General features: G+C 43.4%; 47 protein-coding genes and 1 pseudogene (1 of these 48 running past the window's edge). 27 read left to right on the top strand and 21 right to left on the bottom strand.

Annotation, left to right across the window (positions count from 1 at the left end; genetic code table 11):
- Both OCT63_RS08255 and OCT63_RS08250 read left to right on the top strand, forming a co-directional pair.
- Window positions 1–289: the final stretch of an NAD-dependent succinate-semialdehyde dehydrogenase gene (locus OCT63_RS08255; protein ID WP_269983551.1), read on the top strand. Its footprint begins 1,232 nt before the window's first position; only the last 289 of its 1,521 coding nucleotides appear in the window; its start codon lies off the left edge, out of view; it ends in the stop codon at window positions 287–289.
- A 35-nt stretch (window positions 290–324) separates the two neighbouring features.
- The gene (locus OCT63_RS08250; RefSeq protein ID WP_269983550.1) at window positions 325–1,731 is read left to right on the top strand and encodes an aspartate aminotransferase family protein; all 1,407 of its coding nucleotides are present in this window, start codon (window positions 325–327) and stop codon (window positions 1,729–1,731) included.
- A 227-nt stretch (window positions 1,732–1,958) separates the two neighbouring features.
- Here the strand turns inward: OCT63_RS08250 and OCT63_RS08245 are convergent, their stop codons facing one another.
- The 3 genes from OCT63_RS08245 to OCT63_RS08235 all read right to left on the bottom strand — a co-directional run bounded on the left by OCT63_RS08245 (window position 1,959) and on the right by OCT63_RS08235 (window position 4,198).
- Complete coding sequence (locus OCT63_RS08245; protein ID WP_269983549.1) at window positions 1,959–3,230, bottom strand: DEAD/DEAH box helicase; 1,272 nt, start codon at window positions 3,228–3,230, stop codon at window positions 1,959–1,961.
- Between the two features lie 57 nt (window positions 3,231–3,287).
- Complete coding sequence (locus OCT63_RS08240; protein ID WP_269983548.1) at window positions 3,288–3,899, bottom strand: acyl carrier protein phosphodiesterase; 612 nt, start codon at window positions 3,897–3,899, stop codon at window positions 3,288–3,290.
- A gap of 161 nt (window positions 3,900–4,060) precedes the next feature.
- On the bottom strand, window positions 4,061–4,198 hold the full coding sequence (locus OCT63_RS08235; protein WP_167346757.1) for a hypothetical protein: 138 nt from the start codon (window positions 4,196–4,198) through the stop codon (window positions 4,061–4,063).
- Between the two features lie 445 nt (window positions 4,199–4,643).
- Here OCT63_RS08235 and OCT63_RS08230 point away from each other — a divergent pair, with 445 nt between their 5' ends.
- The 3 genes from OCT63_RS08230 (at window position 4,644) to OCT63_RS21540 (ending at window position 8,058) form a co-directional block, all read left to right on the top strand.
- The gene (locus tag OCT63_RS08230) at window positions 4,644–5,867 is read left to right on the top strand and encodes an aromatic amino acid transport family protein (protein ID WP_060466817.1); all 1,224 of its coding nucleotides are present in this window, start codon (window positions 4,644–4,646) and stop codon (window positions 5,865–5,867) included.
- Window positions 5,868–6,014: 147 nt separating this feature from the next.
- Complete coding sequence (locus OCT63_RS08225) at window positions 6,015–7,439, top strand: methyl-accepting chemotaxis protein (RefSeq protein ID WP_269983547.1); 1,425 nt, start codon at window positions 6,015–6,017, stop codon at window positions 7,437–7,439.
- Window positions 7,440–7,842: 403 nt separating this feature from the next.
- Window positions 7,843–8,058 (top strand): hypothetical protein, encoded by a 216-nt coding sequence (locus tag OCT63_RS21540; protein ID WP_082710305.1) that lies wholly within the window; start codon window positions 7,843–7,845, stop codon window positions 8,056–8,058.
- On the opposite strand, the gene OCT63_RS08220 is transcribed toward OCT63_RS21540, so the two are convergent.
- Window positions 8,000–8,725 carry an HAD-IA family hydrolase gene (locus OCT63_RS08220; protein WP_269983546.1) on the bottom strand — a complete coding sequence of 242 codons (726 nt, stop codon included), beginning with the start codon at window positions 8,723–8,725 and terminating at the stop codon, window positions 8,000–8,002. The two genes, OCT63_RS21540 and OCT63_RS08220, sit on opposite strands and share 59 nt — an antisense overlap.
- Window positions 8,726–9,094: 369 nt before the next feature.
- Window positions 9,095–9,589 (bottom strand): hypothetical protein, encoded by a 495-nt coding sequence (locus OCT63_RS08215; RefSeq protein WP_060466820.1) that lies wholly within the window; start codon window positions 9,587–9,589, stop codon window positions 9,095–9,097.
- Window positions 9,590–9,848: 259 nt separating this feature from the next.
- On the opposite strand from OCT63_RS08215, the gene OCT63_RS08210 reads away from it, so the two are divergent.
- From OCT63_RS08210 to OCT63_RS08195, 4 genes are all read left to right on the top strand, one after another.
- Window positions 9,849–10,325: a CreA family protein gene (locus OCT63_RS08210; protein WP_060466821.1), complete on the top strand. Its 477-nt coding sequence runs from the start codon at window positions 9,849–9,851 to the stop codon at window positions 10,323–10,325.
- Window positions 10,326–10,441: 116 nt separating this feature from the next.
- Window positions 10,442–11,746, top strand: a complete 1,305-nt coding sequence (locus tag OCT63_RS08205) for an inosine/guanosine kinase (RefSeq protein ID WP_060466822.1) — start codon at window positions 10,442–10,444, stop codon at window positions 11,744–11,746.
- Between the two features lie 291 nt (window positions 11,747–12,037).
- Complete coding sequence (locus tag OCT63_RS08200; protein WP_269983545.1) at window positions 12,038–13,786, top strand: formate--tetrahydrofolate ligase; 1,749 nt, start codon at window positions 12,038–12,040, stop codon at window positions 13,784–13,786.
- Window positions 13,787–14,044: 258 nt separating this feature from the next.
- A complete protein-coding gene (locus tag OCT63_RS08195) occupies window positions 14,045–15,949 on the top strand; it encodes a sensor domain-containing diguanylate cyclase (RefSeq protein ID WP_269983544.1) in 1,905 nt (634 codons plus the stop codon).
- A 35-nt stretch (window positions 15,950–15,984) separates the two neighbouring features.
- On the opposite strand, the gene OCT63_RS08190 is transcribed toward OCT63_RS08195, so the two are convergent.
- Window positions 15,985–16,590, bottom strand: a complete 606-nt coding sequence (locus OCT63_RS08190; protein ID WP_060466825.1) for a beta-phosphoglucomutase family hydrolase — start codon at window positions 16,588–16,590, stop codon at window positions 15,985–15,987.
- A gap of 87 nt (window positions 16,591–16,677) precedes the next feature.
- Between OCT63_RS08190 and arfB the strand changes: the two genes are divergently transcribed.
- A complete protein-coding gene (arfB, locus tag OCT63_RS08185; protein ID WP_060466826.1) occupies window positions 16,678–17,088 on the top strand; it encodes an alternative ribosome rescue aminoacyl-tRNA hydrolase ArfB in 411 nt (136 codons plus the stop codon).
- Window positions 17,089–17,201: 113 nt separating this feature from the next.
- Here the strand turns inward: arfB and OCT63_RS08180 are convergent, their stop codons facing one another.
- The 3 genes from OCT63_RS08180 to OCT63_RS08170 form a co-directional block, all read right to left on the bottom strand.
- Complete coding sequence (locus OCT63_RS08180) at window positions 17,202–18,263, bottom strand: S1 family peptidase (RefSeq protein WP_269983543.1); 1,062 nt, start codon at window positions 18,261–18,263, stop codon at window positions 17,202–17,204.
- Window positions 18,264–18,542: 279 nt separating this feature from the next.
- The gene (gcvT, locus tag OCT63_RS08175) at window positions 18,543–19,676 is read right to left on the bottom strand and encodes a glycine cleavage system aminomethyltransferase GcvT (protein WP_269983542.1); all 1,134 of its coding nucleotides are present in this window, start codon (window positions 19,674–19,676) and stop codon (window positions 18,543–18,545) included.
- A 447-nt stretch (window positions 19,677–20,123) separates the two neighbouring features.
- Window positions 20,124–20,747, bottom strand: coding sequence for a helix-turn-helix domain-containing protein (locus OCT63_RS08170; RefSeq protein ID WP_017064652.1), 624 nt, complete (start codon window positions 20,745–20,747; stop codon window positions 20,124–20,126).
- Window positions 20,748–21,188: 441 nt separating this feature from the next.
- On the opposite strand from OCT63_RS08170, the gene OCT63_RS08165 reads away from it, so the two are divergent.
- From OCT63_RS08165 to gcvP, 3 genes are all read left to right on the top strand, one after another.
- Window positions 21,189–22,481 carry a serine hydroxymethyltransferase gene (locus OCT63_RS08165; protein WP_269983541.1) on the top strand — a complete coding sequence of 431 codons (1,293 nt, stop codon included), beginning with the start codon at window positions 21,189–21,191 and terminating at the stop codon, window positions 22,479–22,481.
- A gap of 51 nt (window positions 22,482–22,532) precedes the next feature.
- Window positions 22,533–22,913, top strand: a complete 381-nt coding sequence (gene gcvH / locus OCT63_RS08160) for a glycine cleavage system protein GcvH (protein ID WP_017105929.1) — start codon at window positions 22,533–22,535, stop codon at window positions 22,911–22,913.
- A gap of 88 nt (window positions 22,914–23,001) precedes the next feature.
- The gene (gcvP, locus tag OCT63_RS08155; RefSeq protein ID WP_269983540.1) at window positions 23,002–25,881 is read left to right on the top strand and encodes an aminomethyl-transferring glycine dehydrogenase; all 2,880 of its coding nucleotides are present in this window, start codon (window positions 23,002–23,004) and stop codon (window positions 25,879–25,881) included.
- Window positions 25,882–26,219: 338 nt separating this feature from the next.
- Here gcvP and OCT63_RS08150 read toward each other — a convergent pair whose 3' ends face one another.
- Complete coding sequence (locus OCT63_RS08150; protein WP_269983539.1) at window positions 26,220–27,077, bottom strand: DUF6236 family protein; 858 nt, start codon at window positions 27,075–27,077, stop codon at window positions 26,220–26,222.
- A 391-nt stretch (window positions 27,078–27,468) separates the two neighbouring features.
- Here OCT63_RS08150 and OCT63_RS08145 point away from each other — a divergent pair, with 391 nt between their 5' ends.
- Window positions 27,469–28,851 carry an MATE family efflux transporter gene (locus tag OCT63_RS08145; RefSeq protein WP_269983538.1) on the top strand — a complete coding sequence of 461 codons (1,383 nt, stop codon included), beginning with the start codon at window positions 27,469–27,471 and terminating at the stop codon, window positions 28,849–28,851.
- 97 nt (window positions 28,852–28,948) lie between these two features.
- Here OCT63_RS08145 and OCT63_RS08140 read toward each other — a convergent pair whose 3' ends face one another.
- Window positions 28,949–29,509 (bottom strand): type II secretion system protein, encoded by a 561-nt coding sequence (locus OCT63_RS08140; protein WP_161684301.1) that lies wholly within the window; start codon window positions 29,507–29,509, stop codon window positions 28,949–28,951.
- Between the two features lie 229 nt (window positions 29,510–29,738).
- On the opposite strand from OCT63_RS08140, the gene OCT63_RS08135 reads away from it, so the two are divergent.
- The 3 genes from OCT63_RS08135 to OCT63_RS08125 all read left to right on the top strand — a co-directional run bounded on the left by OCT63_RS08135 (window position 29,739) and on the right by OCT63_RS08125 (window position 32,054).
- Window positions 29,739–29,912, top strand: coding sequence for a hypothetical protein (locus tag OCT63_RS08135; protein WP_269983537.1), 174 nt, complete (start codon window positions 29,739–29,741; stop codon window positions 29,910–29,912).
- 14 nt (window positions 29,913–29,926) lie between these two features.
- Window positions 29,927–30,397 carry a class I SAM-dependent methyltransferase gene (locus OCT63_RS08130; RefSeq protein WP_269983536.1) on the top strand — a complete coding sequence of 157 codons (471 nt, stop codon included), beginning with the start codon at window positions 29,927–29,929 and terminating at the stop codon, window positions 30,395–30,397.
- Between the two features lie 265 nt (window positions 30,398–30,662).
- Window positions 30,663–32,054 (top strand): HD-GYP domain-containing protein, encoded by a 1,392-nt coding sequence (locus tag OCT63_RS08125; RefSeq protein WP_269983535.1) that lies wholly within the window; start codon window positions 30,663–30,665, stop codon window positions 32,052–32,054.
- A 141-nt stretch (window positions 32,055–32,195) separates the two neighbouring features.
- On the opposite strand, the gene OCT63_RS08120 is transcribed toward OCT63_RS08125, so the two are convergent.
- The 5 genes from OCT63_RS08120 to OCT63_RS08100 all read right to left on the bottom strand — a co-directional run bounded on the left by OCT63_RS08120 (window position 32,196) and on the right by OCT63_RS08100 (window position 38,989).
- The gene (locus OCT63_RS08120; RefSeq protein WP_269983614.1) at window positions 32,196–33,722 is read right to left on the bottom strand and encodes a methyl-accepting chemotaxis protein; all 1,527 of its coding nucleotides are present in this window, start codon (window positions 33,720–33,722) and stop codon (window positions 32,196–32,198) included.
- 431 nt (window positions 33,723–34,153) lie between these two features.
- Complete coding sequence (locus OCT63_RS08115) at window positions 34,154–35,014, bottom strand: delta-class carbonic anhydrase (RefSeq protein WP_060466837.1); 861 nt, start codon at window positions 35,012–35,014, stop codon at window positions 34,154–34,156.
- Between the two features lie 292 nt (window positions 35,015–35,306).
- Window positions 35,307–36,353 carry a tryptophan--tRNA ligase gene (gene trpS / locus OCT63_RS08110; RefSeq protein ID WP_161674342.1) on the bottom strand — a complete coding sequence of 349 codons (1,047 nt, stop codon included), beginning with the start codon at window positions 36,351–36,353 and terminating at the stop codon, window positions 35,307–35,309.
- Window positions 36,354–36,603: 250 nt separating this feature from the next.
- Window positions 36,604–37,404 (bottom strand): hypothetical protein, encoded by an 801-nt coding sequence (locus OCT63_RS08105; RefSeq protein WP_269983534.1) that lies wholly within the window; start codon window positions 37,402–37,404, stop codon window positions 36,604–36,606.
- Window positions 37,405–37,657: 253 nt separating this feature from the next.
- The gene (locus OCT63_RS08100) at window positions 37,658–38,989 is read right to left on the bottom strand and encodes a D-serine ammonia-lyase (RefSeq protein ID WP_161684293.1); all 1,332 of its coding nucleotides are present in this window, start codon (window positions 38,987–38,989) and stop codon (window positions 37,658–37,660) included.
- A 160-nt stretch (window positions 38,990–39,149) separates the two neighbouring features.
- Here OCT63_RS08100 and OCT63_RS08095 point away from each other — a divergent pair.
- Window positions 39,150–39,444: pseudogene (locus OCT63_RS08095) on the top strand (MFS transporter); the annotation flags it as partial.
- Between the two features lie 14 nt (window positions 39,445–39,458).
- Here the strand turns inward: OCT63_RS08095 and OCT63_RS08090 are convergent.
- Together OCT63_RS08090 and OCT63_RS08085 are read right to left on the bottom strand one after the other, a co-directional pair.
- Window positions 39,459–40,256 carry a helix-turn-helix transcriptional regulator gene (locus OCT63_RS08090; protein ID WP_161684291.1) on the bottom strand — a complete coding sequence of 266 codons (798 nt, stop codon included), beginning with the start codon at window positions 40,254–40,256 and terminating at the stop codon, window positions 39,459–39,461.
- A gap of 61 nt (window positions 40,257–40,317) precedes the next feature.
- Window positions 40,318–40,851: a YbhB/YbcL family Raf kinase inhibitor-like protein gene (locus OCT63_RS08085; RefSeq protein WP_269983533.1), complete on the bottom strand. Its 534-nt coding sequence runs from the start codon at window positions 40,849–40,851 to the stop codon at window positions 40,318–40,320.
- Between the two features lie 271 nt (window positions 40,852–41,122).
- On the opposite strand from OCT63_RS08085, the gene OCT63_RS08080 reads away from it, so the two are divergent.
- The 4 genes from OCT63_RS08080 (at window position 41,123) to OCT63_RS08065 (ending at window position 46,426) form a co-directional block, all read left to right on the top strand.
- Window positions 41,123–42,532: an ATP-binding protein gene (locus OCT63_RS08080; protein WP_269983613.1), complete on the top strand. Its 1,410-nt coding sequence runs from the start codon at window positions 41,123–41,125 to the stop codon at window positions 42,530–42,532.
- Entirely contained in the window at window positions 42,510–43,160 is a 651-nt protein-coding gene (locus tag OCT63_RS08075) for a response regulator transcription factor (RefSeq protein ID WP_269983532.1), read from the top strand. The genes OCT63_RS08080 and OCT63_RS08075 overlap by 23 nt, the downstream gene beginning before the upstream one ends.
- Window positions 43,157–43,975 (top strand): DUF2861 family protein, encoded by an 819-nt coding sequence (locus OCT63_RS08070; protein WP_269983531.1) that lies wholly within the window; start codon window positions 43,157–43,159, stop codon window positions 43,973–43,975. The genes OCT63_RS08075 and OCT63_RS08070 overlap by 4 nt, the downstream gene beginning before the upstream one ends.
- Window positions 43,976–44,110: 135 nt before the next feature.
- A complete protein-coding gene (locus OCT63_RS08065; RefSeq protein WP_269983530.1) occupies window positions 44,111–46,426 on the top strand; it encodes a glycoside hydrolase in 2,316 nt (771 codons plus the stop codon).
- A 130-nt stretch (window positions 46,427–46,556) separates the two neighbouring features.
- On the opposite strand, the gene OCT63_RS08060 is transcribed toward OCT63_RS08065, so the two are convergent.
- A complete protein-coding gene (locus tag OCT63_RS08060) occupies window positions 46,557–47,459 on the bottom strand; it encodes a LysR family transcriptional regulator (protein WP_060466848.1) in 903 nt (300 codons plus the stop codon).
- A gap of 127 nt (window positions 47,460–47,586) precedes the next feature.
- On the opposite strand from OCT63_RS08060, the gene OCT63_RS08055 reads away from it, so the two are divergent.
- From OCT63_RS08055 to OCT63_RS08035, 5 genes are all read left to right on the top strand, one after another.
- Window positions 47,587–48,651: an HlyD family secretion protein gene (locus tag OCT63_RS08055; RefSeq protein WP_269983529.1), complete on the top strand. Its 1,065-nt coding sequence runs from the start codon at window positions 47,587–47,589 to the stop codon at window positions 48,649–48,651.
- 3 nt (window positions 48,652–48,654) lie between these two features.
- Window positions 48,655–50,205 (top strand): DHA2 family efflux MFS transporter permease subunit, encoded by a 1,551-nt coding sequence (locus OCT63_RS08050; protein ID WP_060466850.1) that lies wholly within the window; start codon window positions 48,655–48,657, stop codon window positions 50,203–50,205.
- 238 nt (window positions 50,206–50,443) lie between these two features.
- Entirely contained in the window at window positions 50,444–52,018 is a 1,575-nt protein-coding gene (locus tag OCT63_RS08045; protein ID WP_269983528.1) for a response regulator, read from the top strand.
- The gene (locus OCT63_RS08040; protein ID WP_060466852.1) at window positions 52,012–52,344 is read left to right on the top strand and encodes an Hpt domain-containing protein; all 333 of its coding nucleotides are present in this window, start codon (window positions 52,012–52,014) and stop codon (window positions 52,342–52,344) included. Before OCT63_RS08045 ends, OCT63_RS08040 begins: the two co-directional genes overlap by 7 nt.
- Before the next feature lie 379 nt (window positions 52,345–52,723).
- Entirely contained in the window at window positions 52,724–53,620 is an 897-nt protein-coding gene (locus OCT63_RS08035; protein WP_269983527.1) for a sigma-70 family RNA polymerase sigma factor, read from the top strand.
- A gap of 320 nt (window positions 53,621–53,940) precedes the next feature.
- Here the strand turns inward: OCT63_RS08035 and OCT63_RS08030 are convergent, their stop codons facing one another.
- Together OCT63_RS08030 and OCT63_RS08025 are read right to left on the bottom strand one after the other, a co-directional pair.
- The gene (locus OCT63_RS08030; protein ID WP_161674363.1) at window positions 53,941–54,303 is read right to left on the bottom strand and encodes a hypothetical protein; all 363 of its coding nucleotides are present in this window, start codon (window positions 54,301–54,303) and stop codon (window positions 53,941–53,943) included.
- Between the two features lie 157 nt (window positions 54,304–54,460).
- A partial coding sequence (locus OCT63_RS08025) for a cadherin-like domain-containing protein (RefSeq protein WP_269983526.1) occupies window positions 54,461–57,671 on the bottom strand: 3,211 nt, incomplete at its 5' end.

Below are 57,671 nucleotides of genomic sequence, written 5' to 3'. Positions count from 1 at the left end.
ATTGCCTTACCAAGACTTAGATACCGTGATTGAAATGAGCAACGACACTGAGTACGGCTTAGCTGCCTATGTTTATGGTCACGATATTCACCAAATTTGGCGCTGCATGCGTGGTTTGGAGTTTGGCATGGTGAGCGTGAACTCAGTCAAGATGACTGGCCACCCTATCCCATTCGGCGGCGTGAAACAGTCAGGGCTTGGACGAGAAGGCAGTCGCCACGGCTTTGAAGAATACAGTGAAATCAAATACTGCTGCTTGGGCGCATTGCCTACCGTCAGTGGCAGTTGAGATACGAAATATGGATATCCAAGAGGAGAAGGATCATGAGCAACAAAACCCAACAACTTTTAGAGATCGATCGTCAGAGAGTATTTCATGCCTCAACCCACCTGAAGCAGTATGCGGCTGGGGAGCTTTCGGGAAGAATTATCTCGAGCGGAAGCGGAATACGCATCACCGATTCAGAAGGCATCGAGCTAATAGACGGCTTTGCCGGGTTATATTGTGTGAACATTGGCTATGGCAGGACTGAAATGGCCGATGCCATTTATGAACAAGCCAAAGCGCTGGCGTACTACCACACTTACGTCGGCCATACGAACGAAGCGCTAGTCACACTGTCAGACCGCATTATCAAAATGGCTCCTGAAGGCATGAGCAAAGTCTACTACGGCATGTCAGGCAGTGACGCGAACGAGACTCAACTTAAGCTAGTGTGGTACTACAACAATGCTCGTGGTCTACCAGAGAAGAAAAAAATCATCTCCCGTGATCGTGGCTACCATGGTTCAAGTATCGCTTCGGGTTCAATGACCGGGTTACCTCTGTTCCACGCACATTTTGATTTACCGCTTGATCGCATCAAGCACACCATGGCGCCGTATTACTATCGCCGTGAAGACGAGAGTATGTCCGAGCTTAAATTCTCTCAATATTGTGCGGATCAACTCGAAGCGATGATCTTGGAAGAAGGCCCAGAAACGGTAGCAGCGATGATTGCGGAACCAGTGCTCGGTACTGGTGGTATTGTGCCACCACCAGAAGGGTACTGGCAGGCAATTCGCAAAGTGCTCGACAAATACGATGTACTCTTGATTGCGGATGAAGTGGTCTGTGGTTTTGGTCGTCTCGGCTCCGACTTTGGCTCACTTCATTACGACATGAAACCGGATCTCATCACGGTAGCGAAAGGGTTAACCTCAGCGTATCAACCGCTGTCTGGCGTGATAGTCGGTGAACGAGTTTGGAGTATGCTAGAAAACGGCACCGACCAATGGGGTGCTATCGGACACGGTTATACCTACTCCGGTCACCCCATGGGAGCGGCAGCCGCGAACTGCAACCTCGATATCATTGAGCGGGAAGGCTTGGTGCAAAACGCAGCCGACGTCGGGGCTTACTTGCAGCAACGCATGGCGGAGACGTTTAACGATCATCCATTAGTCGGTGATACCCGTGGTATTGGCTTGTTACATGCGTTGGAGTTTTCTTCCGACAAACTCCGCCGAGCACACTTTGATCCAAACTTGAAAGTGGGCCCACAAATCGCGGCGGCCTGTTTAGAACAGGGGTTGATCGCACGAGCAATGCCACATGGTGACATCCTCGGCTTTGCTCCACCGCTTATCGCAAATCGTAATGACATCGACACCATTGTCGATAAAGCGCATCAAGCGGTAAACAAAGTGATGGATAACCTCGTCACGTCTAAACAGTGGCAGCCAAAATAGCCGCGCATGACCCTACTCGCAAACCTACCAACAATTACCGCCCCTCTAACCAAATTAGAGGGGCGGTCCTAAGAGATAGACGACATGGAAACAATACCAGCAATACTTTCCGCATAAAAATCGATTGACAGGTTAGGCGAAGAGTTAAAATTGTTGTTCAAGGTCAATAAGATGCGGAATGTAAAGCATTGAGACGAATAGAAGAAGAGCCGTGTACAACCCCTTTCTTAACGACGCGCTTTACCACGATTTTGATGGATCTTAAGTTTCGCTTTCATCTTGCGCTTTTCTGATGAACGACTCTTACTGCGGCCACCGCGCTCGGGTGCAAGGTCTTTTTCAAGACTTGGTTCAAAGCCCTCTAGCCACTCTTGAGGCAAACGCGTATCCAGTAGTCGCTCGATATCGCCCAATAGGTACGCCTCATCCTGACTCATCAAAGAGATTGCTAAGCCACTGTTACCTGCACGGCCAGTACGACCAATACGGTGAACGTAGTCTTCCGCCTTGAATGGCATATCGTAGTTCACAACTTGTTCTAGCTGCTGAATATCGATACCACGCGCTGCGACATCAGTTGCAATCAACGCTCGCACCTTGCCTGATTTGAAATCGTCGAGTGCTTTTTGACGAGCACCCTGACTCTTATCACCATTAATTGATGCCGCTTTTATGCCGTCTAGCTTAAGTTCTTTTACGAGCGCATCAGTCCCCTGCTTAGTTTTGGTGAATACCAACACTTGTTGCCAGTTCTTTGAACCGATCAAGTAAGCCAACAGTTCACTTTTACGTGATTTATCAACCGGATAAACCATCTGAGTCACGGTGTCAGCCGTGCTGTTTTTAGGCGTCACTTGAATTTCACTTGGTGACTGCATCATGCGATACGCCATTGCTTTGATCTTGTTATCGAACGTAGCCGAGAAGAACAGGGTTTGGCGAACTTCATTCATGCGCGAAAGAATGCGTTTAATATCTGGCATAAAACCCATATCAAGCATACGGTCAGCTTCGTCTAATACCAATACTTCTGTCTGGCTCAGCATAATGTTCTTAGTGAACATGTGATCAATCAAACGGCCAGGTGTTGCTACCAAGATATCTGCGCCTGCGCGTAAGTTGTCAGTTTGAACCTTCATACTTACGCCGCCATAAGCCACAACCACTTTCAGGTCCGTGCCTTTCGCGTAGCTGGTTACATTATCAAATACCTGTTGTGCGAGTTCACGAGTTGGTACTAAAACCAATGCGCGAACTAACTTAGGGTTGGGGATAACGTTGTCTTTAGTCTCGATTAATCTTTGAATAATCGGCAAACCAAATGCTGCCGTTTTACCGGTACCCGTTTGCGCACCTGCCAATACATCTTTACCTTCTAATACCAACGGAATCGCTTGTTCTTGAACACTGGTTGGAGCCGTAAAATTTAGCCCTGCTAGCGTAGTAAGAAGGTGCTCAGACAATCCAAGTTGGTTAAAAGATTTAGTAGGTTCAGACATAGTATGATGCTCAAAGATTAAATAGGCGCGGATTGTAGCAAACCTGCATTACGCTGTTTACCTTTCCTTTTGATTTTTCATCAATTGAAGCGTACTAAACTGGTTTGCTTCCGCTAAAACGCTTGGATATAGCTCATTAAAGTGACACTGCAACTTATCATAATGGCGTTCGAGGTCTTGATAACAGTTTTTTAGCATGCCTAGCTTAGGCCTTCTTAAAGCCATTCGCTGTAACACAAACTCAATAGAAGACATGTCTTGATAGCTTTCCAGCCACCGTTGTTCTGCCATCTTCTGATGAATAGTAATGAAGTTTTCAGGCCAGTGTGACTCTTGATGCTCAAAAATCTGTTGATGACTGTCTAAACAAAAGTGCTCTAACGATTGTGTCGAGAACTTCTGCCAATGATTAGCCAAACAATGATCCCAGAATACATCGAGCGCAATAGGCGCAAAGCGTCTTGTTTGGTCTGAAAAGAGAGATTTTGCAGAGCGTGAAACATCATGACGGTCGGTATAGCTATCAACGAATCGATGAAGTCTTATGCCGTTAGAAAGCGAATCTGAATAGTGTTTATTGGGGTCACCCTTAACGAAGTCACCTAACAAATTACCGGCTAAGTTGCTGTTACAATGTTGAGCGATGTGTAGGTGTGCGAGAAAGTTCATTGAACCTCATTAAAGTATCGAGAACTAAGTAACATGGTAAACGTACTCGTTTATCTTCGCGAACTTTAATGAGGATAGTTTTGCTATGAAGTGTGAGCGAATGAGATTTGCTCAGTTTAAGAATTGTTTAATTTGAGAATGTTGAACTACAAAATCTTTAGCTAAGAAAGCTTAGTTTGAGATTTAAAAAGTTCTTCTGCCAGCTGTTGAACGGTCTGCTCATAGTCAGATAAATCAATGCCGATTTCCATAGCATCTAACAACTCAAGACTTTCGTCATTATAAGATTGGTCACTCATAGTGCCCCCTCTATTCCTTGGTGTGGACATAATGTCCTGTTAACTAGTGCACCATCTTGGACTTATATTATGTCACTTTGATGAACGCACTCTACTTTACCCATTCCATATTTATAGCTTGAAGCTACTCGCGATCATTAACGCTTGTTACGCTAAAGGGGTATGCGCGAACGACATATGTACTAACACCTTACACTAAGTACAACTAATTACTCTAAAAGTTTTGAAGCGGATCATAGTCAAACGTTTGCCCTTTTCATTCCACTCATCGAACTTAATCATGTGTACAATAATATTTACAGTGGATGTTTAAAATTACATTAAGCATTGCATTTGAAATTAAACTCAATCAGAATACTTAAAAATCGAGATATTCTTTGGGTTTATTCTCTTAAGCTAGAAGAATTACAACGTAAACACACCTTAACGTAAAGAATTATATACAATGAATAAATCAAAGGTTTTTGGTAGTACTTTGATCATTGCAGGCACTACAATTGGTGCTGGCATGCTCGCCCTTCCACTCGCTTCAGCTGGAATTGGTTTCTCAACTTCACTTTTTTTAATGCTGGGGTTATGGGCTTTAATGGCCTTCACTGCATTATTAATGGTGGAGCTTCACCAATTCGCAGAATCGGACGCCACACTACATACTTTAGCTCACACAATTTTAGGGACCAAAGGAAAGTGGATAGCGAGCTTCGCCGTTATGTTTCTCTTCTACGCTTTATGTGCGGCATACATAGCCGGCGGTGGTGCACAATTTAATCAGCGCATCTCTGAGATCACTAACATTCAACTTAATAGCCAAATCACAACGCTTTTGTTCACACTGTTAGTTGCATGCGTTGTGACCATTGGTACACATAGTGTCGACAAAGTTAACCGAGTTTTATTTGGATTAAAGTTGATCGCAATGGTCATCGTGCTCAGCTTCTTAGCTCCAAATATTACTTCGCAGTACCTAATGAGCATGCCTTTACAACAAGGCCTTGTTGTTGCAGCGATTCCGGTTGTATTTACCTCTTTTGGTTTTCACGGCAGTATTCCATCAATTGTCCGGTACTTAGATGGTGATGTTCGCTCTTTACGTAAGGTAATGATTATTGGTTCTGCATTGCCGTTGGTTATATACGTATTCTGGCAGAGCGTAACTTTAGGTGTAGTTAGCCAAGAACAGTTGCTATCAGACACAAGCTTAGGCGCACTTTTAGTCTCACTGTCGCAAACCGTTCAACAATCAAACTTAAGTGTGATAGTTGGTGTATTTGCCGATCTTGCGCTTCTGACTTCTTTTATTGGCGTTAGTTTAGGTTTGTTTGAATTCATGGGCGATTCATTGAGCAAGAAACTAGGCAATGCAAAACGCGTTAAAACAGCCGCTATCACCTTCTTGCCACCACTGGGGTTTGCGTTATTTTATCCACAAGGTTTCATCATGGCCTTGGGTTACGCCGCAATTGCACTGTCAGTATTGGCGATTCTTTTACCAACCGTGATGGTATACAAAGTGCGCTACACGAATTTCTCAGCAAAGCCTCAAGGTACAGAAGCGACCTACCAAGTGTTAGGCGGAAGCAAAGCGTTATTTTTAGCCGGCAGCGTTGGTGTATTTATCATTGCCACTCAAATTCTTATTTCAGTGGGATTACTACCTTCATTAGGTTAATAAACCCATATCTAACAATTACACTTGATGGAGATCTCATAAATGGCATGTTGGTATCATTAATTTTCACAATTAGTTGATTGTTGTCACATTTTTATTGAGATCGGTTATTTAGAGTCCACGGTAAAGGATTACCGTGGAGTTTTTATGAAAGAAGTACAATTTCGAACGATAGACAAGCTGTTTATTAAAATGTCTATCAACGATAAGTTTTGGGTTATTTTCTTAATCTTTTTCGCCGCTGTGGCGAGCCTAGCTGGAATGAGCTATGTCAACAAAATGGAACAAATTGACGCAAGTGCAAAACAGCAAGTTGAATATCAACTCAAAGGCATTTTATCAGCGTCAGATTCCCCTGCCTCTGTTCGCTCAGTGAGTCAGCAATCTAAGCTTCAAGAAACCACTATTCTTAAGAATGGTGCGGTTACGGCAACAGCCTTAGCGCGAGACGGAAACTACTACTCTCTCACCAACTCAGATATCAATACACAAAATCAAAAGCAGCAGGCACTGTACTCTTTTTTACTCAGTTTTTTATGGTGTGTGCCCTTTGGTCTTTTCTGTTATTGGGTTGCGACCTTTTTAGGTGGTGCATTATGGGTTCTCTATTCAACCACGCAGAAGATTGGTGACGGCGATTTAACATCGCGCCTTGGTTTCCACCCTGGCCGTGATGAATTTGGCACGATTGGTTGCGCACTCGATCGCTCAATGGACACCCTAAGTGAGTTGGTTAATAACGTTAATCACAGCGCAGCCTCATTAAGTGAAACATCAGCCTCTTTCGAAACAGAGATGAAGCGCAGCGAAACACAAATCATGAGCCAGAACTCATCCCTAGACTCTGTTGCGACAGCAATGGATCAGATGACGGCATCTGCGAATGAAGTGACTAATATTTCCGCGCGTGCAACAGAGCAAACTGAGCACGATACGCAGCAAATCAATGACAGCCACGCTAAAGTTCAACTCGCAATCTCAGAGATCACCACCCTTTCATCTTTGATTGAGCAAACCTCTTCTTCTGTTACCAGCTTGAATGTGAACACCAGCCAAATTAATGAAGTGATCACGACGATCAATGCTATCTCAGAGCAAACCAACCTACTTGCCCTGAATGCTGCGATTGAAGCAGCTCGTGCGGGTGAACAAGGTCGTGGTTTTGCGGTCGTTGCTGATGAAGTGAGGACCCTGGCGAGCAGAACTCAATCAGCTACGGTTGAAATCCACGCAATGATTGAACGTTTACAACAAGAAAGTCAAAATATCGCAAAGATCACCGAGAAAACGGTCAATCAAGCACAAACCAGTAGCCAGTTGATTTCAAATATTGGTGATGACGTGAACTCTATCGCCGACTCGGCTCAAGCTCTAATGGACATGAGTATTCAGATAGCAACGTCAGCGGATGAGCAAAGTAACGTCGCGAATACCGTCGCAGCGGAACTTAACGATATCCGTAGTCAATCCAATGTGATTAAAGACGTGGTACAAAACTCTTCAAATGGCGTATCTAAGCTAACAGAAGCATCGGTGTCTTTATCTAAAACATTAGCAAGATACCGTATTTAGCGTTCGACCTAAATAACACTAAGTGACTCTAAGTTAAAATCAACGAAACGAAGAAGGGCTCGATAGAGTCCTTTTCCCTTATGAGTGTTTTAAATTAGTTTACGCTGAAAGCTAGGTTGTCATTAAAGATATATCGGTCTGAGGTCTGATCTCACAGTTTCAATCCAACCATTGGCTGCAAAGCCTACCGTTACAACATCGAAACTAGCACCGAAAAAGTAACGTATTCATCTAAAATGAGACGCACCACTGTGTGCCCACTAACTATCGAATTATCATTACCATGAAGCAAGTCGCAAAGGAAAGATTATGAGACATCAAAACTGTCTAATAATCGAGCTTAGGGGTAATCTAGTGGAGCAGGTCTTACTTTCGCTTACCCTCTTGCTGCAGGTGATACATAATGAATAATACAGAAGCATCAAATATCGAAAACGTTACATGCCCTTTATGCCAACACGACGAATATCTGCTTTCGGAAAGTGGAGAAAAGTTTACGTGTGCATCTTGTGGTTTCCATACCAAACAGTTCAGTAAAATCGTTAGCCTTCAGTTGGGTGCTAACCCGCCAAAGCTTCCGAGTTCGGTATATCATCACTTAAACAGTGCTTGCCATTAAGCCAAACCGAAATTTCTTCTAAACTGTATATATCCTGAGCCGCTAGCTCTGCTGAGTCGGCTTCTGGATCCATTATAGACTCATCAATACTTGTACGTAGCCGGAATGACTGAACACCGGCACGAACGCCAGCTTCCACTCCTTTCAAGGTATCATCAACATAGATGCACTCATTGGGTAAGAAACCCATGCTCATTGCGGTATACATAATCAGATCTGGCTCTGGCTTCCAGCTATTTGCATCAAAGGCTGAAAACACTTTCCCCTTAAAGTCGTCGAGCATTCCTGTCATTGCCAATGACGATTCAACTCGAGATTTAGGCGCATTTGAGGCAATACAAAACTCGATGTCTTGCTGCTTTAGGAACTCAATAAGACCGATCGCACCATCCATTGGCTTTAGATGTCGTTGAAATAGTGTTTCTAGCTCTGCGCGATATAGCGGTTCAAGTGTATCAATAGAAATAGATAGCCCAAGACGTTCTCGTGTATCCATTAAGATATCGGCCAATTTCCCGCCTTGAAAGTGTGCATAGCAGTCAGTAACGTTTAAATCAGCCCCAAAACTGGCGAATACATTCACCAAAGCTTGGCAACATAACTTTTCACTATCAATAAGTGTTCCGTCACAATCAAAAATCACACACTTCGTCTGTTCTAACCGCATAGATATATCACTCGCATTGAATCCAAGCTTTATCCTATAGCGTTATTTCACTCCTAAGGATGACTAAGGTAACAGTTTACCGATACCCTCTTATTTCTCTTCACGAAATATGCAGTGGATCACTTTAACGCACCAAGATAAGCAACAGCTCTCATTTTAATTGCTCAAATTGGACAATGCTGGATATTACTTGGCTTATAAAAGTCATCAAATGTCGTATAAAAATAAAAATGTAAGTTTGAGAGGAGAGCTTTGAAGAGGGTTCGCATAAATATAACACCAATCACAGTAAATTAGTGATCATATATACCGCCCCCTTTGTTAAAAGGCCGTGCATTGTATTAAGGTCAACGCTTTCTCAAGGAACCTTTAGTTTTCTAGCCACACTTTACGGCTAGAATCTTGACCTTCTACCCAAAAGTCATGCAGCTGCTTAGCAAAGCCGATCACATTTTGATCATCTTTATTCACAACATCCGATATCAGCAACTCATCATCTTTTTCTGTAACGATGGCACTCGCCACAACATCACCTTTTTGAGTGCCTACATATAATTCATGTTCATCCGATAACATTATCTGGCTCAAAAACTCTACGATATTGGCCCTATCCGCTTTATCTGAGTAAGCACTGGCTTGGTTAAGTGAGAATAGTACCGTCAACTTATGGAAGTCGACTTTATGCAGTTCATCTATTTCAGTGGGAGTTTGGTGTTGCGGGAGGAGTTGATAAGTTCTTTGGGAGAGTTGTTTTTTATAGATCTCTCGACCTAGAAGACTTTCCTTTGCGGGGTACGCGATGTCAAGCTGGCCAAATAGCCATTGGTTTTTATTATGTGCAATTTCAGGTATTTCATTATTCATTCTTTTAGTACCTACGGTTAGTATCCCCAAATATCACAATTATTTGGAAGACATATGGTCGGTTGAAGTGCCGAGCTACAAACAGAGAGCATACAGAGAGCATACAGAGCATGAACATGGCCAACAAGTAGTTTAAATGCTTCTTAGTTTTCATTATCCAACAACATCCTTTAAGAAGTTAGCGAAAAGCTCTACACTAATACGCGAACTTTCAATAATCTTCATACTAAACAGAACTATACAAACCAAAGGACTTCTTATGAAAAAAGCCTTAATAGCAGCAGGTATCCTCTTTATGTTAGCCGGCTGTTCAGACAACGAGGTTGGTGACGTCTCTTTGGGCTTCTTCACTCTCAAGGATATAAAAATGTCATCTTTGGATGATGATAAAATTCCAGGCGTGACGTGTCACATAGCTTCCGTTGAGGCAAATCTTAGCCTTTCTGACCCAAGTGACAGCTCTATTTCTTGTCGTCAAACCGGTGAAATTACACCAGAAATGATTGCTCAAATAGACAAGAGTAAATCTGGTGAAGTGGTCTTTAAACAATCAAAAAGCATCTTCTTTAAGACCATGAAGGTTCGTCGTATCTACGACGCGGCGAATCAATCACTGCTCTACTTGTCTTACACAACCAAAGAAACAGAAGGCAGTTTTAAACACAGCCTTTCAACTGTTCCACTATTAGGTACAAAAGCTTACGTTGAACCGTCAACGTTAATACCAACAGAATAGTGATACCGAGTCACCTGTACAGACATTGTACAGGTGACTCTGAATGTAATAAAAATGAAAGAAACAGAAGAAAAACGTGATATCATGCGGCAAAATTTTTTCACTGTATTTTTCATATGAAGTTTCCTGGACAGCGTAAATCTAAGCACTACTTTCCAACTCACGCACGTGATCCGTTGGTCAACCAAATTCAACAAACACCTAAACTGCACCGCGCAACCATTGTTGGTGTTGGACAGACTATTGTTGATATCGAAGCCCGTGTTGACGACGCGTTCCTAGAAAAATATGAACTGAGTAAAGGCCACTCTCTTGTATTGGAAGAAAGTAAAGCCGATGCGCTGTATGAGGAACTCGTTGAATCTGGTTTGATCACGCATCAATACCCTGGCGATACTATCGGCAATACACTGCACAACTATTCTGTTCTAGCAGACAGCAAATCAGTACTGCTTGGTGTAATGTCTAAGAAAATTGAAGTTGGCTCATTTGGTTACCGTTACCTTTGTCGTACTTCTTCTCGTATGAACTTAAACCACCTACAAACTGTTGATGGTCCAATTGGTCGTTGTTACACGCTCATTACCGAAGATGGCGAACGTACGTTTGCGATCAACGAAGGTCATATGAACCAGTTGCTTCCTGAAAGTATTCCTGAACAAATTTTCGAAAAAGCCTCTGCATTAGTTGTCTCTTCATACCTGATGCGTGGTAACCCTGACGATCCAATGCCAAAAGCCGTACAAAAAGCGATCGAATACGCGAAAGCGCACAATGTGCCTGTTGTACTAACGCTTGGTACTAAATATGTGATCGAAGGCAACGCTGAATGGTGGCAAGAATACCTCAAAGAAAACGTAACGATCGTCGCGATGAATGAAGATGAAGGTGAAGCGTTAACTGGTGAGAAAGATCCACTGCTGGCTGCCAACAAAGCACTTGAGTGGGTTGACTTAGTTCTATGTACAGCAGGTCCTATCGGCTTATACATGGCTGGCTATACAGACGAGTTAGCGAAGCGCGAAACAACGTTTCCATTACTGCCAGGAAATATAGCAGAATTCAACAAATATGAATTCAGCCGTTCGATGCGTAAGCAAGACTGTAAAAAACCAGTAAAAGTGTACTCTCACATCGGTCCTTACCTTGGTGGTCCCCTTGAGATTAAGAACACAAATGGCGCTGGTGATGGCGCGCTTTCTGCTCTGTTACACGACATGGCAGCTAATAGCTACCACCATGTGAACGTACCGAATTCAGAGAAACACGAGTACACTTGTCTTACGTACTCGTCACTGTCTCAAATTTGTAAGTACGCAAACCGCGTCAGCTACGAAGTGTTAACTCAGCACTCTCCTCGTCTTTCTCGTGCATTACCTGAGCGCGAAGATAGCTTAGAAGAAACATACTGGGATCGTTAATCTGGCCATAGTCAGTTAGTTGGTTTGATGAACCAAATCCAGATCATCCATTTCTCAAAAAGAGTTGCTATAGGCAGCTCTTTTTGTATTCAACATCAATATAAACGTGATGAAAGGCGACCACGTCAAATATTTTGCTCGTTTAAGAATTGATCCTGCGCAATAACGCTTTAGATCCGTCATCTTCCAGCACATAATTCGTGTGGTTGCCTTTACTTGGCCGATTTATACAGTACTATCGCCAGGCAACCGTTTACGTACTACCTTTCGGTTCTGATATAAGGATCAAACATGCTGTCTGATATTGATATTTGTCGCACAACTCCTCTTAAAAACATCAGTGATATTGCTGAACAAGCAGGCCTGCAACATAACGAACACCAGCCATTGGGCTTGTATAAGTCTAAAGTGTCTTTAACATTGTTGGATCGTCTAGCAGACCAACCAGATGGCAAACTAGTTATCGTGACCGCTATCACACCCACTCCTCTCGGTGAAGGCAAAACCGTTACCACTGTAGGGCTAGCGCAAGGCCTCGTTAAGATTAATCACTCAGCAATGGCTTGTATTCGTCAACCTTCAATGGGGCCGGTATTTGGCGTAAAAGGTGGCGCAGCTGGCGGTGGGTACTCTCAGGTTGCCCCTATGGAGCAGTTAAACCTTCACCTAACAGGTGACATTCACGCGGTTACTACAGCTCATAATCTCGCCTCTGCCGCAATTGACGCACGTTTGTATCATGAACAACGCGAAGGTTTAGAAGCATTTGAAGCGCGATCTGGCTTAAAAGCGCTGGGTATCGACCCAAACCGAATAGTATGGCGACGTGTACTCGACCATAATGACCGTGCTCTGCGGATGATCACTGTCGGTAAAAACGAAACTGGCAAAACCATCAATGGCTACGAACGCGAAGATGGATTTGATATATCAGCCGCTTCAGAGCTAATGGCCATTCTTGCTCTTGCTAATGACCTTCAAGACTTACGAAAACGTATCGGTCGTATCGTACTCGCCTATAACCATCAAGGTATGCCATTAACCGCAGATGACTTCAACGTTGCAGGGGCTATGACAGTAACCATGAAGGATTCTATTGAGCCGACACTAATGCAAACCCTTGAAGGTGTCCCTACCTTAATTCACGCGGGGCCATTTGCGAACATCGCCCATGGTAACTCTTCAATTATTGCCGACAAGATAGCCTTAAAGCTCAGTGACTTTGTTGTAACAGAAGGTGGATTTGGCTCAGACATGGGTTTTGAAAAAGCATGCAATATAAAAGTAAAAGCATCAAACAAGAAGCCCGATTGCGCAGTAATTGTAGCAACTTTACGTGGATTAAAAGCTAACTCCGGCTTATACGATTTGGAGCTAGGTACAGCCCTACCAGACTCGATCTTTAATGAAAACCAAGACGCACTCATTGCAGGTTTTGAGAACCTCAAATGGCACATCAACAACGTCAAGCAATATCAAGTGCCTACAGTAGTCGCGATTAATCGATTCCCACAAGATTCGGACAGAGAATTAGACGCACTAAAACAGATGATCATAAAATTCGATCCAAGCGTTGGCGTTGAAATAAGTGAAGCGTTTGATCAAGGTGGCGAAGGTGCGACTCAGTTGGCGCATGCCATCGTTAACGCTTGCCAAGATGAGCGAGACTTTAAGCCTCTGTATTATCCTGAGCAAAGCTTGGAAGAAAAACTGATGTCTGTAGCGGAAGCCGGCTATGGCGCATCAAGTATCACACTATCACCACTTGCTAAGCAACAGCTCGCAGAGTTCAACAAACATGGTTATAGCGGTCTATCCGTTTGTTTGGCAAAAACCCCCTTGTCTATCTCTACTGAAGCGCACATAAAAGGCGCGCCAACTCAATTTGATGTACCCGTTAGAGAACTCAAACTGTGTGCAGGCGCTGGTTACGTTTACGCTTTATGCGGCAATGTAATGACAATGCCCGGCTTACCAGATAGACCTGCATTTATGTCGTTAGACATTGATGACGAAGGGAGCATCATTGGTTTAAATTAGCGATTACAGAGCCTTAGCAAATAGAGTAAAAACACGAACAAAGGTCCTGCTCATGTTCCTCCGAGTATTACTGTCATCAGCAGGCCTTAATTTAACGATGACTTGCTATTACTTATATGGCTTAATTGACAGCCTCGAAGCAAAAAGTTGCACTAAAACCGCAGTAATATGCAATTATTGCTTAAAGTTCTGGGCCAAGATCACATTAAAAGCCCTATAAAATATATAGTATTGCACCGAATTCTTTGAGGACGGTGGATGAATACAAGTATAAAAAAGCTGATCAGCCAATTTCTGTGCACTATGTTTGCCTTAGGATTAGTACCAGCACTCTACATCAACTCTGAATTTGACAGAGTAAAAGCTCAGCATACGCTAAATATCAAACAATCCAGTCAAAACCAAATAGAATACAGCTTCCACAAGCTAGCCGTTATTGTGGAACAAGTATCCAATTCAGTGCCTTCCATTGCCGATTCAAAAACGTTACTTCGCGCCATTAAAGAACCATCGACGATTCACAGAGAAGTATTGCAAGATCTTTGGATAATGCTGGCTCGTACCCAACAATATTACTCTCAACTTCGTTACTTAGACTTAAAAGGTGATGAAGTTTTCCGTATAAACTACCGCAATAAGAAAGCGACGATAGTTCCAACTCATAAGCTTCAAAATAAATCGGATCGTGACTACTTTGAAAGGCTTAGCCACTTGAAAATAGGGGAAGTCATTTCAAGTAGCATTGATTTAGAAGTCGAAAATGGCGAAGTCGTTCACCCATTGACTCCTACATTGCGAATTATGACCCCAGTTGCTTCAGAAGGTCGTATTCTTGGCTATTTTATTGCAAACCTGAACATTCTAAAAATCTACGAACACCTTCTTTATCAAATCAACACATCTGCAGCCGTCCCTGTAATACTCAACAAAACGGGACATATCATCATGGGGCCTGATCTTGAAGAATCATTTGGACACCTTGTTGAGTCACGCTCAAATAAAACTTACGCAAATCTTTACCCCGAACTTTGGCAAGCAATTCAAGACAACACTTCTTCTAGCTATTTTGACGGTAAAAATTGGTACTTCTATGCAAATATCAGCCCCAAAATAGAGCAGTTTGAAGGCCCAATATACATGGTTCTTCATATTAAAAATCAACAATTTAGTAGTCAATACCAACGAGAAAACCACGCGATCATTGTGCAAGTTATTACACTCACAATACTAATCTCAATGATTTCAGCTGGCTTCGTGCTATGGAATAGAAACCACAAAAAGAACAGCATCGAAAGCCAATTAGCCAAAGTGGCAATGAATGGCATGTCGGCCTTAGTCATTACCGACAGAAATAATCGAATCATTAAAGTGAACCAAGAGTTTACTCGTGTAAGTGGCTACGATTTGGAAGATGTGAAAGGCCGCCAACCTTCTATGTTTGCTTCTGGCCGCTACAACCAGGAGTTCTACATTAAAATGTGGAGCGTAATCAAGCAAAAAGGCATGTGGGAAGGTGAAGTGGTGAATCGTCGTAAAGACGGATCGTTGATTACGGAAATACTTCGAATTCAAACCATCAAAGACTCAAAAGGTACCATTCAGTTTTATGTCGCATCATTTGTAGATATAAGCAAACACAAAGAACTTGAGAACAAACTAAGAAATTTGAGTGAGAAAGATGCGTTAGCAGGCTGTTGGAACCGACGTAAGTTCGACCGTGAACTTCGCGACGAATGCTCCCGTGTCAACCGTTATCCGACCCGAGAACAGTCTTGCTTAGCTATCTTAGATATTGACCACTTCAAACGTATTAACGATCGGTTTGGCCACGACTATGGTGATCGAGTCATTCAAACCGTCGCTCGAATATTACAAAGAGAATGTCGTGAAACCGACTTTGTCGCTCGTATTGGTGGCGAAGAGTTTGGCGTTATTTTACCTCATACAACAACTGAAGAAGCAGAGTATGTACTTAACAGGCTAAGAATCGCTATCAGTATTGAGCTCGACAACGTGACAACGGTAAGCGGAGGAATCACCAATCTCACAGATGACCCTGCACTCAATTATAAGTGCGCCGACTTAGCATTATACGAGGCAAAAGCGGCAGGTAGAAATAATGTGTGTTTGTTCCTAGACGCAGAAATGAACGAGATCGCCTAGCGGAGAGAGCAATATCGCCTGTACTAGGCAGTGCTTTAGTCTGGTGCTGGATAAAACTCTAATTGATTACCTTCCACCACTAAAATGCAATCCATATCCGCAGCGTGCGCCGCCTGCTTACCAAGATTGGTATCTTCAAATACAACACACTGCTTTGGCCGCAAACCCATGCCTAAACATGCATCCAAGAAAGTGTCAGGGTTTGGCTTATGATTCTTAACGTCGGTCGCTGTTACTAAAATATCAAGCTTATTTAAGATGTCCGTTTTCTCTAGCAATTGTTCAGCGCTTTTACGCTGACTGCCCGTCCCTACCGCAATTTTCTTGTCGCCTAAGTATTCTAACAACAAAGAATGGGTACAAGGGATAACGTCTCCTTTGTCTTCAATAGCCGCAAACGCAGCCATTTTAAATGTCGACACCGCGTGGGGATCGAGTGATAAACCATATTTACGATTCACTTCGCCGGCGATCTTATAACTCGGCATACCACCTAAACTATGTAGCCAAGACGCTTCGAAATGAAAGCCGAACTGCTCTGCCGTTTTTTGCCATGCTTTGACATGAGCAGGCATTGTATCAATTAACGTACCATCCATATCAAAGATTAACCCTTCATACATCGTCAAATCTATTTTCATTACTACTACCACTCTTTAAGAAAGTTACTGATACCATAACCAATATTCAGTATCATGACCGCATATTTCCGTTAACTATGGATGTTTATGTTACAAATATCTAACTCTGTTTCGATTCAAGACTGGGAGATCCAGTTAACAGCGATCAGAGCACAAGGGGCTGGCGGCCAAAACGTCAATAAAGTATCAAGCGCGATACATTTACGTTTTGACATTAAGCACTCCACCCTATCTGATTTCTACAAAGAGAAACTCTTAGCATGCAAAGATAGCCGCATCACCAAAGAGGGTGTGATTATCATTAAGGCGCAACAATATAGAACTCAAGAACAAAACCGAGACGATGCTTTGGTGCGTTTGAAAGAGCTCATCTTAGAAGCAACAAAAGTTCAAAAAGTTAGGCGAGCGACAAAACCGACAAAAGGTTCTCAAAAGAGACGTTTAGAAAGTAAAAAACAAAGAAGTACCACAAAACAACTCCGAGGAAAAATCAGCTAATCGCTCTATGGCACCAAAATGGGGAAAATATAAAATAGCAGTCAGACTTTATTGATTCATCGACTCATTGACTCAATAACCGTTATTTAAGCTTAATTAATAGTGACTAGCTCTTAACGTAATATTGCTCTTCTGACGCCACCAAGTAACATCAACACACCAAGCAAACCAAACGATACGCTACCACCACTGCTACCAGAACCAGATGAATTTAGCGCATTCACATAAGCCGTTCGTTTGGCGTCAGTAGAAACAAACTGAGCGGTTTCGTTACCAGCAATAACACTGTCGATCCAAACTTTGTAGTCTAATATTTCCGTAAATACAGACGTTACGGCAGAACTGCCGCCACATGTTTCAGGTCCAAAACTGGTGATCCCTACTTGTCTGTAAATCGAACCATCCTTCCAGTAAGCAGGACCACCAGAGTCCCCCTGGCAAGTACCGCCGTATAACTTAGTGAAGGCGCTATAGTCACCAACAAAACAAATTTGATTACTCGTCAGTGCTGAGCCATCAGAGAATGCTTTTGCGCATGTGGGGTTATCTACATAATTTAGTGGCGCTCTCTGTAATATTGTTGTGCCATCAAAGTCCGATTTTGTATCACCATGGCCTACAACAACAAAATCCTTTGCGACATTACGATAAGTATCATCTGGCGGGTATTTCACAACATCATTGATTGAATCGATATTAAGTGCGCTTTCTAGCTTGAGTACAGCAACATCATTGCGTAATAGATCGCTCAACGCATTTGAATAGTCACTGCGATAGTAAACTTCTGAAACTCGTGCTTTTTGAATGTTACCGTTAGGGAATTGAGAAGTGTCTTCCAGTTGAGGAACAACCGCAGTAAACAACTGCCCCTCTTCATTTCCATAAATACAGTGCGCAGCAGTCAGAATATGAGTCGGATTTAAAATGGTTGCGCCACAATAAGCACCTGTCGAGTAAACACCGTCATAATCAATACGATCAATGAACAAGCTTGCCATTGAAGGGAAATCAGTTACTAATGCGTTCGTGCCATTCACAATATAAGGTGTTACGCCTGCATCAGGAGTAATTTCGACCGCGCTTTCCGTTGCCATTACACTAGATGTGTAAATCAATGGTACTAAAAGTCCTAAAACGGCCTTACGAACCGGGCTCATTGTATGGTTCACATTCATAGTTAACTCCTTGTAACCCCTACTACTTATTTACAAAAATGATGTATCGCCACCATAACACGTCACAACCGTGATTATAGTAAGTATTTGTAACGATATCGCCACATATCTCATTTTATAAACGAATTTTAAGTAACCGTTGTTAGTGGGTAACGCTAAACCTTATACGCTCGCAAAAACATACGCGACCAAAAACAAAAAAGCCTATCGTTAAACATCCCTAAAAAGAGAAGCTAACAATAGGCTTTCGTTATACTTTGTGTTTTCTCTTAAAAGAGATTAGCCACGGTAGTAACGTTGAGGTACGAATGGCATTTTTTCTACTGTCATTGGTAGCTTCTTACCACGAACTTCAGCGAATACTTCAGTGCCGATAGCCGCTAGATCAGTGCGAACATAAGCCATTGATACTGGCTTGCCAGCGTTAGGACCCGCTGTACCACTTGTTACAACGCCAATCTTGTTGTCTTCAGCATCGAACAACTCAGCGCCTTCACGTACTGGAGCCTTAGTTTGACCCACTAGACCAACACGCTTGCGTTGAACGTCTTTCGTTGCGATTTGCTCAAGGATGATATCAGCGCCAGGGAAGCCGCCCGCACGCTCACCGTCAGTACGACGCACTTTTTGAATACCCCATAGAAGGCTAGCTTCTACTGGAGTCGTTGTTGTATCTAAGTCGTGACCGTATAGACATAGACCACACTCAAGACGAAGTGAATCACGTGCGCCAAGGCCAATCCATTCTACTTCAGCTTCTGCAGTTAGCTTACGCGCTAGCGCTTCAGCGTGATCGTTAGGAACAGAGATCTCGTAGCCATCTTCGCCCGTGTAACCACTGCGGCTCACGATGCATTCAACGCCATCGATATCCATTTTTTGAACATCCATGAACAGCATGTCTGCAACGCTTGGTTGGAAACGAGCTAGAACTTCAGATGCTTTAGGGCCTTGAAGTGCGAGTAGAGCGCGGTCATCAATCACTTCCATTTCTACATCTGCAGGAAGGTGTGCCGTTAGGTGATCGATATCTTGTGTCTTACAAGCTGCGTTCACAACAACAAATAGGTGATCGCCAAGGTTAGCAACCATCAGGTCATCCATGATGCCGCCCTGCTCGTTAGTAAAGAACGCGTAGCGCTGCTTACCAGAAGGAAGGTCGATAATATCTACAGGAACCAAAGATTCTAGGACAGCAGCTGCATTTGCACCATGTAGACGAAGTTGCCCCATGTGAGAAACATCAAAAAGACCGGCAGCATCACGAGTGTGTAAGTGCTCTTTCTTTACACCTAGTGGATACTGAACTGGCATGTCGTAGCCAGCGAAAGGAACCATCTTTGCGCCTTCTTCAACGTGAAGTGCGTGCAGTGGTGTTTTTAGTAGGTCTTGATTAGCGTGTTCTTGAGTCATTTTATTCTCCATGAAGCGTTGCAGGCTTTCCAAATCGAATCTGCCGCTTATATCTCTATTTAGAGTCGCTTCTAACGCTAGGTCTCAGCATTAGAAACAGTAGATAGTAAAAAGTGATGTCTTTTATATAGGCTTATATAGTTAGCGTTATAAAAATAGATAGCTGTACAAAAGCTCTACAACTCACTTTCTAAGAATTCACTTCAGTAAACTTCAATCAACATGAGTAAACCGTGTTCACTATAGTAAACAAGCCTGAGTCAGTTTTACACCCTTAACAAGATTAAAACAGCTCAAAATGTGACATTTAACAATTTAAAAACAATTATTCGATGGATACAAAAACGCGACATTGATGATTTTCACATCAATGTCGCGTCATTTGGCCAACGTTAGAAACAAAAGCAAACGTTTGCATTCACTATAATAAATTCTAACTTTGTTAACTTATTTTGCTGTCACCCACAAAATCAGCGCATCTTCTGTACTAGTAGAAATCAACATGTGGCCCATATTGGCATCGTAATACATGCTGTCACCTTCACTCATCGGTACGGGCTCGTAGAATTCTGAGTAGAACATCACATCACCGGAGATAATCATCAAGAACTCTTCACCATCGTGACGAACCCAATCGTTATATTCTTCAAAAGTACGCGCTCTTACGCGGCTTTTGAACGGCATCATCTTCTTGTTAGAAAGCTCTGTCGCAAGCAGTTCATGCTCATAAGTCGGTGTCGGATGAGGTTTACCTTGGCCTGCTTTAGTTAAGTCACGACGTCCTGTAGCGACCTTTTTCCTTGGTGGCTCAAAGAGTTGCGGCATATCAATTTGTAAACCCATCGCTAATTTTTGCATAGCCTGGAAGGTTGGCGAGATTTGTTCATTCTCGATTTTGCTGAGCGTAGAACGCGCCAAGCCAGTTCTTTGGCTTGCTTCTTCTAGCGTGATCCCAAGCTTGCCGCGGATATCTTTAATGCGCTGGCCTAGCCTAAGTGGCTCTATATTCTGGTCTAACGTTTCTTTCGCCAACGTTAAAGATGGGTACTCATCATAAATGTCTTCTGACATAGGTCCCTCATTATTTTCTTGCTTCCTGTCTATTCATTTCATTGTTGCATGAAGCGCTTTGTTGATTAAAGAGCACACACAGAAATAAAGCGTGCTCCCTGTAGCAAAACGAGAAAAGTTGTTTCCTATTGGAAATTTTTGTTGAAAATTGATTTTATCGGAGCTATGTTATCGACTTGTTAGATGAAGAGATGCTACTTCAGCTTGTACCAAATGATAGTTTTAACATTTGTAAGAGCTGTTTTTTACCCGAACTTTTTGGGAAACAATTCGTGCTGCATTGACCCTACAACGATCGATTAGATGCTGTAAGAGTATATTTAAAACGCAATTAGCGTTTATCTCTACCTATACAGCGCAAACGATACCGATGCAGAAATCAACGTAAGACCTAATGGACTATAAAAACAATCACCATTAGCTTAATGAAAGGTCTCGACAATGAACGCTTACCAAAACCATAGCTTAGACAGCTTTTTCACTACGAACTTATCTGGTACTGACGACGCCGTATTTGCTGGCATCCAAGCAGAGAACACTCGTCAAAACGAACAAATCGAGCTTATTGCTTCTGAGAACATCGTTTCTAAAGCAGTAATGCAAGCTCAAGGCACTTGCCTAACTAACAAATACGCAGAAGGTTACCCAGGCCGTCGTTACTACGGTGGTTGTGAGCACGTAGATACCGTTGAAGCTATCGCTATTGAGCGCGCTAAACAGCTTTTCAAATGCGAATACGCAAACGTACAGCCTCACTCTGGCGCTCAAGCAAACGGCGCGGTGAAACTTGCGCTACTTCAGCCGGGCGACACTATCCTAGGTATGTCTCTTGACGCTGGTGGTCACCTCACACACGGTGCGCGCCCTGCAATGTCTGGTAAGTGGTTCAACGCTGTTCAATATGGCGTAGACCGCGACACTCTTGAAATCGATTACGAAGCGGTTCGCGCTTTAGCTATCGAAAGCCAACCTAAAATGATTATTGCTGGTGGTAGTGCTATTCCACGCGTTATTGATTTCGCTAAGTTCCGCGAAATCGCTGACGAAGTTGGCGCTATCTTAATGGTCGATATGGCACACATCGCGGGCCTTATCGCGACAGGTGCTCACCCTAGCCCACTACCACACGCACACGTTGTTACCACAACAACACACAAAACACTTCGTGGCCCACGCGGCGGTATGATTCTGACTAACCACGAAGACATCAACAAAAAGATCAATTCTGCAGTGTTCCCTGGCCTACAAGGCGGCCCACTTATGCACGTTATCGCAGCTAAAGCAGTGGCGTTTGGTGAAGCACTTGGTCCTGAATTTAGTACTTATATTGATTCAGTGATCGACAACGCAAAAGTTCTTGCTGAAGTATTGCAAACTCGCGGTTGTGACATTGTGACAGGTGGAACAGACACGCACCTAATGCTGGTAGACCTTCGCCCTAAAGGCTTGAAAGGTAACGTAACGGAAGAGGCATTAGAGCGTGCAGGGATCACATGTAACAAAAATGGCATACCATTCGATACAGAGAAGCCTATGATTACTTCTGGCATTCGTTTAGGTACGCCAGCTGGAACCAGTCGTGGTTTTGGCACTGAAGAATTCAAACTTATCGGTGAATGGATCGGCGATGTACTTGATGGCTTAGTTGAAAGCCCTGAAGGCAACGCTGAAGCTGAGCAACGTGTTCGCAAGCAAGTTAAAGAGCTTTGCAAGCGCTTCCCTCTTTACCGTTAGACCGTTTTTAAGATTTAAATTAAAACCTCATAAATTTTTGGAGAATAAGCAATGGACAATACACTAAAGTTTGCAGACAGCCACGAGTGGGTAAAAGACAACGGTGACGGTACTGTAACTATCGGTATTTCTGAGCACGCTCAAGAGATGCTAGGTGACGTTGTGTTTGTTGACCTGCCTGACACTGGAGACGAAATAGAAGCTGGCGAAAGCTTCTCCCTCGTTGAATCAGTGAAAGCAGCTTCTGATATCTACGCACCAATCTCTGGCGAAATCGTAGAAATCAATGAAGAATTAGAAGATAGCCCAGAGTTAATTAACGAAGAATCTTATGAAGGTGGATGGATTGTTAAAGTGAAGATGTCTGACGCGTCTGAACTAGACAACCTTAAAGATGCGGAAGAATACCTAAGCTCTATCGAAGAAGACTAATAGGTTCCTCATTACGATAAAGCTGCTCTTGTGAGCAGCTTAATTTTAGAGGCTAGCTCACGGCTCCAGAGAGAAAGTAGAACATATCATGACTGAATTACTTCAAAGCCAATTACTGAAAGACCTGGGTACTCAAAACGAGTTTGTTGCTCGCCATAACGGCCCAAATAAAGCAGACCAGCAGAAAATGCTTGAAACGATCAACGCGACTAGCTTAGACGCACTGATCGACGAAACGGTTCCTGCACAAATCCGTCTTGAAAAACCAATGACACTTGCTGCGCCACAGAGCGAAATGGACATGCTGACCTCTCTTAAAGAGATCGCTAACCTAAACCAAGTGAAACGTACTTTCATTGGCCAAGGCTACTACAACACATTCACTCCAAACGTTATTCTACGTAACGTTTTAGAGAACCCAGGCTGGTACACAGCTTACACACCATACCAACCAGAAATTTCTCAAGGTCGTCTTGAAGCTCTACTCAATTACCAACAAATGGTAATGGACCTAACCGGTATGGAAATCGCGAACGCATCACTTCTTGATGAAGCGACAGCGGCAGGCGAAGCGATGACACTGTGTAAACGTGCTGGCAAAAGCAAGAGCAAAGTATTCTTCGTTGCTGACGATGTTCACCCTCAAACACTAGAAGTTGTTAAAACTCGTGCTGAGTACATCGGTTTTGAAGTAATGGTTGGCGCTCTTGAAACTCTTCCAGAGCAAGACGTATTTGGTGCGCTTCTTCAATACCCGAGTACAACGGGTGAGGTACGTGACCTAACAGACATCATTGCAAAAGCTCAAGCGAACAAAACACTGGTTACAGTGGCTACAGACCTACTTGCTTCTGCTCTACTTAAGCCTGCGGGTGAAATGGGCGCAGACGTAGTAATCGGTTCAGCGCAACGTTTCGGCGTTCCTATGGGTTACGGTGGTCCACACGCTGCATTCATGGGTACTCGTGAAAAGCATAAGCGTACAATGCCAGGTCGTGTGATCGGTGTTTCTATCGATACTCACGGTAACCAAGCGCTACGTATGGCAATGCAAACTCGTGAACAACACATCCGCCGCGAGAAAGCGACATCGAATATCTGTACAGCTCAAGCACTTCTAGCAAACATGGCGTCTTTCTACGCGGTTTACCACGGTGCAGAAGGTCTTCGTACTATTGCTCGTCGTACACACCACATGACAGCTATCCTAGCGGCTGGCCTGACTAAATCGGGTTACGAGCTAACGAACAACAGCTTCTTTGATACCATCACGATTAACTCTGAAGAGAAGACAGATGCACTGTACGCAAAAGCGCAAGCAGCAGACATCAACTTGCGCCTTCTTAAGGGTAAGATCGGTATCAGCTTAGATGAAACAACCACGATCGACGACGTGAATGCCCTATTCGCTATCTTCGACGTGAAAGAAGACGTTCAAGCACTCTCTTCTGACATCGCATCAAACGAGTTTGCAGCAATTCCAGAAAACTGCCGTCGTGAATCAGAGTTCCTAACTCACCCAGTATTCAACACGCACCACAGCGAAACGCAAATGATGCGTTACCTAAAACAGCTTGAGAACAAAGACTTCTCACTAACGCACGGCATGATCCCACTGGGCAGCTGTACGATGAAGCTGAACGCTGCTGCTGAGATGATTCCAATAACATGGCCTGAGTTTGGTTCAATTCACCCATTCGCACCTCTTGATCAAGCAGCGGGTTACACAGCGCTAGCGAAAGATCTTAAAGAGAAACTATGTGAAATCACCGGTTACGACGATTTCTCACTACAACCTAACTCTGGTGCATCTGGTGAATACGCGGGTCTTATCGCGATTCAACGTTACCACGCAAGCCGCGGTGAAGCTCACCGTAACGTTTGTCTGATTCCAAGCTCTGCGCACGGTACTAACCCTGCAACAGCATCAATGGTTTCAATGAAGGTAGTGGTTGTTAAGTGTGATGAAGATGGCAACATCGACATGACAGACCTAGCAGCGAAAATCGAGAAGCACAAAGAAAACCTATCAAGCATCATGATCACTTACCCTTCTACGCACGGCGTATACGAAGAGCAAGTGAAAGAAGTGTGTGAACAAGTACACGCAGCGGGCGGTCAGGTTTACCTAGACGGCGCGAACATGAACGCTCAAGTAGGTCTAACGTCACCTGGCTTCATCGGTTCAGACGTATCTCACTTGAACCTACACAAAACATTCTGTATCCCACACGGTGGTGGCGGTCCGGGTATGGGTCCTATCGGTGTTAAATCACATCTAGCACCTTTCCTACCAGGTCACATCGAAAACGGTGTACAAGGTTCTGACTACGCGGTATCAGCTGCAGATCTAGGCAGTGCTTCAATCCTACCTATCTCTTGGGCATACATCGCAATGATGGGCGAACCTGGCCTAACAGACGCGACTAAAGTAGCGATTCTGAACGCGAACTACGTGATGGAAAAACTACGTCCTCACTACCCTGTTCTTTACCGTGGCACTAACGGCCGCGTAGCGCACGAATGTATTATCGATATTCGTCCACTTAAAGAAGACACAGGCATCAGCGAAGAAGATATTGCTAAGCGTCTAATGGACTTTGGTTTCCACGCGCCTACTATGTCTTTCCCAGTCGCTGGCACACTAATGGTAGAGCCAACTGAATCTGAAGGTTTAGAAGAGCTAGACCGTTTCTGTGAAGCGATGATCGCAATCCGTCACGAAATGGCAGCAGTGAAAGCCGGTGAATGGCCACTAGACAACAACCCTCTAGTGAACGCACCGCACACACAAGTTGACCTTTCAGGCGCAGAATGGGGCCGCCCTTACTCTCGCGAACTGGCTTGCTTCCCATCAAAAGCAACGAAGAACTCGAAGTACTGGCCTACTGTTAACCGTGTAGACAACGTATACGGCGACCGTAACCTAATCTGTTCTTGCCCGAGCATCGATAACTACGAAGACTAATTCGTAGCGGCGCTAAGCAGCACAAAATAAGAAAAGGCGAACCAAACGGTTCGCCTTTTTGTTGTCTGAAATCTGAGGGCAATAAAGCATTGACCTTACCGTAAGAGAAAGGTTTAAGGTGAAATCACATTCACGGTGAACTAGGAATCAATTATGGGATGTTGCAACAAGGCACCAAAAGGTGGAGCCCCTCTTGGCTTACTTCTAAAAGTAACACTTGGGATCGGGTTATTCGTATTTCTGCTGGCTTTGTGGCAGTAGAATGCTTGTACAGCGTTAGGTTTGAAGTTACGAATAGATGAATAGCGCCAAATTGATATTGGCGCCATAGTTGTATGTTATACGAGCTCTTTCTGGATGCTCGAAAGATATGCAAAATGTTTGTACTCAACGGGTATATTACGTCCAACGCCCAATTCGCGATAGTTAAATTTCAGTGCACATGCCCCTAGAGCTGCCACATTAAGCCCTTGCATGTATGGTTGATAATTTTCTGGCAAATAACCATTACCTAACATCATTGCATTACTTACTCCAAACCATGGGTCAGTAGCAATTGCCGTTAAGGAACGCTTAACTCTTTTAAAGCCAGTTTCTTTCATAACGCGATTGAAATCATTTAAATCGCGATGAAGTTTATTAATTGCTTTGTTCTTTCGTTTAGGTATGTCTTGGCTTGCAACTACAGTATCTACAATTGAATCCATAGCATCACGTAGCGCTAAAAGCTCTGGTAACCTTTTATTCTTAAAGTCAATAACTTCCGGAAGAGGAACATCACCAGTTGGAATTTGGATAGCATTATACAATTCAAATTCTAAACACCCTTGTGTTTTTGCATATTGCTGAGGAACAATTAATTGATCCGTTGGCTGGGCAATACTCCACTCTTCATTTTTAACTTTGTTGTTTTCTTCGTAAGCTGCCATTTGAGTTGCTAGTGGCAAAAATCCATTTTGATCACCTCGTAATTCACGAAATCGTACCGGTGTAGATTTAGCAATCCCTTCCTGAATGAGGAAGTCAATATCCTGGCCACCACCAATATGAATCATATTGTTTGTTGGGTAATCAATCTTGTCCCAAAAAAGAAGGTAGTTTCTGAGATTTATCGGCTCGACAGAGCCATTCATTTGTAATCCATGCCCATTATTCAAAATTGAATAATTTGGAGTAATTATTATACCGCGTTCCATTTCGCCTCCTGCTCGTATGACAGCTATTAGACCGAAAGTTCTGCATTTAAATACAGAATTTGTCTAATTATTTTATTATGCCATTAATTGTACTAGCCTTTGTCTTCTCATAACAATCACTTATACCTCAACCTTAGTGATTAGCATGGCAAATATATAATTTACCTATCTAGTATGATTCCCACGAAATCATGAACTTATGCGCGTCAAACCCGTATTGTAACCATCAGAACCTATCCGTACCTCGGAGCAAGTGAAACTCAAAAAATCCAAAGCTTGACCCTATACGGTAAGGTGTTTATATTGTCGCCCACCCAACGGGGCACATCCTAAAATGCACACCGGCCATCCTGCCATCATTCGTGTATTTATATTGGTGTTGTGAACTTCCATGCTAACGAAACTTCGTCCTTTTACTCGTGAATCGGGTGCGCTTATGCATCTTTCGATTCCAATTATTTTGACTCAAATAGCGACCCAAGCGATGGGATTTGTCGATACGACAATGGCTGGCCAAGTAAGTCCTGCCGATCTTGCCGCTATTGCACTCGGCACCAGCCTTTGGATCCCAGTTTTGCTTCTGCTACGTGGTGTAATTATGGCGCTAACGCCTGTTGTTGCTTACCACCGCGGTGCCCGTGATTTCCAAAGTATCTCTGTTGAATTTTTCCAGATGGTTTGGTTGGCATTAATCGCGAGTGTGCTACTTATCGCTTACTTGGTGAGTGCGAAACCGATCTTAGAATGGATTGGGGTTGCCGCTGAGATCATCCCTATCGGCAGCGATTATGCGTTTGCCCTAGCCTTTGGTGTGCCGGGTATCGCCCTGTTCTACACTTTGAACGGCTTCTGTGAAGGGATGAACAACACCAAAGTACCGATGATCATTTCAGTGGTTGGTTTGTTGGTGAATATTCCGGTCAACTACGTGCTTATTTACGGTAAGTTTGGCTTCCCTGAAATGGGCGCTGTGGGTTGTGGCTGGGCGACAAGCTTAGTGTATTGGCTAATGTCGGGAATGCTGTATTCCTACATTAAAGGCCATCACCACTACAAGACCATCATCAGCTTTGCAGACGCGAAGCCAAAAGCAAAAGAGATGCTTCACCTTCTACGGTTAGGTCTGCCTATCGGGATGAGCATTGCAGTATGTGGCAGTATCTTTGCGGTAATCGCACTGATGATCGGCCGTATTGGTGCAGAGAACGTGGCAGCGGCGCAAATTGCACTGAATATATCGAGCCTGACTTACGTTATTCCAATGAGTATCTCGTTTGGCATTACGATTCGTGTTGGACATGCACTAGGTGAAAAAGATGAACTTGGCGCCATTGAGCGCAGCAAAGTTGGTATCTTGGTTGCAGCGTTAATTTCATTGCTTTCGGTTGCGATGTTCCTACTGTTCCCTGAATGGCTCATTAGGCTTTACACCACTGACCCTACAATAAGCGCAACGGCAGCAGTATTGTTGACCTTTACGGCTATGTACCAATTCAGTGATGCATTGCAAACCTCGGCTAATGGCGCACTGCGTGGCTATAAAGACACCAAGATCCCGATGATCTTAGCCATCGCTTCATACTGGGGCTTGGCACTACCATTGGGCATGGTGTTGGGCTTAACAGACCACATTGTTCCAGCAATGGGGGAAAAAGGCTTTTGGATTGGTATTCTGACGGGCTTAAGCGTTTCAGCGACACTGATGTTACTTCGCTTGCGATACGTGATTAAGAAGCGTGACTTGCCACCAGCAGATGCAGCAATAGCAAACTAAGATAGACCATTAAGTTAATACAAAAAAGCGCGTTACTACCAATCGGTAATAACGCGCTTTTTTATTGAATTTCTATCAATCAGTTAAAGTGTCTGGTTTAACATTCATCATTCACAACACGAACGGTACACTCACAGCCACCGACTGGGCACTTACTGGCATCCTCACGGCCAAATGAATCATAAAGAACATAACAACCCGAAGGTAAGGCATCGTCAGTGATGTTATTGCTGTTCAGGTCAGCTTCACTAAATGAATGAGTGTACCCAACGACTGTGTGTCGATTTCCAACAGCGGATGTTAAATTGTCATCTTCAGATAATGACAGGAAATCAATCATATCTAGTTTATTACCTTTGTCCCCTTCACTTTCAGGGCAAAGCGTCCCCCAATCGACTTCAACGCGACCGATACCGAAATCGATAACATAATCACCTTGGTCATCTGGATTTTCCGCACTAGGATTAAGCCCAGCAATAATCGCTTTCGATGTTACCTGAGTAATTACCCCTTCCATTGCGCCCGCAACACCTTCAAGTACCGCTTCTCTCGCCGACTCTTGGATATTAAGAAACCTCGGGGCAGCCGTCACCGCTAATACCGCGAGTATAATGATCACTACGATCAGTTCCATTAGAGTAAATCCGTTTTTATTCATGACATCCACATCAGCTGATAGCTCTAGAGTATTAAATAGTTGAATAAATTATCAATAACTATACATTGTAATGAGCGATGTAACACCTTATGTATCGCGTCAGAGCTATTGTATAGTCGATTTTTTGACCTTGCTTTGAATTCAAATACCTTTAAACTGAATCCTATCTTGTTTTGTCAATTATGATTTTCTGATACTTGGCTTAGCCTTATTATCGGACTAAAATTACATGACAGCTAAACTTCGTATTCGCTACCAAACGATTGAAATCGAAAACACAGATATACACCTTTGTACCCTACGTGATAATCAACAATTTAATGACCCAGATAATGTTGCACTCAATATCGGTATTTCATCCGCATCGTGGCCAATTTTTGGGTTGTTTGGCCATCAAGTTTAGTCCTCGCCCACCATATGCTTCATTTTGATACTAAAAACAAACGTATTCTTGAAATAGGATGTGGTATGGCTTTATCTAGTTTGCTCCTCAATGAGCAACGAGCCAACATCACCGCTACCGACTTTCACCCTGAAGTTGAAGAGTTCTTAAATAGAAACATACAACTAAATAACCGAAAGAAAATTGCTTTCGAACGCGTGGATTGGGCAGACAAAGAAAGCCAATTGGGTCTTTTTGATCTTATCATCGGTAGTGATCTTCTATATGAAGACCAACATGTTGAATTGTTGTCCTATTTTATTCAAAACCACGCCAACGATACTTGTGAAGTGATCATTGTCGATCCAGGCCGTGGACGAAAAAATAAACTGAGTGCCAAAATGAGCGAGTACGGGTTTACAAATGACCACATACAACCAGAAAATACTGATTACTTAGAGCAAAAATTTAAAGGCCACATACTAAGATTCTCTCGGAACACCTAAAAGTACAGTACATTTCATTCATACGGGCTGCCATACCCAGATTTGAGTGCAGTCCGTCTTAAGTGCCAGTATGAAGAGACTTAAAGTGAGCTATATTGATGCAGTAATGAACCGCTCACTCACACATATTTAAGAAAAACATTTTGAGCATATATTATTAAGCGGCATTTAATGTTTATCATTCTATTGCGTAAAACTGGTACATTAAAACAAAGTCTTGGTATAACAGTCCAACTACCTACACTGCTCATAGGAAGTTAAATGAATGAACAAAGTAACGCCATTATTACCTGAGTCTAATTACATTCAATTGTCTGAGCTAATGCTATCGTTGACAACAGCTCTGGATATGACGGAAGGACAACCACCAGAACATTGTATTCGTTGCTGCTGGATAGGCATGCACATAGGTGAGAAAATCGGTTTATCAGAAAGCGAACTTCATGATCTCTATTTTACCCTGTTACTAAAAGATACTGGTTGTAGTAGTAATGCAGCCCGTATTTGCGAACTCTATCTCGCTGATGATCAAGAGTTTAAACGTAACTTTAAGACGGTAGGAACAAGTCTATCAAGTGTCATTAACTTTGTTATTCGCAATACGGGGAAAAATAAAAACTGGTTAACTCGCATCACTAAGACGATAGATATCTTAAAAAATGGCGATTCCTACGCTCAAGAGTTGATAGAAACTCGCTGTTCGAGAGGTGCCGATATTGCGAGAGAATTAAGGTTTAATGAAAACGTCGCATTGGGGGTTCATTCTTTAGATGAACATTGGGATGGTAGTGGTCGGCCAGAAAACCTTGCTCAACAAAATATTCCATTAAATTCTCGTATTGCGTTACTCGCACAAGTTATTGACGTTTTTCAATTTGAACACAATTTCGAAACCGCGCTAAACGAAGCAAACGAAAGAAGTGGAAGTTGGTTTGATCCAACTTTAGTTTCTGCGATAAACGAAATAGCAAAGGATAACGAGTTCTGCACTGCCTTAACCTCATCAAATATCATTGATAAAGTCATGGCATTGGCGCCAGCAAAAGCCAGCATACTCATTGATGATGACTACCTTGATTGCATCGTTTTTGCGTTTGGAAAAATTATCGACAGTAAAAGCCCTTTCACATCAGGTCATAGCGAGAGAGTTGCCTTCTTTAGTGACCTTATTGCTATCGAAATGGGGGTATCAGAAGAAGAACGGAAATGGCTTAAGCGTGCAGCGTTATTGCACGATGTTGGGAAGTTAGGTGTGAGCAATACAATACTCGATAAACCTGGAAAATTAGATGACGATGAATGGTTATCCGTTCAACAACATGCTCAATTTACTAAAGATATATTATCGCAGATAACCCCCTTTAAAAACCTATCAAACATGGCAGGTAGCCATCATGAGAAGCTTGATGGCACTGGATACCCCAACAAACTAAGTGCTGAATCCATTGTATTGTCAACCCGAATTATCACTACCGCTGATATTTTTGATGCTATTACAGCAGAACGACCTTACCGCGGAGCAGTGCCAGTCCCAAAAACATTGGATATAATGTCTGAAAATTTAAATACTGCGATTGATCCTGAATGCTTTGAAGCATTAAAGCGTGCGTTGGATAAATTGCCAGAGGAACTGACAACTCTTGATTCCGCTGTTTAGCCATCGCTTCATACGAGGGCTTGGCGCTGCCACTCGGCATGGTGTTCGAATACAAAAAAGCGCGTTACTGCTAATTAGCAATAACGCGCTATTGAATAACGGGAAATCCGACATACCTCTTAGAGAGATATGTTAGGAAATCTAGATTTTAAATGAACCAACATAACGATCGAGGGCTTGCGACAGTTCGGCCAGTTGCTGGCTCGATTGTTCCAACTTTTCACTTGCACTTAAGCCATTCTTCACTGAAATATTAACCGTATCCATATTCATATTGATCTCATTCGCTACCGCTGATTGCTGCTCGGTTGCTGTCGCAACTTGAGTGTTAATATCGAGAATAGCCAAAACTTGTGTAGAGATTTTTTCCAAAGCTTGGCGCGCCATTTCGGTTTCGGTGGTGCCCTCTTCAATTAAGCTCTTACTATTACTCATCGAGTTAACGGCGTTTTTAGCTTCAGTTTGAAGTTGGTTGATCATGGTGTCAATTTCATCTGTCGACTGTGCCGTTTTTGTTGCAAGGTTACGAACTTCGTCAGCAACAACAGCAAAACCTCGACCTGCCTCACCGGCACGTGCCGCTTCAATTGCAGCATTAAGCGCAAGCAAATTCGTTTGTTCTGATATACCTCTAATAACATCAAGAATAGTGCCGATCGACTGTGTGTTATCAGCTAGACTCACGATGATGTTAGACGCACTCGTCATTTCTGCTTCAAGGTTAGCAATCGAGGTTGTTGTCTTTTCGATTGTGTTATGCCCTTCTTGAGTCTCGCTGGTTGCCATATTTGCCGCATTTGCCGCATTTGCAGCGCTCGATGCAATTTCATTAACCGTAGCAATCATTTCATTCATAGATGTCACAACCAACATCGTTTGTTCGTTTTGTTCTTGTCCTCTTTGCAATGCTTGTTGTGACTGTTCACGAAGAGCAATAGCGGTGCTATTTAATTCAACACCGGTATTTACGGTTTGCGTAATTATCTCGTGTACCTTGCCCACGAACACATTGAAAGCTGACGAGATTTGAGCGACTTCATCGTTACCCTTAATTGGTAATCGGACTGTTAAATCGCCATCACCTTCAGAAATATCATGTAATGTATTTTTCAATACCAGGAGGGGTTGCATCAATTTGTTTAGAAGGAGTGACAGAACAACGAGACAAACAACAAAAATAACAATCATTGAAACCAACTGGTAACTAATTATTCCATTTGTTGCTTGGCTGACTTCGGTGATTGGAATACCGATATCAAAGGTGCCATAAAGTTCACCGTTGACATAGATAGGCGCCATGATATCAAACACCCATACTTGCTGCACATCAGCGTACCACTTCGAGTACTGCTGTACGCCTTTAGTTGCGCCTTCAACGGTATAACTATCTTCATAAACTTTGTTGAGTTTCTTTTTATCACTGTGTGCAATAGCAGTTACGTTACTATCAATAACAACGGCATAACTAACATCATTGCGCTGTTTAAGTTCACTAACCAGTTTTTGTAAGTCTTGAACTGGATTGTTCGAGTTTTCTAGGACATACCCTGCATTGCCAGCTAAAAATTCCGCTTGAACTTGAGATTTATTTAAGATTATCTCATCAATTTTTTCGCTTGAAATGAGATAGGTTGAACCCATACTCGCAGCGACCGCAATACCAAACATAATAAAAACGGCTAATAGGATTGTTTTCTTCATTTAGGTTGTCTCAACGCAAGTTTATTAAAAATTCTTTAGAGGTTTAAGAACTAAACCTGAGCTCGCATACAACACTTCTCATGTTAAAGCTCGCTACTGTTCTTTATCTGTCTAAATCTCGATAACTTTAGCGAAATTGTATGAAATCGTAACATTTGCACAATGTTTACTAATTATTTGGAACGCGTTAGTTACTTGAAGGTTGGGAGAGGAGTATAAATACGATAAATGGAAATGATTAAACACAAATACTTACGGTATCGCAGTTTTAAATCATGCCAATTTAGGAAGGATTAGGGGATTTAACAAAGACGGCCCTAAGGAGACCGCCCTGCTAGTGATATCTAGTAAGCCACATAACTAATGGAGATAATGGCCTAGCCATCAAATATACCGATTTAGTTGCGGATTGGTGACAGTAGTTCTGGGTTTACCACTAAATTTCTCACACCGTGTGCGTGATCTTCGTTAAAGTCGTTTCCTTCACACCAACGGCCAACAGTCGCAATATTAACTTTCGCCACTTGTGGTCTCACGTTCCATGTAACTTGGAAAGGCGAGCCTTGTTCATTGTAACTAGGACCGGTGGTAGAACCTGAATATTGAATCGCAGTTCCTGTATCTTTCGGAATATTGGGGGCTTGGTGCAAGCCATCGACTTTAGTGTGCTTAGCCAAGGTGTCGAAGTCGAGTGCTTTATCGTCATTCACCAACACATAGACTTGGGTTTCTACACGCAGTTGCGGGTTAGTAATTGCATCATTGAAACAAGCCCCAAGCGTTTCACCCGGTGCGACTTGCGCCGTTGAATACACGTAATGCACCTCAATAGTATCACCCGAATAAAGAGAGCCATGCTCACTAGGGCAAACCTTTTGACCGAATGATTTAAGCTCATTGGTACTCAATTTACCTGTGTACTTGTAACCACTTTGGAAACCTTTACCATCACCGTTACCGACGTATTGAGTAAACTCACCGCCTTTGTGCTCAGCATTCTTATGAAAATGAATATTACACAAGTTCATAGCTGCTGAATCTGGCGCGTCCGAAAACAGGTGGGCGTTAGTGCCTTCGAAAGAACCTAAATCTCGAGGAGCTTGCGGGCCAAACCCTTTCCCTTGTGTATTTTCCGATAACTGCGATCTTTGCTCGGCTATGACACTGTCTGAAACGGGCTCATGGTTCGCGTTAGACGCGCTTGCTTGACCTGACAATAGAGCCATAACTACACCTAAAAATACACTTCTACTCTTCATGCTTCGTCCCTAAAATATTGATAAATCGACTTAAATATCAAGCTTCACCGCGCACATATTACAGCAATCAAAAGCGAATATAAGGTACCGTCTTAGTAAGATTAGATTCCATTGTTTACTTTGATATCAGTGTAAAAGCTTTTAAGAATCGTCTTAAAAGCTTTAATATACGTAGCCCGTTAGACACGATAAATACATGATAGGTCGAACAAACGCCTACTTGTGTTGATTGTATCTTTATTCAAGCAGGTCGATTTGTAAGGTTCCAATATCAGAGATTTAATCTACTTATTTACAAAATATTCAGCCCGAATAGATCTTTAACCTCCAACAGCACTGATTCAGTTCTCTCTTTCGAGACCTGAGTGCCTTTACGTAAGATATCGATGAGCTGTGCTTTGTCATCTAACAGCTCAGCTCTTCTTTCGCGGATTGGACGCAACATATCTTGCAGGCACTCTTCCAGTACTTTCTTCGTCTGACCATCGCCTAATCCACCTCTTCGGTAGTGCTCTTTTAGTTCACTGATATAGTTAACGTCAGTATGAAAAGCATCAAGATAAGTGAACACTATATTCCCCTCGACTTTGCCAGGATCTTCAATTCTTAGATGAGTTGGATCGGTATACATAGATTTCACAGCCGCCCGAATCTCTTTCTCTGTTGCACCTAAATTAATGGCGTTGCCCATTGATTTAGACATCTTGCTTTTGCCGTCGGTGCTCGGAAGACGAGAGGCATTACTAAGCAGAGGTTTACACTCATTTAAGATTGGCTTACCCGCGAGTGAGTTTACTTTTCTCACGATCTCATTGGTCTGTTCTAGCATTGGCAATTGATCGTCACCAACAGGAATCAAGGTTGCATTAAAGGCCGTGATATCAGCAGCTTGTGAGATAGGATAAGTGAGAAAGCCGGCTGGAATTGAGCGCCCAAATTCTTTGTTATGGATTTCGCTTTTCACGGTTGGGTTACGCTCCAACCGAGCGATAGATACAAGGTTGCTATAGAACATGGTGAGTTCAGCCAGTGCTGATAGGTGTGATTGAAGGCAAATCGTGGTCTTGGTCGGATCAATGCCCACCGCGAGATAATCAGCCACCACATTGAGAATGTTAGACGAAACCTTTGCCGGATTATGGGCGTTATCAGTAAGCCCCTGCATGTCGGCAACCAATATCGTTTGGTCGTGAATATGCTGCAAAGAGACTCTTTGTTTAAGTGAACCGACGTAATGACCTAAATGCAAAGGCCCAGTTGCTCTATCGCCAGTCAGAATGATTTCAGGCTTGTTGGTATAGCTGTTGCTGTCGATATGGCTGTTTGAGTTGGTATTCATGGTGTATCTCCAAGTTAAAAAGGCTACTGGAGATAAAAAGAGGCGACATTTTTGATGACATTCTTAGCTACCGTCCAGCAGCTAAAGAATGTGAGTATTCCGTGCTGCTCTGTTAAGAGCACCACCAAAAGAAAATTGAAGTTGAAGCAGAATTAAATTTCATGGTTAAAACTTATCAACAATACTGACGAGCGACAACTGTTATTTACGCGCACCAAGAAAATAGGTTTAAGATTAACAGGTTATAGGCTTAATCGTTACTGGCACACAGTCCAGTGATTCGGTCACACATGGCTTTATTGACTATAAAGTGGGTGTTGAGGAACGCTAATTGGGCAAGTGCCGATTCAGCAGTACGCTCGTAACCTTGTGTAAAGCTTGGTAGCAATTGAGCAAACTTAGGAAAGCGTACTTCTAGCCTTCTATCAGACATAAATTCATCAACGAATTCAGGCTCAGGCTGTTCAGTTTGATCCACAAGATCGATCAAACGATCGAGAGCGTAAGATTGAACAAACCGACTGCCCGACAGTTTTTCGCCTCGGTTATAACGAGACATGCCGACATAAAGATTGGTTAATGCTTCACCTATGATCCACGCTTGCGAATTAACTTCTGCAGTGCCCTTTTGTGATGGGATACAGCACTGAGTATCAAATTCAGGTCGCTGCCAAACTATGCGCCCTTCAGCAAAGGGGATATACGCTAACTCGTGGGGTTCAAACACCGCAAACTCGCAAAAAATTCCGTCGGCGTACAGAACTTTATAGCCATCGACAGTATTTCTCACCGCGTAGTCGATTGGGTGAATATTAGATAGCCAATGCAAACTGTCTAAGAAATACTGCTTGTGCCCTGTTTGTACTATCGCGAAAAAATCGACATCTGAATACTGATCAAGTCGCTCCGTTTCAATACCTACTGAGCCCAATCCCAATAAAGCATGAGCCTTACTCGATGCTTCCAAAGACTCCCCGATTGCATCTAAACGCTGGAGTAATTTTTCTGGTGTGTTTATGTGTCTTGTCTGCATCACTATATCCGTTTGCATTGCTTAATCCCTATCAAGTTAAATGCCACTCAACCTAACTGATAGTTAGAACATCTAAGAAGTTTAATTTATAAAATGTGTGTTTTGGATAACGATCTGCGCAAGTTATTGTTTAAGTTACGGTGGGAATTAGAGGTGAGAAAGAGTGTGTTCAACCGATAAACAACACTCTTCTATCATGACTTATCTTTTAATCGCTGATATTTATAACAGCTTCTCTTTGTAAAAACATTAGCTCATAAAAGCTTTGGGGTTAAACCGATGACTTAGCTAAGTAAGCTGCCATTTCTTGTGATGGCACCATGCCTCCGCCTGTCGCCCACACAAGGTGTGTTGCATTCGCTAGCGTCGACTCATCAATTTCTAGACGAGCAAGGTATTCACTATTTTGCTCAACATGAATCGCACCCGGCATACCCGCTAGCGCTGAAGGCTCAAGTTGAACACCCTCTGCTTGGTTCAGTTCGCCTAGCAATTGATACATGCGTTCATCGTTTAATGTGTAGTAACCATCAAGCAAGCGCTCCATCGCTCGACCGACAAAGCCAGATGCCCTCCCCACCGCTAAACCGTCTGCGGCGGTGAAGTTGTCGATACCAAGATCTTGCACCGCAATCTCATCATGCAAACCGGTATGAACACCGAGCAACATACAAGGTGAATGAGTCGGTTCAGCAAAAATACAATGGACATGATCACCAAAAGCCATCTTCAAGCCAAATGCGACACCACCAGGCCCACCACCAACGCCACATGGTAAGTAAACAAATAATGGGTGTTCTTTATCCACTGAAATATGTTGTTGCTCAAATTGCTGTTTGAGCCTTTGCCCTGCCACCGAATAACCAAGGAACAGGGTTTGCGAGTTTTCATCATCAATGAAAAAGCATCGAGGGTCTTGTTCTGCCTCTTTACGTCCTTGCTCCACCGCAACGCCATAGTCTTGTTCATATTCAACAACGTTGACGCCATGCTCACGAAGTTTGCTTTTCTTCCAAGCTCTCGCGTCTGCCGACATATGAACAGAGACCGTAAAGCCTAATTTGGCACTCATGATACCGATCGACATGCCTAAATTACCTGTGGAGCCTACCGCAATGCTGTATTGTTGGAAGAAGTCACGAAATTCAGGTTTGAGCAACTTGCTGTAGTCATCGCTCTCACACAATAACCCGGCTTCAATGGCAAGCTTCTCAGCATGCGTTAGTACTTCATAGATACCACCGCGCGCTTTGATTGAACCTGAAATCGGCAAATGGCTATCTTTCTTCATCATCAAACGCCCTTTTATTGGCTGCCGATAATGAGCTTCTAATGCTAACTTCATTGCAGGGATATCGATAAGCTCAGATTCGATGATGCCATTGGTCGCTTGAGTTTCAGGAAACGCCTTGGCTAGATAAGGAGCAAACCTTTGCAGCCTCATGCTCGCATCGTGAATATCTTGTTCGCCTAATCCCACATAGGGTAAACCTTGCTTCAACGTCGTGATGTTTGGGTTAAACCAAGTCACTTCTTCCAGATCAACTAACCGTTGAAGCAATGGGAAGTCTGAAATGAGCTTGTCAATATTCAATACAGTCATGGGTGACCTTCTCTAGTAAAGCGCGAACTACGCTGGTTCAGTTATTAGTAAACCTATTTAAACGGTAGTTGTGTAATCATTCAATGATCTGTAGGCTAGCTTTTCTTCTCATAAGTAACCAATAGAGCAACCTATGAGGGCCTCTCTTCGTAATAGCACATTTCTGCAATTTTCGACTATGGTTCCGGGACTGCTGTTACTGCCATTCTTAGCCAAAAGTGAAAATCAACAATGGCTCATCACTCTTTGGATTAGCCAACTGCTCGACGTTTATTACCGCACTCTCTTTTGTTGACTTACGTACATCGAATAGCAGCCAAGCCGCATCGCTGGTGGATAAGCTTCATGCTCAAACCGATTCTTGGAGCGTTCCCATTCTGCTGATCGCATCTCTTGCATTTGCGTGCACGATTTTCACTGTACTGGCAGCAAGAGACAAAAAAGTCAGCGTTTAGGCCAAACAGGATGATTATGGCGTCGCGACTTTATTGCCTGCGACTGTCTTAATATATTCACTTGGTGACACTCCAAACTTTCCTTTAAAGCGCTGGCTAAAACGCCCTTCAGATTGGTAGCCACAAGACTGGGCTAACATAGCGACGTTGTGCTGACCGCACTGCATTAAATACAGTGCGTGGCTTAAGCGCACTTCCGCTAATACCTCACGATACTGCATACCTTCAAGTTTGAGTTTACGGATAAGCGTGGTGCGGCTCATCGCAAAATGTTCTGCTACGGACTCTAACGGGTGTTTCTCATCTGGAGAGTGGGAAAGATAGTGACTGAGCTTTTGACTAAAAGAGATGTTTGAGCTAATAAACAGTCGATGCAATACACCCTTCTCCGCCAATTGCTGATATAAACCTTGCAACCAAAATTGCTGAGTCTCTTTGCTCATGCTTTGACGATCAAACGTAAACAAAGCACTCAATGAATCTTGCAAACTACGGTCGGCTTCTACAGTGGCTAGTCCTAACTCGTCTGAGCGCCGCTCACTAAAATCGAGCATCACTTGCGTAGGTTGAAAGTAAAAACTGAATACACGCGAAAGAAAACGCCCCTTATGCGGCATGTTTTCGAAACTCAGTGATGCCGACGCTTCACACAGCAATAGCTCCGAGTGTGTGAGTTCGGTTGATGAATTTTTCCAAAACAAGCGCTTACTGCCGGTGATGATCTGGATAATACTCGGGGATAGAATCCTCACATTTCGCAGCGTCTGTAATTGCTCAGATCGAAAGACGGTCACTTGATATTGATGATTCATCCCATCCCCTTGTTTGGTTGTATTTCTTGTAGCAATAATTGCTTATTGCTTTATTAACCAACTAACGAGTATAAGTCGTGGTTAATCTCGCTTTATCTAACGCCATGCTGTTCAGCGTAAAACCGACCACAGCAGACGGCGTGTTTTCATCTAGGTTAAGCTTATCCGTTGGTAACGCCCAAACAGTGAATTGGTAACGGTGCATACCGTCGTTCTCAGGAGGACAAGCACCACCAAAACCAATCGTCCCGTAATCGATGCGGCTTTCTTTACCACCCAGCTTAGAGATATCAACACCTCTAGGAAGCTCCTTTACCGATAAAGGGATATCAAACGCCACCCAATGCCAGAAGCCGCTTTCTGTTGGTGCGTCTGGGTCGTACGCTGTAATAGCAAAACTTTTGGTACCTTCTGGCGCGTCTTTCCACATCAACTGCGGTGATAAGTTATCACCATCGCAGCCCCAGCTAGAGTATTCAAATGTCTTCGCCATAGGGTGACCTTCTTGAATATCACTACTCGTTAGTTCAAATGCCTGAGCCGCCCCTGCAGCCAAAATACTCATTGCCAATATTGATTTACTAGTTGTTTTCATGGTGGTTCCTCTTATTAGATTTAAATCCAGTATAGTCACTTTCACTCTTAAAAAATGACAATAAGTATACAATCACCCAACTTGGAACCAATAAATGATACTTACTGAAATTCATCCTCATTATACAAGTACATAATTTTAGCCACCTGTATTATTTATCTTGCAGGCTTATCACAGTTTTAAATAAAAATGCACTTGTTGACATTCAGGTTACAAATCTCAACTAAAACTCTTTAGACTCGCCCTAATGACTTTTAATGAGAATAACTGGATGCGCAGGCTGACATTAGCCCTTTGTTTGACCCTTTGGCTCCCAACATTAGCCAATGCCCAAAGTTTGCAAAACAAATGGCAAACCCTGTATCAACTCAGTTGGCAATCGTCTCCTATCTCTATTTCTCAACAAGAGTTATCTCAGTATCCAAAAGTTCTGCTTCAGGAAAGCAGCCGCTACCCCGATTTCACCAAATTCAGTTGGGGCGATATCGCTGCGCTAGCCACAATACAAGATAGTTGCCTAGCGATTAAAAACACCAACCCTTTTTTGAATGATGCGATCGAATTCGAGCTGGCTTTGTGTCAGGAAAAACCGTTGGATTCCATCTGGTTTGCGGCACACTCAAAACGACATCCTGCTGGTGGCAGCTTTGCTGATCGCTATGTCGCTCATTCCCCAGAGAACAGTAAACAAATTCATCCATTTTTGAGTATTAGCAACCCTCTGCACCCGTTGCACAACAAGCTAAAAAGCTTAGAAAAAGGCGGAAAAGAAGCGCTACTCAATGGATACCGCGCTTGGCAACAAGGTGATGTGCTTTGGTTAAGTGGCGAACAAGGTTGGAAAGCGATTCCGTCGGAAATTTGGCAACCTATCGCTGATCAACAAAAAGTAACCTTGTTGGGCGAAAACTGTTCTTTTCGTTACAGTAACCTGTGCCTGACTGAATCGAGCAACGGCACGCTTCTAATGGAAATGTTGACCTTTTGCCTGCTGTTGTTGCTGCTTTCAGTACTAGGTCGAGTCTTATATCTGCGACGAAAAGAGCGCAAAGAGAAGCAGTTTGTGCTGCAGCTCCTCACTCATGAGCTTCGAACCCCGATCACTAGCCTTGGCTTAACCGTCGAAATGTTTAGAAATCGGTACGATGAATTTCCCGATGATACCCAAGATGCGGTTTGGCGCTTAATCTCAGACTATCAAAGGCTCTCTCAGCTCACCGAAAACAGCAAAGTGTACCTAAGTGCGGATCAGTCGGAGCCTTTGTTAAAGCAAAACGCATCCATAGAGGAGTGGCTCGATCATGTATGTGAAAAGCACAATATCGAGTATCAATGTGAATCAAGTGATGCCGAACTTAACCTACCGTATTACTGGCTAACCATCTGCCTAGATAACTTGATTAAAAACGCCAAACAACACGGTAAAGGTGAGGTTTTGGTAAAAGTCGAACTCGCCGAAAAGCTCAGGATTGAGGTGCAAGACGAAGGCCACTTCCCTTCTTTTCTGCAACGGTTTGTATCTCGAACAACACCGAATACCAATCACAGACAAGACAACATGGGCATTGGCCTAACTATTGTCGAACACCTGATGAAACAAGCGAATGGTCGCCTCATTATTCTTCGTAACCCAACCCGATGTATTTTGGAACTAGTTTATGAACACCCTACTGCTGATTGAAGATGACCATCTGCTTGGACAAGGTCTCGTCAGTTTTTTTGAATCCAATGGTTACCCATGCCTTTGGGCGAAGGATTCACAGAGTGCCAGTAAGCAATGGTTTCGAGCCGATCTTGTGATACTGGATCGACAACTCGAAGACGGCGACAGCTTACAACACCTTCCCAATTGGTTACTGCTCAAAGCTCTACCTGTGATTGTGTTAACCGCGAAAGTGGAAGTTCAACAACGTGTTGAAGGCTTAATGGCTGGCGCTAAAGATTACGTAACTAAACCATTTTCAAATGAAGAGTTGCTTGCTCGGGTGATCACACAGCTCCGTCCATTAGGTGTTAGCCACTTGAACTACGTCAACATCCAAATCAACTTGTCGGAACGAATCGCTTATCTGGATGGCAGACCTATCGCACTCAAACCTAAAGAGTTTCAGTTATTAGTTTTGTTTGTTCAGAACCAAGGGCGAGTGTTTCACCGAGATGAATTGCTCAACAAGATTTGGGGTTACCAAGCTTTCCCAAGTACCAGAACCGTTGATAACCACATACTGCGTTTACGTCAAAAGCTACCAGCACTGAATCTAGAAACACATCGTGGAGTTGGTTATCGTTTGGCTGGAGAATCACAATGAAATTAAGGACATTAACAGCACTAATCTGCACGCTACCCTTTGCGTGTCATGCGGCATGGTTTACCAATACGCCATTGCAACACACTTATCAATCACTGCTCAATGATCAACCGCAAGTGGCATGGCAAGAACTGCAAATCGCACTGAATCAGGAGAAACTTGATAACCAACATTGGCTAACCGTAAAACAAGAGATCTTAAGTAGGACTCAATGTGGAAGCGCTCTTGAACAAAGTGCAGCACCCAACAGCCACGTCCAAGTGAGCTTTATCTGGCGCCATGGCCTTTCTTCACAAGGCTATCAGATTAAATTCTCTGTCGAGCAGTTGAATGGAGCGATAGAAGCTCAAACACAACGAATATCTCTGGTGTCGCCTGATGGGAAAACCATTATCGACGGGCAACTCAATTCTGATGCGGCATATCAAGAGATTGAAACTAGCGAAATGTTTCTCAAACCGGAGTCTGGTGTTTACCAGTTAACCATAGGGTCAAACAACTACCCTATTATCGTGGCTTTGGATGACAGTAAACGATGGCTAACACTCGAAAGTAAACTCAACAACCCGCATATTTGGGTAACGTCGCCCAAGGTAATCGACAACTGTCCAGACACCCATGTCAGTTGGCAGTGGTTTGATGAAAATTACAATATGTTAGGTTTCAAGGTGCCAATCAAAACAACGCAAGCACCGGTTCCAACAGAAAGCCCTTCAGGCTCAAAAGCCAAGCACCTGAGTGCTTCGGTGGAAATGTTTGAATATCAAGGTGCGATTGAAATCCAATATGTACAGCGTGTCGCGGTACCTTTCTAAGCTAATACCTTTCTGAGTTAAGCTCGCTATAAAATAGGTATCCACCCCTTAAGGGGAAAATAGAGACATATAGGTGACAAAGAACCATCATAACTTGGGTGTAATAACCGTACTTACTCTTTACGGAACCTAGATATGCTCAGTGTACGTCACCACCTTAACTTTACGTCTTTCGCCATTGCCACTCTCTTCAGCACTTGTGCGTTCTCAGCAAACGCACAAGACAACCAGATAACGCTAACGAATACCAACAACATCGACACCATATCGATTTCAACAAAAACATTAGCGATAGACTGGAATGGCTTAAGCGTGAATAGCGCAGCGCTAACTGTTGATCGCCAACCCCAGCAAGTCACTCAGCTTGTCGCTCACTCCCAAGCCAAGGCTTCTTGGACACTCCTACCAAGCGGAATCCATGTTAAAGCAGAGTTGAAAGAAGATGATCTCCTTGTCCAATTCACCTTACCTTCAAACACGCAAGTAAAACGAAATCACCCCATTGAACTCGTTTGGTTTGACCTTGCTGAACAACAAACTCAAACCCTATTCCTGCCCTTTAGCGAAGGGATGCGTGTGCCTACCAACAATAAGCATTGGGCAAACTATCTAGTCGACAATCATTCAGGAAGTAACACTACTCAAGACTTAAAGATGCCATTTTGGACCGCACAACAGAAGGATCAATTCATCAGTTATCAGATGATTAACCCAGCAAACAACCAATTGCTTTTTTCTGATACACCCTCGGATACGCTCTCCGAAGCCAAGACCAAGATTAATATGAGCGCATCACATCAATTTACCGCGCTGAATCAGTCACAACCTTTTACCGTTCGAATAACACTTGGAGACTCTTGGTTAGATGGCGCCAAACAATACCGCGATTGGCGCATTGATCATGATCTATCTAAATCACTTGCGGAAAAGAAAAAGCGAAATCCAGATGTGAGCAAGCTAATTGGCGCGAGCCACGTGTACCTATTTGGTAAAGATCCGTTAAGCGTCCAAGATGTGAACGACTGGTGGGGATTAAACGCTTGGTATCTAGAGAGATCTCAACTGATTGTTCCAAGTGAGGCCAAGCGAGAACTGTCTTCACTGTCTAAAAGCAAAGATTGGTTCAGCCAATATCACAAACAACTGTTGTTGGACTCTATCAGCCAGTCACTACAAGGCTTGTATCCTGTTGCCACGCCAACACTCACCGACAACACTATTCAAGCTCAATATGCCGCTGCACAGAACAAGAAAAACTGGTTGATTAAGAACGCGTCTTCTTATCTCAATACTCCTGAAACTTGGGGACAAGCCCTGTCGTCGGACATGGTCAGCAACCTAAATAAAGCAGGCCTGAATAAGCTTTGGCTGGGTTTTGATAATTGGATGCCAGCTTTCTATCAACCGAACGCGGTGGAACTAGCTAAACAGTCTGGTTATCTGGTTGGAACCTACGACTCCTACAACACAGCCATACCCGCCAAGCTAAACGACAACTGGTTAACGGCTCAATTACCAACACCTATTCGCGAGACGTGCGCGATTGAACTAGCGGATGGAAGCTTGAAAAAAGGATTCCGAGGTAACGGTTATTATCTAAATCCGAATTGCCATTTAGATTACGTAAAGCAGCGCGCTCAAGACATTATGAGGTTGGGCAACTTCAATAGCTTGTTCTTAGATGTGGATGCGACAGCAATGGCGCGTGAGGATTATCGAGACAATTCCAGTGAGTTGGATATCCTTTCTGGCTTTAATAATCGAATGCAATGGTTAAGTGAGCAACCAAATTTGGTGCTGGGTTCTGAAGATGGCAATAGCCTGACAACCAAAGGTATCGCGTTTGCACACGGCTTAGAAACGGTCGGCTTTGGTTGGACTGACAAAGACATGAAAGAAAACCGCAAGTCGCCTTATTACTTGGGTCGCTGGTATCCTGATCATAAACCGGACTTCTTCTTCAAGCCTGCAAAGGTTAAAGAGCCATACAAGTCGCTACTGTTTTCGCCTCAATATCGCATTCCACTATATCAAGCCGTATTCCATGATGAAGTGATTAACACCCACCATTGGCATTCAGACAGTCTCAAGTTCAGTAATGTGAAAGCAAACCGCGACTTAACTGCCATTCTGTACAACACGCCTGCGATGGTTCACTTAACAAGAGATGAAGCTTTATCGAGTTCAAGCCCAAGGCTGAAGGCATTGAAGCACTATCAAGATGGATTTGAGCCAATACACAGCCTGCTATGGGACAAGGCGCTCGTCGACTTCACGTGGTTAGAAGAGAGCGGCGATGTTCAACAAACCGTGTTTGGTGACGGCAGTAAAATCATCGCAAACTTCTCTGACCAAGCGTTTAGCCAAAACGGTGTCACAATAGCAGCGACTTCTATCAAAGCCTTGTTGAGCAATGGACAAGTCGTTGAGTGGAAACCAAAGCTGAATTGATTAGGTTCGTGCTCTAGTTCTTAATGTCAGGTCTTAATGTTCGGTTCTTTAGCTCTTTGTTCCCCTTAACTTCCTGTTTCGCAGCTAAAGAACTGACGGCTTTGAATCACTTCGATAAACTAAACGAACGCTACTTATTTTTCTCGCTTAGAAAAGCCGTTAGTAGGTAATCAATAAACACCTTTTTACGTTTGGGCATGAGCTGCCTATCGGCATACACCAAACTCACAGACACTTGTGGCATCTCATATTCAGGTAAAAGACGGATTAACCGACCAGTCTTAAAGTGGTCTCTACAAATAAATTCTGGAAGTACTGCAAGCCCTAACCCATCAACACACGCGGTAAGACATGCCGTAATAGTATTGACCTTCAATTGACTCGGTAGCTCTATCAGCTCTGGCTCTCCATCGCCCAATTGTAGTTCCCACTTAGGCAAGCGCGCCGCTTTATTAGCGACCTCAACCATACGAAATGGTGACTTGAGGTCCTTGGGAGTTTTGATTTCGCCAAACTGTTCTAAATATTTAGGGCTAGCGACTAAAACACGCTCAGAGGATGTTAGATAACGAGAGACCAAACTGGAATCTTCCAGCTCACCAATTTGTGCGTAAAGATCGATGCCTTCTCCAATAATATCGACTTCGCGGTTAGTCAGCTCCAAATTCATCGTCACATTCGGATGTTCAAGAAGAAAGCGATGGATGTATTTAGCCAACACTTGGTGCCCCAACTCGACAGGTAAAACCACATTAAGCGGCCCTCGAATTAAATCCTGATTGGCAGAAACCTCTAGTTCAGCTTGGTTCATGATCTCTTGCATTTGCGTGCTCGATAGGTAAAAACGCTCCCCCTCGGGGGTGAGCACCAAGCTACGTGTTGAACGAGTGATCAACCTCACACCTAAATGCTGTTCGAGCTCTGCCAGTTTTCGACTAACGGTGGACTTAGTCATGTTAAGGACTTCAGCAGCTTGCGTGAAACTCCCACAATCAACAACTTGTGTAAAAACCGTCACTGCATTTAAGTCCATCGTACTTCTCCAAAGCTTCTATTGGTTAGATTTTTGCAACAGTGTTTCCTTTTTTTCCTATCTTATCAATCAATCTAATTCATTTACAATTCGTTACATCTAAATAGAAACACAATGAGAAATAGAAATGACAGAGAACAACAACGCTTCGCAATCAGTAAGCACAAAAAAACGTAAAAAAGCGCCGCTTATTGCTACTGCGATCATGCTGTCATTGGGTTTAGCTGGCGCTGGATATTGGTATGGCTACGGCCAGTATTTTGAATCGACCGATAATGCCTACCTACAAGGCGACATCACTAATATTAGCCCTAAGGTATCTGGCTATATTGTTAAGTCTTACGTGAGTGATAACCAATCGGTGAAACAAGGCGACCTATTGGTTCAAATTGATGACCGTGACTACCAAGCAGCCCTCGCTCAAGCTAATGCCCATTTATCCGTCGTACAGTCCGACGTAAAGAACTTAATCGCTCAGCAGACGTTACAACGTAGCAAAATTAACCAAGCAGAAAGTGGCGTCGACTCCGCCGAAGCAGAATATGAACGTGCTATCCAACAAGTACAGCGCTCTCGCAGCTTGTTAAAACGCAATTACGCTTCTCAAGATGAAGTCGATAGCATGGTCGCTCAACAAAAAGTGACCCTTGCGGACTTAGAAGAAGCGAAAGCCAACCTTGTTGCAAGCAATGACCAACTCATCGTTATTGCCAGCGAAATTGAACAAGCCAAAGCATCAGTCACTGAAGCTCAAGCACAAAGAGAACAAGCACAGCTCAACCTTGATTACACTAAAGTCTACGCACCTACCGATGGCATCATTGGTAAACGCAGTGTGCGTGAAGGTTTACTGATTCAAGCCGGTGCTCCGCTTATGAGCTTGGTTCCAAACAACCAGGTATGGATTGAAGCTAACTTCAAAGAGACACAACTTAGCGGCATTCACAAAGGTCAAACGGTTGAAGTTGAGCTAGACGCTTTTCCAGGTCAGCCACTTGAAGGTGTGGTAGACAGCTTCTCCCCTGCTACTGGCGCTAAGTTCGCGCTGCTACCACCTGAAAACGCAACCGGTAACTTCACCAAAATCGTTCAACGTGTGCCTGTGAAAATTACCATCCCAGATCAGCAAGAGTTGAAAGGTCGATTACTCCCTGGCTTGTCTGTGGTTGCGACCATCGATAAACGAGGCTAGACCATGAGCAGCGCCGGTGTTATCACCTCAACCCATGATGAGGACAAAGTATCAACTCGCCATTGGATCGCCCTATTTGGCGGTTTGATTGGTGCGTTCATGGCGATCTTGGATATCCAGATCACCAACTCGTCTCTTAAAGATATTCAAGGTGCCTTGTCTGCAACCTTGGATGAAAGTTCGTGGATTTCGACCTCTTACCTAGTCGCAGAAATGATCGCCATTCCACTCAGTGGTTGGCTTTCAAAAGCGCTCGGTAAACGCCGTTATCTCACGTGGACCACGACAATATTCACCATTTCATCTTTGCTGTGTTCTTTCTCGTGGAACATGACATCGATGATCGTGTTCCGTGCGATGCAAGGTTTTAGTGGTGGAGCATTAATTCCACTCGCCTTCTCACTAGTTATTCAACTGCTGCCGATCAATAAGCGGGCGGTCGGCATGGCACTGTTTGGTGTCACCGCGACGTTTGCTCCGTCTATTGGTCCAACGTTTGGTGGTTGGCTGACCGAAAACTTCTCGTGGCACTATATTTTCTATATCAATATTCCACCCGCTCTGCTTGTGATCACCATGATCCGGTATGGCTTGGATGATGAAAAACTCGACCTTGGCACGCTGAAAAAAGCCGATTGGTTCGGTATCGCGACCATGGCGCTAGGTTTAGGTTGTTTGGAAGTCGTGCTAGAAGAAGGCAACCGTGAGGAGTGGTTTAGCTCAAGCTTTATCGTTGGCTTGAGTATTGTGTCTGCGGTGAGTTTGGTTTACTTCGTGATAAACGAGTTACAACACAAGAAGCCATTGGTGAATTTGCGGCTATTGCGGGATGCGCAGTTTGCGATGTCTTGTATCGCCTATCTGATTTTAGGGATGGCGTTGCTCGGCTCAATCTATGTATTGCCATTGTACTTAACGCAGATCCAGCAATACAACGCGATGGAGATTGGCGAAGTACTGATGTGGATGGGTTTTCCTCAGCTATTGATATTTCCAATCGTGCCTAAGCTGACCCAAATCATTAAGCCCAAATACTTGGTGACCTTTGGCTTCGCGATGTTTGGTTTCAGTTGTTACGTAAACACACACATGACGATTGATTTTGGTGGCCAACAGTTGATTTTGTCTATGGTTCTACGCGCTATCGGTAGCCCGTTTATTATGGTTCCTCTGTCTTTGGTTGCCATGAAGAACATCAGCAAAATGGACACTCCTGACGCTTCTACTTTAACCAACGTAATGCGCAACCTAGGTGGTGCGTTCAGTATTGCGATTATCGCTACGCTACTGGACAACAAGACACGCGAGCATCTTGCACATATCAAAGAGTCGCTACCTTCAGTGAGTCAGTTAGGTTGGCAAACACTCAAAGATCAGCAAGCGTTCTTTATCCAATCTGGCAGTGATGCCGCGACAGCGATGCAACAAGCGCAAGCAAGCTTGTTAGGAACCATGCAACGTGACGCCGCTATCATGGCCTATAATGATGTGTTCTTGATGATGACAGCATTCTTAGCGTTAGCCGCTGTATTGATTCTGAATATGCGTGATTAGATCACTCTAACCCTCTTTACCTAACATTCAAATGGCGAGCTAATCAGTTCGTCATTTTTTTGTTCGTTATTTTTCTAGGTAGCTACACAGAACATTCTATAAAATGAGATTTTCACAGCATAGAAAATAGTATTCTATCAATATCTTAATAGTTAAAAATCCAGGTTTCCAGGACCTTGACTTTATGCAACACGACACCTAAATTGAATTTATAGTTGAATATCTAGGGAAAGAAGATTTGAACTTATCGCCAGGCCTAAGGGTTTTAATTGTGGACGACTCTAGGAGTGCCACTATTCTTATCAAACAGCAACTTGTCAGCCTGGGTATTTCGCATGGAAATATTTTCATTGCGACCAACTATCAACAAGCGGTCAAAGCAGTTGAAACACACTCTTTCCATGTACTTCTCATCGACTATCATCTAGAGCAATCTTTTACCGGTTTTGAACTGCTAGGTATTCTCTATCGTAACCGACTTATAGACCATACCGTTGCGACAATATTGCTATCTGGTGACATGCGTCAGGAAACGGTATTGACTGCTTTATCCGGTGAAGCACAACATTTTATTACCAAACCAATCAATACTACCGCGCTTGGAAAGAAGGTCCAAACAGCACTGCTTGAAGCAAAACAAATATCTCAGCTCATTAACCTTTACCCCATAAATGATCAAGCAGCACTGAAATCCGCATTAAAAATTCCCGGTAAAAATACCAAGGGACAGTTTGAAGCAACGTTAATTGAGCATTTGATTACTGGTAAGAAGTGGGACCTGCTCTCAGATTTACTCAATGAATCGAAGACCAATATGCACCCAACAAAACTGGTCGCAGAAGCATTGATTTTAGATGGGTTAGGTAAACCAAAATCAGCGATAAATAAACTGCACAACTACCTCGTTGCACAACCGCTTTCTTTGAGCGTAATAGACTGTCTAAGCTGTCTTTACGAAAAACATCAGATGTTATTGCCAGCCTTAAAGTTAGCATTACGATCTTTTGAATTAACGCCTAGTGTCAGCCATCGCGCCATCGATTTAGCTGAAAACGCCGACAATACACAAGTATTAATCAAATTAGGTGAGATTTATGCGAGCAGCATTTCATCTGCCGATATTGATGCCCTTAATTCCATATCAACCTACTTCAACTCTTTGAAAGCGACGTATGAGCGTGAAACGAATACCAACAATAAAAAAACACTGATCGAACATGCAGGCCAGTTCGCAACACAGGTCAATTTAAAACTACCAAGCAATCTTCAAAATCAAGTACTCTCAAACTTGGCTATCTTCCACTGTCACATACTCATACTTGAAAACAATGAAAAGCTTGCACATCAAAAACTGGTCAAAGCGGCCACGTTACTTTCTTACCGCTTTTACGAAACCCCAACCGACCTACTCAACCGATTGTTGCCACTATTTGCTCACTTTGGAGAGTACTCCTTATATCGTGTAGTCATAGAATGTATCCAATTGCGTGGTGCTACTGTATTGCATCGAGAACAGCCTAAAACACTGTCACCTTCCATGTTGGTCAACCTCGAAAGTTTGGATTCGATAAAAGTCATTAAAGACTATATTCACAGCTATCCCTATTCGATAGCCGCTAAGCTTGACTATCTATATGCTGTGAATAGAACTCAAATACAAGAACAGCTTAGTAACGACTTTATACAAGACATCACACAATTAGAACTTCCCAAAAGATGGAAGCAATGGATTAACGAGGCATCGCGTTATGGTTTTTCCACTAAACCTCCGAGCCCAATTTCAACATGTAACCGACAGGAGTCCTTATGCTAGATTTCGATGCTTTAAACGATTACTTAGATAACGACAGAGATGTCATCTTCGTAGTGTTATCGACGTATCAAGAAGATCATGGCAATTCGTTAAACGAAATACATGAATTAGTGCAACAGCAAGATTGGGGGAAGCTTCACTTTACGGTACACACACTGAAAGGCATATTAGCCAGCTTTGGTGAAAAAGAAGCCACAGCGGCCTTAGAACGGGTTGAGCAGAACACACTTAATAAACTCGCACCACAAGATAACGACCTTGCCGTTATATATAGAGAAATAAAAATTATCAACCAACAAATAGATGGAGTACTCAGCACCTATTAACCACAGGGTTCGGTAATTCAGGCAAGTGATAGCTAAACATAGAAAAGAACTCGAGTGCTCTGGATTATTTAAAGCCTTGTTCTTTGGCTTGTTTTTATATTTGAATTCCCAAAAGCACGTCTTTAAATTCACCATGACCATTTCGAATCGACGACAGATCACACTGACTTTGCAAACGATTACATACTCAGAACGAAACGCGTACTTTCAAACAAAAATCAGTTAAAGATTTGTACTAACTTTTGTGACAACAGCATATGAAATTACATTTTATTTGTTGGTAAAGAAGAAACTGTTACCTACACTCTAATGAAATAACACAATAACAATCAAGTTGCATAAAAACAGAACGTTCAGTCGGCTATATAAGGACAAGGAAATGAACAATGAAGGTTTTGCTAAGTTCCAAGGATTTATAGATGATTCTCCTATTAAAGACCGCTTTTGTGCAAGTCGGGAGCCCTATGCTCACTATCTGAAAGATATTGTGGGCATCGATTTGTTATCGCGTGAAGATGAATTATATTACGCAAAATTGAACCGTTCAGGCGACAAAAAAGCTCGTGATCTCATGATCGAATCTAACTTACGTCTTGTGGTAAAAGTTGCTAAGAGTTATCTGAAGCGTAAAGGGAATAACTTTACGTTGTTGGACCTCATTGAAGAAGGCAACATCGGCCTGATCAAAGCGATTGACAAATACGACCCTGATCCGGGTTATCGGTTTTCAACCTACGCAGTGTGGTGGATTCGTGAAAACATCGAATCCGCATTGATGAACAAAGGGCGTACTGTTCGGTTACCGGCTCACGTTTGCAAAGAAATAAATAACCTCGCATCAAAAAAACTTACTATGAGTAGAAAAATGAGTAAAGAGGTTTCTATTTCAGAACTATCGAAAAATTCTGGTATTAAAGCCGAACGTGTTGACCAACTAGTCTCTTTAAGTGGGTTTATTGATGTCACAACAACGGTTGATATCAATCACGTACCTTTAGTTTTGGAGCAATGTGAATGTGAACACATTCCAGATCCTCAGCAAAATTGTGAGGATCAATGTTTTACAGAAGCATTAGAGCAAATTATAAACACGTTGCCGCCTAGGTTACAGAAAGTGCTTATTCATCGTTTTGGCTTCTTCGAAAATAAGGTAAAAACATTATCTGAAGTTGGTGAAATGCTCGATATCAATGTTTCCAATGAGCGGGTAAGGCAAATGCAAAAAGAGGCGATTGAGAGGATTCAAAAGCGGCTTCAATTTGACGGTTGGGTGTAATTAAACCTTTTTCCTGTTCAGACACACGATCAAACTTTCATCAATATGTTCGTCGCCTATAACCAGTTGTAGGCGCTACCAAATATTGTCAATAAACCACTATAGCCAAAAAACATGACTTAAGGGTGAGCGAACTATGCCGCCCTCCTCTCCCTCAATATCACTTCCATCTTTACATTTTTTTCGATGAGTTAATCACAATATCAATAATTTTAACTACAAATCACATAACTTAAAGCTTCATAGATACAGTCGTAAGTACTTACGACACTGCTGATTAGACCCTATAACAAAGCCAATAAGAAAACGGAACTTCATCACTACAATATGTGCTCTTCATATAAAACTCGCTCACTGCGTAATAACAAGTAATTGACATAAGTGGTTTCTATACAGTCTTGATCCCACACAGATAGAATTCGTTTGGCTGCGAAATAATAATCTCTGTTTCGCAATAACACCCCTACAGTATGGCTCAGTTTCTCAAAGCGGATTTGGTCGCTTTTCGAAATGTAGTTATCATCACTTTTAATGATAGGAGCTAACCCATCAGCAAACCAATTATTTAGGATTTCCCGCATTTCCAATTCAGACTCAGGCACATCCACACTCGACAACTCGCGGTGTAGAGGGGGCGGCACGATGTACTTTGACGCTTGCGGTGAACTGACATATCGATACATATCGTTCCTCCTTTTGTTTAGTCTTTATTATAGCTAAGAGCATTTTTATCAATTCTCAATATTTTGTTGCTGGGTAATCCGCATGAACCATAAAAAAGCCATGTAGAGATAACTCTACATGGCTTTATTCATACAAATTAACACAGGGCTCTAGAAATTAAATTGAGCTTTGGTCAAAATCGTTGCTTTGGTCGGTACCGGTTTGTGAATCTGAATCGTAGCTGCCAGAGTCGTCCGTGAAGTCAACGCCTTGCTCTTGACCACCTGAACTTGTCCAATCGCTACTGCCAGACTCCATACCAGCCATGTCCGCTTGCTGCTCTTGAGTAGAACCTTGCATGGTGTATTGATCATCGACTTCAACTTCAACAGAACCACTTGCACCGTCTATTGAGCTACCCAATTCGTCGTAACCTTGGAACTGGATCTCGCTAGTCCCTTCATAACCCTCAGGAAGTTCAACCGATACAGACTGATCCAAGTTGCCACTGACTGTAAAGCTACCGTCACCGTTATCCAACGCGTTACTTACAGTCGAGCCCTCAGGTAAGCCGGACATTTCAGCGTAATCAACGGATTCGTTAGCGCTCACTTCATCTGGTATTGAGATAGATATAGTATCGCCCGGTGCGGCAGTGACATCAGCAGAGCTATCGTTGGCTTCAGCCTCTTGAGCTTGGTCATCAGCTTGTTGTCCAACTTCCACCGGTTGCTCTTCTGGTACTTGAGCGGCTTGTACTTGTGACTCCTCACTTTGTGCCGAATCATCGGCAACTTGAAGACCTAAGCTATGGCTCGACACTTCACCGCCATCGTCAACTTCGACATTCATGGCTAAGTTGCCATCGAAATCTTCATTAGGCCAATACGTCCACTCACCTTCGCCAGATTCAGCAAAGAAACCAGCATCGTTAACATCTGCAACATCGACAATGTTTGCCGTATCACTAACGCCTAACTCATCCACCAATTGCGATTCTGTGATAGTTAATGAACCATCACCTGCTAAGGCATAACCTTCACTTACCGTTGCTTCATCGCCGCCTTGAATATCTACGTTGAAAAAGCTCTCGATGCGATTTTCACCATCCGTCGCAATGAAGCCAACTTGAACATCTCCGGTGTAGTTTTCAGCAGGTGTGAATTGATAGTTACCTTGATTATCACTCTCTATCACGCCCTGACCTTCCATTAAGCTTACTGACTCAATGCTCAAACTATCGCCCTCTGCATCGCTCAGGTTCGCTAACATGTCTTCATCAGTAAATGACAAAGTGGCATCCGCCGACATTTCTGTTGTCGCGATGCTGTTAACTTCTGGTGCTGCATTCTCTTGTAAATCGCCTTCTTTTACGACTACGCCTGTTTGCTCATCATGAAGCACACCATCTTTATCAATCACGTAAGCAATGTCTGCTTCACCAGTAAAGCCTGGAGCCGGTGTGAAAGTCCATGTGCCATCGCCATTGTCGATAATTTCACCTTGGCTACGGTCTGCAAGATGAACCAGTTTCACTTCATCATCACCATCCGCATTCACGTTTTCAGCCAAGCCGATCAGTTCATCAGTTGTTAAGATGATGGCGTCACCCGCTACCGTTTCGAAGTCACCTGAATCGATACCATCTTGGAACGCTTCTGGATCATCGCCGTAATCGACCGTTGTTGCGCTAACGGTGATGAAGAATTCACCACTGAAGTTTTCAGGAGGCGTCATTTGAATGTTTGAGATATCCCATTCGAACAGGTCTATATATTGACCCGGTTCGGTGATCATCACAGTGTTTACACCATCCGTCACTTCGAATCCGACAGGGAAACCGGTCATCACTAGGTTACTTAACGTTTCTGAATCGTCGACCAGACCAACGTTCAGTCCTAGGTGACCCGTTTCATCTTCACCGAAGACTAACGGACCGTCATGGTCGGTTGTAATAACCGCGCCATCTGCGACTGGACGTACAAACACAGGAACATCAAGAACCGTTTCAAATTCGCCGTCACTTACAACCACTTGTAGATCAGACGTACCAGAAAAGTCGCCGGTTGGTGTGAATGTCCAAGTTCCGTCACCGTTGTCAGTGAGCTCACCGCCATCCTCTCCCTCTGCGTTGATGATTCGTGAAACAACTAAGTCTGTAGTATCAATGTCACCGAACAGGTTCATCAAATCGCCAGCATCGAAGGTGAACGCACCATCTTCGTTTGTGGTCATCATTGCGTTACCGACATTAAATGGTGCGTCGTTAACTGGAATCACATCTACATTCAGTGAGCCCTCAACCACTTCTTCGCCATCAGTTGCTTGATATCCTAGCTCTACTAAGCCATTAAAGTCTTGAGTAGTGACTAAGTGATACATGCCGTCAGGCTGCTGAGTTAAGGTCGCATTCGCAGGAGCTCGAACCGTGATGCTCTCAATGCTGATCTCGTCACCATCAAGATCCGTCACTTGATCTGCAATGTAAGCAGGGTCAATCACCATGACCACATCTTCTTCGCCTTGCATCTCAATCGTTGGCGCTTCAGGTGCATCATTCACTGGCGTAACATCGATGTTGCCGTCGACCGAAATTGTCTCTTGGCCATCGCTAACGTTAAACGTCATTGGTACATCGCCATTGAAGTTCTCGTTCGGTGTGAATGACCAAGTACCATCTTCGTTGTCTAGCAACTCACCCAAGCTAGGGTCGATTTGTAGACCAGAAGCTGACAGCTCATCTGCGGTGTTATCGATATCCGTAGCCTGAGCCAGCAACATATCTTGAGTGATCAAAATGGTGCTGTCTTCGGCTGTAGTAAGTTTCACATCCTCAGATTCAGGCCCATCGTTCACAGCTAGAACTTCAATACCCGCAGTTGTGGTCGCTGTTGCACCATCGTCATCGATAATGGTCACATCAAGGCTGATGTCGCCGTTAAAGTTTTCGTTTGTTGCAAAGGTCACTGAGCCGTCTTCGTTTTGAACCAAGATACCGTCGGCACCCGAGTAGCTCACGCTATCAAGCGACACGTCACCGTCCACATCCGAGCTGTTAGCAATCAACTGATCAGGACTCAATGTGATGGTGCCATCTTCGTTCATTTGGTAAGACGTAGTGCCCGCCACTGGTGCGTCGTTGACATCCGTTACCGTTACCGTTACGTCGATGTTTGCATTAACTGTCTCTGTTCCGTCAGATACTGAGAAGCCAAGGTTTACATCGCCATTGAAGTTCTCGTTCGGAGCAAAGCTATACGTGCCATCACCGTTATCGGTGAACACACCTTCAGCGCCCGTGTACGACACATCCGTGATAGACAGCTCATCACCATCTATATCTGCAGCGCCCGCTAATAGATCGGCGTCTGTGAAGGTTAACGAGCCG

The organism is Vibrio sp. RW, from assembly GCF_027587105.1.
Taxonomy (GTDB): domain Bacteria; phylum Pseudomonadota; class Gammaproteobacteria; order Enterobacterales; family Vibrionaceae; genus Vibrio; species Vibrio toranzoniae.
Note: the sequence above shows the minus strand (reverse complement) of the source record. Positions and strands in the feature narration are given on the sequence as shown.

Coding starts and splice junctions, on each gene's coding strand:
- OCT63_RS08035 (WP_269983527.1), top strand. CDS start 52,724: ATGAACAATGAAGGTTTTGCTAAGTTCCAAGGATTTATAGATGATTCT.
- OCT63_RS08225 (WP_269983547.1), top strand. CDS start 6,015: ATGAAAGAAGTACAATTTCGAACGATAGACAAGCTGTTTATTAAAATG.
- OCT63_RS08060 (WP_060466848.1), bottom strand. CDS start 47,459: ATGGACTTAAATGCAGTGACGGTTTTTACACAAGTTGTTGATTGTGGG.
- OCT63_RS08065 (WP_269983530.1), top strand. CDS start 44,111: ATGCTCAGTGTACGTCACCACCTTAACTTTACGTCTTTCGCCATTGCC.
- OCT63_RS08085 (WP_269983533.1), bottom strand. CDS start 40,851: ATGAAAACAACTAGTAAATCAATATTGGCAATGAGTATTTTGGCTGCA.
- OCT63_RS08090 (WP_161684291.1), bottom strand. CDS start 40,256: ATGAATCATCAATATCAAGTGACCGTCTTTCGATCTGAGCAATTACAG.
- OCT63_RS08245 (WP_269983549.1), bottom strand. CDS start 3,230: ATGTCTGAACCTACTAAATCTTTTAACCAACTTGGATTGTCTGAGCAC.
- OCT63_RS08190 (WP_060466825.1), bottom strand. CDS start 16,590: ATGAAAATAGATTTGACGATGTATGAAGGGTTAATCTTTGATATGGAT.
- OCT63_RS08055 (WP_269983529.1), top strand. CDS start 47,587: ATGACAGAGAACAACAACGCTTCGCAATCAGTAAGCACAAAAAAACGT.
- gcvH (WP_017105929.1), top strand. CDS start 22,533: ATGGACAATACACTAAAGTTTGCAGACAGCCACGAGTGGGTAAAAGAC.
- OCT63_RS21540 (WP_082710305.1), top strand. CDS start 7,843: ATGAATAATACAGAAGCATCAAATATCGAAAACGTTACATGCCCTTTA.
- gcvT (WP_269983542.1), bottom strand. CDS start 19,676: ATGACTCAAGAACACGCTAATCAAGACCTACTAAAAACACCACTGCAC.
- OCT63_RS08240 (WP_269983548.1), bottom strand. CDS start 3,899: ATGAACTTTCTCGCACACCTACACATCGCTCAACATTGTAACAGCAAC.
- arfB (WP_060466826.1), top strand. CDS start 16,678: ATGTTACAAATATCTAACTCTGTTTCGATTCAAGACTGGGAGATCCAG.
- OCT63_RS08150 (WP_269983539.1), bottom strand. CDS start 27,077: ATGGAACGCGGTATAATAATTACTCCAAATTATTCAATTTTGAATAAT.
- gcvP (WP_269983540.1), top strand. CDS start 23,002: ATGACTGAATTACTTCAAAGCCAATTACTGAAAGACCTGGGTACTCAA.
- OCT63_RS08075 (WP_269983532.1), top strand. CDS start 42,510: ATGAACACCCTACTGCTGATTGAAGATGACCATCTGCTTGGACAAGGT.
- OCT63_RS08180 (WP_269983543.1), bottom strand. CDS start 18,263: ATGAATGTGAACCATACAATGAGCCCGGTTCGTAAGGCCGTTTTAGGA.
- OCT63_RS08195 (WP_269983544.1), top strand. CDS start 14,045: ATGAATACAAGTATAAAAAAGCTGATCAGCCAATTTCTGTGCACTATG.
- OCT63_RS08130 (WP_269983536.1), top strand. CDS start 29,927: ATGCTTCATTTTGATACTAAAAACAAACGTATTCTTGAAATAGGATGT.
- OCT63_RS08200 (WP_269983545.1), top strand. CDS start 12,038: ATGCTGTCTGATATTGATATTTGTCGCACAACTCCTCTTAAAAACATC.
- OCT63_RS08120 (WP_269983614.1), bottom strand. CDS start 33,722: ATGTTTGGTATTGCGGTCGCTGCGAGTATGGGTTCAACCTATCTCATT.
- OCT63_RS08165 (WP_269983541.1), top strand. CDS start 21,189: ATGAACGCTTACCAAAACCATAGCTTAGACAGCTTTTTCACTACGAAC.
- OCT63_RS08135 (WP_269983537.1), top strand. CDS start 29,739: ATGACAGCTAAACTTCGTATTCGCTACCAAACGATTGAAATCGAAAAC.
- OCT63_RS08235 (WP_167346757.1), bottom strand. CDS start 4,198: ATGAGTGACCAATCTTATAATGACGAAAGTCTTGAGTTGTTAGATGCT.
- OCT63_RS08070 (WP_269983531.1), top strand. CDS start 43,157: ATGAAATTAAGGACATTAACAGCACTAATCTGCACGCTACCCTTTGCG.
- OCT63_RS08145 (WP_269983538.1), top strand. CDS start 27,469: ATGCTAACGAAACTTCGTCCTTTTACTCGTGAATCGGGTGCGCTTATG.
- OCT63_RS08050 (WP_060466850.1), top strand. CDS start 48,655: ATGAGCAGCGCCGGTGTTATCACCTCAACCCATGATGAGGACAAAGTA.
- OCT63_RS08100 (WP_161684293.1), bottom strand. CDS start 38,989: ATGACTGTATTGAATATTGACAAGCTCATTTCAGACTTCCCATTGCTT.
- OCT63_RS08080 (WP_269983613.1), top strand. CDS start 41,123: ATGCGCAGGCTGACATTAGCCCTTTGTTTGACCCTTTGGCTCCCAACA.
- trpS (WP_161674342.1), bottom strand. CDS start 36,353: ATGAATACCAACTCAAACAGCCATATCGACAGCAACAGCTATACCAAC.
- OCT63_RS08250 (WP_269983550.1), top strand. CDS start 325: ATGAGCAACAAAACCCAACAACTTTTAGAGATCGATCGTCAGAGAGTA.
- OCT63_RS08140 (WP_161684301.1), bottom strand. CDS start 29,509: ATGAATAAAAACGGATTTACTCTAATGGAACTGATCGTAGTGATCATT.
- OCT63_RS08220 (WP_269983546.1), bottom strand. CDS start 8,725: ATGCGGTTAGAACAGACGAAGTGTGTGATTTTTGATTGTGACGGAACA.
- OCT63_RS08040 (WP_060466852.1), top strand. CDS start 52,012: ATGCTAGATTTCGATGCTTTAAACGATTACTTAGATAACGACAGAGAT.
- OCT63_RS08125 (WP_269983535.1), top strand. CDS start 30,663: ATGAACAAAGTAACGCCATTATTACCTGAGTCTAATTACATTCAATTG.
- OCT63_RS08230 (WP_060466817.1), top strand. CDS start 4,644: ATGAATAAATCAAAGGTTTTTGGTAGTACTTTGATCATTGCAGGCACT.
- OCT63_RS08170 (WP_017064652.1), bottom strand. CDS start 20,747: ATGTCAGAAGACATTTATGATGAGTACCCATCTTTAACGTTGGCGAAA.
- OCT63_RS08205 (WP_060466822.1), top strand. CDS start 10,442: ATGAAGTTTCCTGGACAGCGTAAATCTAAGCACTACTTTCCAACTCAC.
- OCT63_RS08210 (WP_060466821.1), top strand. CDS start 9,849: ATGAAAAAAGCCTTAATAGCAGCAGGTATCCTCTTTATGTTAGCCGGC.
- OCT63_RS08030 (WP_161674363.1), bottom strand. CDS start 54,303: ATGTATCGATATGTCAGTTCACCGCAAGCGTCAAAGTACATCGTGCCG.
- OCT63_RS08105 (WP_269983534.1), bottom strand. CDS start 37,404: ATGCAAACGGATATAGTGATGCAGACAAGACACATAAACACACCAGAA.
- OCT63_RS08215 (WP_060466820.1), bottom strand. CDS start 9,589: ATGAATAATGAAATACCTGAAATTGCACATAATAAAAACCAATGGCTA.
- OCT63_RS08115 (WP_060466837.1), bottom strand. CDS start 35,014: ATGAAGAGTAGAAGTGTATTTTTAGGTGTAGTTATGGCTCTATTGTCA.